The following is a 56,816-nucleotide window of genomic DNA, read 5'->3' on the forward strand; positions in this document are numbered from 1 at the left end:
CATCAGAAAGCACAATCGGGTTCGCGCCTCATCGGCGCCCGGAGCGAAGCGAGGACGCCGATGAGCTCACTGCGCATCGCTCAGCTGGCCAACTTCGTCGGGCCGACGTCCGGTGGGATGCGGACCGCGATCGAACACATCGGCCGGGGGTACGTCGAGGCCGGCGCCGAGCGGATCGTGATCACGCCGGGCGAGAAGGATTCCGTCGTCGAGACCGAACTGGGCACGATCGTCCGGGTGAAGGCGCCCAAGGTGAGCGGCGGCTACCGACTCATCACGACGCCGTGGACCGTGATCGACGTACTGAAGAGGTTCCGGCCGACCACGGTGGAGATCTCCGACAAGTCGACGCTGCTCCCGGTGGCACGCTGGGCCCGCAAGAACGACATCGGCACCGTGTTGTTCAGCCACGAGCGGCTGGACGCGATGCTGGCGCTCGGCGCGGCCCGCCCGGGTCAGCTCGGCGGCAACGACGTACTGCGCCCCGGCCGGATGCTCGGCGAGCGTCAGGTGCGGTGGGGCGCCGACGGAGTGAAGTACAGCCAGCTCGGCGTGGTCGCGACCGTGTCCGCGCTGTACAAGCTGCTCAGTCGCACGTACGACGCTGTCGTGGTGACGTCGCGCTACGCGGCGGCCGAGTTCGACGAGGTGACGACGCCACTCGTCCGGATCCCGCTCGGGGTCGACCTCGACACGTTCCACCCGTCGCTGGGTGCACCGGCCGATGACGGCGTACTCAAACTGGTGCACGCCGGCCGGCTCTCCCGCGAGAAGAGCCCGCATCTCGCGGTCGCCACCGCCGCCGAACTGCACCGCCGCGGCGTGAACGTGCGGATGGACGTGTACGGCACCGGCCCGCACCTCGACGAGCTGATCGAGATCGCCGGGGACGCGCCGGTCACGTTCCACGGGTACGTCGACGGCCGCCGTACCCTCGCCAAGCACCTCGCCGAGGCCGACATCGCCCTGTCCGTCTGCCCCGGCGAAACCTTCGGCCTGGCCGTCCTCGAAGCCCTCGCCGCCGGCACCCCGGTGGTCACCGCGAACACCGGCGGCGCCCGCGAACTCGTCGACGAAACCTGCGGCCGCTGGGCCCCCGCCAACCCCGCGGCCCTCGCCGACGCCACCCTCGCCCTGGCCGACCTCACCAACCGCCGCCCCGCCGCCCGCCACCGCGCCGAGCTCTACAACTGGCAAACCTGCGTCAACCGCATGCTCGCCCTCCACACCCGCCTCACCCAGTCCCGCCTCGCTGCGTGAGCGCATCGCAACAGCCTGCTGATCCAGGTTGCAGAAAGTGGCAAGGGAGTTGCGGTCAGGTCCGGTAAGGCTGTAGTTCTTTCCCTTTCGCCGGTGCCGCTCGGGGTGCGCCGGAGTCCCCTCGCCCTGGAGATTCGATGCACCGCGCCCTCAAGCCGGCCTTGGCCGCCGCCCTGGCAGCCATCACCCTCCCCTTCATCGCCCACGCCGCCTTCGGCGACGAAGCGACCACAACCCCGACCGCTCAGGTCTTCCCGACTCGCCAAGGCATCGGCGTCACCTGGAACTCCGTCGGCGCATCCAGTTACCGCGTCGAGCGGCAGCAGGCCGGCGCCGACTGGGCTCAGGTCAGCGGCCCTCTGGGGGCCTCGACCGTCAGCTGGGTCGACGACTACCTGGGGATCGGCGAGACGGCCTCCTACCGAGTGGTCGCGACCACGGACGACGAGGCCGCTACCAGCTCCGCGGTCACGGCCACCCGCTCCACCGAGACGCCCGCAGTCGGCGACGTCGACGTACTCTCGCTGGACGCTGAACCCGGCACCACCTGGCTCGACGACGAGACCGCCGACGCCGTCACGGCGTCCGCCCCGGCCGGCGGGTCTCGCACCCTGGCCGCGGGCACTGTGAAAGTCCGGCTCCCGGCGTTCATCACCGGGCCTGGCAACTACTCGTTGACGCCGTCGGAGCTCGAACTCACGCAAGGCGACCACAGCTGCACCGCCAACGGATACCTGTCCGTCAGGGCCGTCGCGTACACGGCCGCCCTCGAGCTCGACACCCTCTCGGCGAGCCTACGGGTGACCGGCTGTGCGGGGACGGCCGGAATCAACACCGTCGAACTGCGATACCACAGCACGTTCGGGTACCAGGCCCTCTCGGTCACGCCGGAGAAGTACGACTACGGCAAGGTCCGGTACAACGTGGCCTCGTCCGCCCCGTTCACCGTGAAGAACACCGGAACCGACCCGGTCCAGATCACCGGTATCACAGTCGCCAATGAACTGATCGAATGGCGGCAGGACCCGGCGGCTCCGCACGACTGCCCATCGACGTTGGCGCCGGCGGCCTCGTGCACGGTGAGCGTGCGGTTCATGCCCCAGACGCCCGGTCCGAAATCGACGACGCTGACGATCCAGGACACCACGGCTTCCGGGCGTCACATCGTCACCCTGACCGGCTACGGCGTCGACGTGGCCGCTGCGCAGAACGTGGCTGTGCGATCGACGTACAACGGTCACACGGTGAGCTGGCGATCGCTCCAGACCGCAGGTGGTACGGCGGTTCTCGGGTACAACCTGCACAAGTACCTGAACGGCGTGGAGACCGTGGAGTGGTTCCCCGTGAAGGCGTCGACGGACGACTTCGTCGTGGTCCGGTCCAGCACCGAACCCGGGACCGAGTACGCCGTCTCGCTCGTGAACGAGGTCGGCGAGGGACCGGTCAGCACGCGCCTGCCCGTCCCGCGGGCGGTCGAGCAGGTCGTGATCACGCAGGGCGAGCCGGACAGCCGGGACCTGGTCGCCGCGGACGAGTTCGGCAACGTCGTACCGTTCCCGGCAGATCCGAACTCGGTCAGGCCGAAGGAGGCCGTCACCAGCTCTCCGGACGGGCGGTCGCTCGCCTACGTGAGCGGCACCACGGAGCGTGCCCTGTGGACGCAGACGGTTACGCCTGGCCTTCTCGGCGTACCGGTGAAGCTCTGGAGTTCCACGGCCCCGATCACCCACCTGTCCTGGTCGCCCGACGGCACCCGCATCGCGTTCCAGGCGCCTGAGAACACCACCCCGTGCGTGTATCTGATCGCGGCCACCGGTGGTACGCCGACGAAGGTCGCCTGCCAGGTGTCCAGCCCGAGCTGGATGCCGGACGCACGCACCTTGGTGGTGTCGGATCACCGCCTCACGCCGAGCCGGCTCGCGACAATCGCGGCAACGGCCGGCGGCACCCGGATCAGCACGCTGCCGGGAGACGCCGAGGTGGCGGCCGGCCGGCCGGTTCGAGCCTCGGCCGACGGCCGGTACGTTGCCTTCGGGGACGGCTCGACGGTGCGACTGGCCGGGATGACGGAGCGAAGGAGCCCGTCGCTCGATTCGGAGGTGCGTGCGATCGCCTGGGCCGGCGCCCGGATCCTGACGCTGACCGCCGGCGGCCGCGTCTACGAGCTCGGCATGGACGGCGGTGACCTGTACATGTACAACGGGCTGGCCAGGGAGACGAATACGAACCGATCCGACCTCACCTGGCAGCATCCCGGGGTAACCATCAAGCCCACACCGGCGGTGATGGGACCGAACATCTCGGTTCCGTTCGACAGTTCTGCCTTCGCGGCCGGCACCAGGTTCTATTGCAAGGTGGAGGGATCGTTCGAGCCGGAGGAACCCTGTACCTCGCCGTTCACGGGGACCGAACTGCGGTCCGGGAACTACCAGGTCATCGTCCGCGCGTCCACACCGGACGGATCGGGCGCTGCGGGGTGGCGCAACATCACCGTCGACGCGGATGGACCGGTGGCGCGGATGGTGACGCCGGCGTACCAGTCTTCGGTGGCCGCGACGGCGACCTTGACGGTGTCGGCTACGGATCCCAACGGGATCGCGTCGTACGACGTGCAGTACCGCCGGGCCACGTCCGCCGGTCCGTACGGCGACCCCGTGCAGCCGTGGACGAACACGACCGCGACGTCGATGAATCTCGCCGTCGCGGCCGGGTACGAGTACTGCGTTTCGGTGCGGGCCAAGGACAAGCTCGGGAACATCGGCCAGTGGAGTACGCAGCGGTGCTTCTCGCGGCCTCTCGACGACCGGTCGATGTCACTGGCAACGACCGGGTGGACGCGGGCGACCGGGTCGACGTTCTACTACGGGACGACGACGCAGACAACGGCGTACGGGAAGGCGCTCACTCGGACCGTGCAGGGGAAGCGGTTCTTCCTGGTGGCGACGCGATGCCCGACGTGTGGGTCGGTCGCGGTGTACGCGGGGAACAGGTACCTGACCACGGTGAACCTCGCCTACCCGACGACCCACAAGCAGGTGCTGCTCGGCCTTCCGGTCCAGAGCACGCTCTTCAGCGGCACGCTCAAGCTCGTCAGCGCGTCCAGCGGCAAGCTCGTTCAGATCGATGGGCTCGCGGTCGGTCGGAGCTGACCGTACCGACCAACGGGTAGTGGTTGGCCTCCGCGTCGTCCGGTGGTTCGCTCCGAGCGTGACCACCGGCCGGCGGGCCGAGTACTACCCGTTGGTCGGTACGCATCAGGTCAGGTGGTCGTAGTCGCCTCGGACCCACGCCGCGTGGCGGTCGGCGGAGCGGCGTACGACGGCCTTGGCGTCAACCGGGATGACTGAGCCGAAGTTGTTGTAGAGGCGGTCGTACTCGAAGGGGTCGAGGGAGCGCGCAACCCGGTCGACGACGGCGCCGGACAGCGGGATGCGGTTCGGGTAGCTGCGCATGAAGCTGACCGAGGTGCGGTCGGGGTTGGCGAAGATGGTGTCGCCGGACAGGATCACTCCCTTGCCCTCGGCACCGTTCGCCCAGTGCACGACCGCGCTGCCGGGGAAGTGCCCGCCGGGCTGGATGACGGTCACTCCGGGTAGCGGCGTGAGCTGCCCGGACCAGGTCTTGATCACCCCGTCCGGCCGCGCGACCCACTCTTTGTCGGCCTCCGAGACGTACACCGGTACGTCGCCCAGGCGGTGGCTCCACTCGACCTGGACGCCGTACATGTGCGGGTGGCTGGCGACGATCGCGACCACGTCGCCGAGTTCCCGGATCCGGCGTACGGCGTCGTCGTCCAGGTACCCGATCGGGTCCCAGAGCAGGTTCCCCTCGGACGTCGTCACCAGCATCGACTGCTGCCCGATCCCCACCGGCGGCTTCGAGCGGACGCCGTACAGACCCGGCTCGACCTCGTCGACCGTGACCTCGGTGCCGGCCGCGGCCAGCTCCTCGAGCGTGGTCCAGTGCTGCCCGTCGGCGGGCACCCACTGCCGCTCGTCGGCGCAGATCGCGCACACCTCGACCTGCTCCGCGTGCTCCACCGCACAGGTCGCACAGATCCAGAAACTCACTGTAGTTCTCCCCTTCGATTCTGATGTGCCGTCAGCCAAAGCGTTCAAGCGCAGTTGAAGTCAAGTGCATCGGAGGCTCACCGTCGAGGGCCAGTGCGGGGCCTGCCCGATGGGCCACTACGCGACCGATCTCACACCTGTCAGGACATTTCGGGGCTGATCGCGGGACTAGCATCGAACCGGCTTGGTTTTCTCCGGGCCGAGAGACGTTCGATCGGAGGACGGTTTGCCCAGCAAACCAGCCGGCACGCTCTACCGCGGCCGGGAGGGCATGTGGTCATGGGTCGCGCACCGGATCACCGGTGTCGGGATCTTCTTCTTCCTGCTGGTGCACGTACTGGACACCGCACTGGTCCGGGTCTCGCCGGAGGCCTACAACGAGGTCATCGGCACCTACAAGAACCCGATCGTCGGCCTGCTCGAGGTCGGTCTGGTGGCGGCGATCCTGTTCCACGCGTTCAACGGCGTGCGGCTGATCCTGGTGGACTTCTGGGCCAAGGGCCCGCGCTACCAGCGGCAGCTGATGATCGGCGTCGGCGTGCTCTGGGTGGTGCTGTTCGTGCCGTTCGTCATCCGTCACCTCTCACATGTCTTCGGAGGCTGAGATGAGCGACATTGCCGCGCCGCGGTCCAGCTCCAGCGCCCGTAAGCTGAAGGGCGGCGGCCGGAACCGTTCCGGGCAGACCAACTTCGAGCTGTACAGCTGGCTGTTCATGCGGCTGTCCGGGCTCGCCCTCGTCATCCTGGTGCTCGGGCACCTGTTCGTGAACCTGATGCTCGGCGGCGGGATCACCGCGCTGGACTTCGGCTTCGTGGCCGGCAAGTGGGCCAACCCGCTGTGGCAGGTCTGGGACCTGCTGATGCTGTGGCTGGCGATGCTGCACGGCACCAACGGGCTGCGCACGATCGTCAACGACTACGCCGAGAAGGACCAGACCCGGTTCTGGCTCAAGGCCCTGCTGATCACGGCGGCAATCGTCATCGTCGTTCTCGGCACCCTGGTCATCTTCACGTTCGACCCCTGCCTCGACCCCAACTCCACGTTGTCGGTCTGTAAATAAGGAAGTCATGCAACAGCACCAGTACGACGTCATCATCGTCGGCGCGGGCGGCGCGGGGATGCGCGCGGCCCTCGAGTCGAGCAAGCGGACCCGTACCGCCGTACTCACCAAGCTCTACCCGACCCGTTCGCACACCGGCGCCGCCCAGGGCGGTATGTGCGCCGCGCTGGCGAACGTCGAGGAGGACAACTGGGAGTGGCACACCTTCGACACGGTCAAGGGCGGCGACTTCCTGGTCGACCAGGACGCGGCCGAGGTGATGTGCCGCGAGGCCGTCGACGCGGTACTCGACCTGGAGAAGATGGGCCTCCCCTTCAACCGGACCGCCGAGGGCAAGATCGACCAGCGGTTCTTCGGCGGCCACACCCGCAACCACGGTGAGGCCGTCGTACGCCGGTCCTGCTTCGCGGCCGACCGTACCGGTCACATGATCCTGCAGACGCTGTACCAGCAGTGCATCAAGCAGAACGTCGAGTTCTTCAACGAGTACTACGTTCTCGACCTGCTGATGACCGACGGCAAGGCGAGCGGCGTGGTCGCGTACGAGCTGGCCACCGGCGAGCTGCACGTGTTCTCCGCGAAGTCGGTGATCTTCGCGTCCGGCGGTTTCGGGAAGGTCTTCCGTACGACGTCCAACGCGCACACCCTGACCGGCGACGGGATGGGCATCGTGTGGCGCAAGGGCCTGCCGCTGGAGGACATGGAGTTCTTCCAGTTCCACCCGACCGGCCTGGCGGGTCTCGGCGTACTGCTGTCGGAGGCGGCCCGCGGTGAGGGCGGCATCCTGCGGAACAAGGACAACGAGCGATTCATGGAGCGGTACGCGCCGACCGTGAAGGACCTGGCGCCGCGGGACATGGTCGCCCGCGCGATGGCGAACGAGGTCCGTGAGGGCCGCGGCTGCGGTCCGGACGGCGCGTACGTGATGCTCGACCTGACCCATTTGGAGCCGGCGCACATCGACGCGAAGCTCCCGGACATCACCGAGTTCGCCCGGACCTACCTGGGCGTGGAGCCGTACACCGAGCAGATCCCGGTCTTCCCGACCGCGCACTACGCGATGGGCGGCATCCCGACCAACATCAAGGGCGAGGCGCTGGCCAACAACGAGGACGTGATTCCGGGCCTGTACGCCGCCGGCGAGGTCGCCTGCGTCTCCGTGCACGGCGCGAACCGGCTGGGCACCAACTCGCTGCTCGACATCAACGTGTTCGGCCGCCGGGCCGGGATCGCCGCCGCGGAGTACGCCGCCACGGCGTCCTTCGAGGAACTGCCGGCGAATCCCGAGGCGTACGTCGTCGAGCTCGTCGAGGGCCTGCGCAACTCGACCGGCCAGGAGCGGATCGCCGCGATCCGGGCCGACCTGCAGGCGACGATGGACCTGAACGCGCAGGTGTACCGCACCGAGGGCTCGCTGAAGCAGGCGCTCGTCGACATCGCGGCGTTGAAGGAGCGGTTCAAGAACGTCGCCGTACAGGACAAGGGCAAGCGGTTCAACACCGACCTGCTGGAGGCCGTCGAGCTCGGGTTCCTGCTCGACCTGGCCGAGGTACTGGTGGTGTCCGCGCTGGAGCGCAAGGAGTCCCGCGGCGGGCACTTCCGCGAGGACTACGACAAGCGCGACGACGTCAACTTCATGCGGCACACGATGGCGTACCGCGAGGTCGATGCCGACGGCAACGAGACGATCCGGCTCGACTACAAGCCGGTCGTGCAGACCCGCTACAAGCCGATGGAGCGCAAGTACTGATGGACGTGAAGGTCAAGATCCTGCGGTACAACCCCGAGGTCGTCGACGAGGCCGAGTGGAAGACGTACTCCGTCACGCTGCAGCCGACCGACCGGGTGCTGGACGCGCTGCACAAGGTCAAGTGGGAGCAGGACGGCACGCTGACGTTCCGGCGGTCCTGTGCGCACGGTGTCTGCGGCTCGGACGCGATGCGGATCAACGGCCGCAACCGGCTGGCCTGCAAGACCCTGATCAAGGACCTGAACCCGGAGAAGGAGATCACCGTCGAGCCCATCAAGGGCCTGCCGGTGCTCAAGGACCTGGTCGTCGACATGGAGCCGTTCTTCGACGCGTACCGCTCGGTGATGCCGTTCCTGGTCACCAGCGGCCACGAGCCGACCCGGGAGCGGATCCAGTCGCAGGCCGACCGGGACCGGTTCGACGACACCACGAAATGCATCCTGTGCGCCGCCTGTACGACGTCCTGCCCGGTGTTCTGGTCCGACGGGCAGTACTTCGGCCCGCAGGCGATCGTCGGCGCGCACCGGTTCATCTTCGACAGCCGCGACGAGGGCACCGAGCAGCGGCTGGAGATCCTGAACGACAAGGAAGGCGTCTGGCGCTGCCGGACCACCTTCAACTGCACCGACGCCTGCCCGCGCGGCATCGAGGTCACCAAGGCGATCCAGGAAGTGAAGCGCGCACTCATCTTCCGTCGGGTGTGAGCTTGCGCCCTCTTTCGCATAAGATTCCACCGCCGACCTGACCCCCCTTGCGGGGACACCTGCGCCTTGGGGGGTGACTGTGGAGCCGCGCCTGCGCGAGTTGTCCGACCGCTACTACCGTCGCCTGGTGGAGCTGTTGGAGCGCTGTGGCCTACCCCGCAGCACGCCGCCGCTCCTGGTCCTCGGGGTGCTCGCGGCCGCGACGTCCATCGTGCTCGCGGTAGTGCAGCTGGCCTCGCACCCGTCGCAGACCGATCCGCCGATCGCCATCGAACCGGCCGCCGCGGGGCGGTCCGGCAGCGCGGTGGTGAACTCCGAGCGCGCCCAGGTGCTGGCGATCACGATGGTCACCAGGAACCGCTGGGCGGCCGGCTGGTCCGACTGCACCAGCGGCCCGAACTGCAAGTTCGCCGCGGTGATCGACCGCGACGGCTCCCGCGCCACCGCCCCCGAGTGGCCGGTCCCGTACGCGACGCTGCAGGCCGGCAAGGAGGCGATCGCGGTCGCCCCGCCGCTCGAGGGCACGCTGACCGGTGGCGCGACGATGATGTTCCGGCTGACGTACGACGGCCCCGTGCTCACCAAGCTCCGGTACCGGCTGCCCACCTCGACGTTCGAGAAGAACGAGATCCTCACCGACCGGATCGTGCCGGGGTCGATCGTCGTGGTGAACCCGGAGGAGTCGACGGTCCGGATGCTCCGGACCCGCGGCACCCGGTCACCGGTCTGCGACGAGTCCGGACGCTGCTGGATCCTGACCGGGATCGGCCGCACGGACGTCGTCTGGACCGACGACGGCGGCCGCACGTGGGGCTCGCGCTCACTCGACAGCCACAACCAGCTCGGCCGGCTCGCGATCAGCCCGGACGGCCGCACGCTGCTCTCGACCGCGGTCACCGTCGGCGCCACCGGCCAGACCGTCTCGAAGATGCAGATCTCCACCGACCGCGGCGCGAACTGGACGACGGTCGAGAACCCGCCGAAGAGCCTGGCGGTCGCGCCGCTCGCCTTCGACGACGGCACCGCCCTGATGCTCGGCGGCCGCCCCGGCGACCGCCCGCGCCTCTACCGCGTCCGCGACGGCGCCGCCAAACTGGACCGCGGCTACCCCGGCGACCTCGCCGACCTCTCCGGTGACGCCCAACTCATGTACGGCTCCGAGGTCCCCAAACGCCGCACCACCGAGGTAGTCCTCAGCACCGACCAAGGCGCCACCTGGACCAAGTTCGCCCCCCGCTAGCCGTCCTCGAGTCGTGGATTTCAGCGGAGGGCGGGCACGACGGATCGTGTGCAGCTGGACAGGTAGTGCACCCGCGAGACGCTGTACGCGCGGACACCATCACACTCAGGTGCACTACCCCGACAGCTGACACCACCTGTCCAGCTGCACACCGACCGCATCGGGCCCACCCGGACGTCGCCCGGACTGCGACCGTCCGCGGCCGAGCGGTGCCGGCTCAGTGGTGCTTGGTGGCGCCCTTCAAGGTCTTGTCGACGGCGTTCTTCGGGCCGTAGAAGGCGATGCCGACCAGGTCGAGTTCGGCGGTGCGGACGGCCCGGACCGCTGCGCGGTTGTCCCGGTCGTTGCCCGTGGCAAACAGATCCTGAGTGAACACCGAGTGCTCGATCCCCCGTCCGAGAGCCCGCTCGTGGGCAGTGGTCATGAACTCCTTGGACCCCTCGAACACCATCACCGGCTGCCGGAACATCGGCAGATAGCGCACCTCATCCGCGTCCTCGTACGGCTCGCCGACCACCTCAGGATGCGTCCCGGCAATCCCACTGACCAGGAACGCCGTCACATTCAACCGCTGCCAAACAGCCAGGTCGTCCCGCAACAACACAGCAATCTTCGTATCGAACTTGATCGGCTCATCCACACCACTGATCGTCACCGATGAGTCCGGCACCAGTCTTGTACGTTCTATGCATCCCCATGACACGCTCGATCTGCCGTTCCGTAATCGCCCATCTACGATGAGTGATGGGTGAGAGGGGAGCGCATGCTGGAGTGGGAAACGCTCGAACTTCTGGTGACCGTGAAGGCCTATCCCGTCGTATCTGACATGCACGGCGAATGCGTCTGTGTCGCCGGCATCCGCACCGACACCGGCGTTCCCGCCTGGGTCAGGCTGTTCCCCGTCCCTTTCCGCGATCTCCCCTATGCGCAACGGTTCAAGAAGTACGACATTGTTCGCCTGCGAGCACGACGTACCAGCAGCGATACGCGGCCCGAAAGCTACCTGCCGGACGCGAATTCGATCCGCGTTCTCAGCCACTTGGACACCGGACGCGACTGGTTCAAACGAAGGTCGTACGTCGAACCCCTACGCGCACCGTCGATGTGCGCCGTCCAGTCCGCGCAGGCGATGTCCGGCACTTCACTCGGAGTCTTCAGGCCGCGACGCGTGCTCGATCTGGTCTGGGAGGACGCTCAGCCGCGAAGCACACGGCAACAAGCCAAACTCGATCAGCTCTCGCTGTTCGACTCCCCCAGCGTCGAAGGCCTGGAAGAGATTCCGTACAAGTTCCGGTACCGGTACCAGTGCGAGGACTGCGCCCGCAACGATTCTCACCAGCAGCGTGTCCTCGACTGGGAGATCGGCCAAGCCTACCGATCCTGGCGTACCAAGTACGGCGAGGAGGGTGCGCTGCGGGCCATCCGGAAGAGGTGGCTCGTCGAGATGGCGTCCTCGGCCAAGGATCTGCACTTCTACGTCGGCAACATCGCCCGGTTTCCGCGAAGTTTCTGTGTCCTTGGATGCTTCTACCCACCGTTGCGCACGAGCACGGCGCCGATGTTCTAGGCGTAGGTGATGTCACGCCGTTCGCGGTTGTTGGTCTCGTCAACGACGACCTGGCGATGGCAGTGCTCATGGCTCTTCTCGAAGCAGAGCACGGCCAGCGTCGTGTTGCGGCTCTCGTCCACGACTTGCTGGAGCGCGGCCTCCGCCTCCGGCGCGGCGAGTAACTTCCGGAACTCCTCGCAGCCCTCGGCGACCCTTCCCTCATGGAACGGGCTCCGGTTGTCCCGTGGATTGCCGAGTGCCTTCAGGTGTCGATACTCGATGCCGGCCGCCGTCAGCGCTTCGGCGAGACGGGTCTTGCTCAACCCTGGCTTGCGGCTGATCGGGTTCAGACGTATGTCGACAACCACGGTCGCGCCGTGGCTTCTCAGCACGTCCAGGAGGTCCTGCTGACTGCGGCCCTCGTACCCGACGGACAGGATTTCTGATCGACCCACACCTCCGATCCTGCCCGTCGGCGGGTCGAATCTCCAAAACGGCTCAGCAGTACGGCGGGTTGGAGGTTACTGCTGTGCAGACTCGGAGGAACAGGTTGAACATGCGGTAGAGGTGGAGCATGTCGCCGGCGAGGGTGACGGTGCGGTCGTCGCGGCGGGTTACGCCGGGGATTGCGGTGAGGTGGGACGCGACTGAGGCGGACTGCCAGCGGACGGCGAGGGTTCGGGGGCCGGTTGGGGCGTCCGGCTTGGAGAGGGTGCGCAGCGCCTCAGCTGTTGTCGCTTCGATCGACTCGCGGGCCTCCGCGACCGGGACGAGTTGCGCGGCGAAGCGGTCCTTGGCGAACTTGACCGGCACGGTCGCTACCGCGGGATCCCAGGCCTTCATCTCGTCGCAGGCGGCGTCGTCCCCGGTCAGCAGCGCCAGCGGTACGCCGTACGCCGCCGAGGCCGCGTGGAACAGGCCGATCTCGCCGGTGAGCTGCTCGTCCAGCCAGATGTCCTCGATCTCGTGGCCCATGAAGCTGTGGCTCAGGACACCGAGCACGCCGGCGCGGGCGTGGTACCCGATGCAGAGTACGGCGTCGTACTCCGGGGTCAGGCCCTCCATCATGCCCATCGGCTTCGGACGGCCCTTGATCAGGCCGGCGCGCGGGTCGAGGAGGTCGGGCAGCAGGTTGCGCATCGGGCCGTGGGCGTCGTTCACGAGGACCTCGGTCGCGCCGGCGGCGTACGCACCCCGGACGGCGGCGTTCACGTCCTCGGTCATCAGCACCCGGCCGCGCTCGTAGTCCCGCCCCGGCGGCTGCACGTCCTCCGCGTCGACGACCCCGGTGATACCTTCCATGTCCGCACTCACGTAGACCTTCACACGCAGCAGGTTATGTTCTAACCATGAGCATCGGCGCCACGGTCCGGGCGTGGCGGCCTCGGGTGGACGGGGTCGTCGAGGTGCTGCATGCGCACTTCCCGTCGCACGCGTACCCGAGCCACACGCACGACGCGTGGACGGTGCTGATCGTCGACGAGGGCGCGGTCCGCTACGACCTGGACCGCCACGAGCACGGTCTGGCACAGGCGCAGGTCTCGCTCCTCCCTCCGCATGTCCCCCACGACGGCCGCTCGGTCCTGCCGCAGGGCTTCCGCAAACGGGTCCTCTACCTCGATCCCGGCCGGCTCGGCGGCACGAACCTGATCGGCGCGGCCGTCGACCAGCCCGAGTACGTCGACCCGCTGTTACGGCACCGGATCCACCAGCTGCACGGCGTACTGGAAAGCGGTGTTGAGGACCTGGAGGCGCAGAGCCGGCTCACGCTGATCGAGGAGCGCCTCGGGCAGCATCTGCGGCGGCAGGTGGTCGCTCCACCGGACCGGTCCGACTCGGGCGTGGCCGCGCAGTTGCGCGATCTGCTCGACGCGCATGTGCCGGACGGGATCAAGCTCGAGGACGCCGCCAAGCTGGTGCATGCGCATCCGGCGCATCTGGTGCGGGCGTTCAGCCGGGAGTACGGGATGCCGCCGCACCGGTACCTGACCGGACGGCGAGTCGATCTGGCCCGGCGGTACCTGCTCGACGGGCATCCGGCCGCGGAGGTGGCGACGCTGGCAGGGTTCTACGACCAGTCGCACCTCAACCGGCACTTCCGGAAACTGCTCGGAGTCACACCGGCGAGTTTTGTGCGGTCTTAGCCGCCCTGTACTTAGCTGCCTTGTACGCGCGGACTCCCCAGGTGCCGAGCAGCGCCGCGATCAGCAGGTTCACGACGATCAGGACGGTGTGCGCCACGTAGTACCCGGTCGGGCGGTCCTCGGTGTCCACGAGCGCCTTGATGAAGCGCAGGTAGGTGATGACGTTCCAGGCGGCGATGGCGAGCAGGACGAGTGCGTGCTTCCGTTCGAGCTTCACCCAGCCATTCTGACCCAGGCTCAAGAATTGGGCCGGTCGACCATGCGGAGCAGCTGGGTGCGGTTGGCCACTCCGAAGCGGCGGTACAGGCGGGTCAGCTGCGACTCCACAGCCTTCACCGACAGGTACAGGGCCGCGGCGATCTCGCGGTTCGTGGAGCCGTCGCGGACCATCGAGACGATCTGCTGCTCGTTGTCGGTCAGCTCCGACGGCTGCCGGCTCCGGCTCGGTACGTCGAGGCGCGCGAGCTCCATCTCCGCGACCTCGCGCCAGGCGGGCGCGCCGTACGCCTCGAACTGCTCGATCGCGTCCAGGAACGCGGTCCGGGCGACCGACCTGCGACGGGCCTGCCGGGCGATCCGGCCGCGGGTCAGCTCACAGCGCGCGAGGTCGAGCGGGTAGACCCGGTCCCCCGCCGTACTGACCGTCTTCTCCAGCAGCTCCAGGGCCGCGGCCGGGTCGCCCTGTTTGGCGACCAGCAGCGCCTCGGCGCGATCCAGACCGAGCTTCACCACGCGGCGGTCCAGGTTCTCGGCGCGGGTGCGGATCTCGGCGATCAGGGCGGCCGCGTCGTCCAGCCGGCCGGCCGCGACCAGGGCCTCGGCGTAGTCCGCGTGCCACGGGATCACCGCCGGGTCGTACGGCATCGCGGCCTCGCCCGACCCCGCGATCGCGTCGAACGCCTCGACGGCCCGCTGCGGATCGCCGTTCAGTACGCTGATCAGCCCGAGGCTGACCAGCGCCGGACCGGTCCATTCGTCGTTCCCGACCAGGCGGCACGCGTCCAGCGCCGCCTCGGCGAGCTGCCGGCCCATGGCCGCCGAACCGCCGACCCACTCCGCACGACTGGCGATGACCATGCCGACCTCGGCCTCGTCACCGATGTCCTGCATCAGTTGGTAGCACTCGTGCCCGGCGGCCAGCGCGTCGGCGCCGCGGCCGCTGCGCTCGTAGATCGCCGTCGCGGAGATCAGTACGGACGCCAGCCAGCGCATCGCGCCGTGGTCGCGGACCTCGTCGGCCAACGCGGTGATCGCGGTGATCGCCTCGTCGGTCCGGCCGCGGAACAGCTCGCGCATCGCGGCCATCTGGCGGGCGTTCACCACGGTCCTGGTGAGCGGCAGGCCCTTGGCCAGCTCACCCGCCTGCTCCAGCACGGCGTCAGAGGTCTCCTCGGCGTCGCGGGCCATCAGCACCGAACTCGACGCGCTCAAGGCGTCGACGATCGCCTCGGTGTCACCGGCCTCGCGCGCCAGCGCCTCAGCGATCCGCGCATCCTCCTGCGCGTCGTCCAGGCTGCGATCGAAGTAGTGGCTGTGGCTGCGCTCGATGCGCACGCGTGCCTCGAGCCGCTTGTTGCCCTCGGCCGCCGCGAACGCCTCCGCGAGCAACTCGACCCGGCGATCTCGCTCCGGCCAGACCGCGTCGGCACACAGCAACAGTGCGGGCACCCTGGTCTCGGGTGTCGTCGCTGTCTGTACGGCGAGCTGCGCCATGTCGGCCGATTCCGCCAGGTGACCAGCAGCCGCGGCATCGTCGGCGGCCCTGGTGAGGCGGCGGGCGCGTTCGTCCGGCTGGGTGCACGGTGTCCGGTCGGCGCTCAGCCGCCAGAGGGTCGCGGCGGCACCGGGGGCTCCCCGACCGGCGGCGACAGTGGCCGCCTCCTCGATCGTCGCGGCCAGCTCCGGATCGGCCTCCTGGGTGGCGAGGGCGCGGTGGGTCGCGTTCTCCACCGGTTCGTCGACCACGGCGGCGAGTTTGGCGTGGGCCTGACGACGCGCGGCCGACGTGGCTTCGGCGTACACGAACTCCCTGAGCAGGGGGTGTGTGAAGCGGAGCCGCTCGGCGGAGATATCGATCAGACCGAGGGTTTCCGCCTCGGCGAGGTCGACCTCGATCGGGCGTTCCAGGGACTGGGCCAATTGCGTGGTGGTCGGACGCGGAGAGGACGCGGCGTGCAGGAGCAGCTCGTGGGTCTCGCTGGACAGGTCGCCGAGACGCTCACCGAGAAGGGTCTTGAGGCGGCTGGAGACCGGGAGCGGGTCGTTGGGCGAGACGCTCTTCGGATGCCGCAGTACGGCCCGACCGAGCTCGAGGGCCATGAACGGGTTGCCGGCGCTCGCGGTGAAGATGCGGCGCGCCGTCCGGACCGGGAGCGGGCTGGACAGCCGCTGCCGGAGCAGGCCGAGTACGTCGGGCTCCGTGAGCGGCGGGACCTCGAGCTGCAGGACGGGCTCGGGGCAGGCGTCGGCCATCACCGGCAGGTCGCCGTCGGCCACCTGCTCGGTGGCGAGCAGGTGCACGCCCTCGGAGAGCCGGCGAGCACAGAACGTGAGCACCTCGAGGCTGGACGGGTCCACCCATTGGATGTCGTCGACCACGATCAGCACCGGGCCGGTCGTGGCGAGCCGGCGGAGGACATGCAGTACGGCGAGGCGCACGGCCAGCTCGTCACGCACCGTATCCGGGGCGCTCGCCTTCAGCAGCGCGACCTCGAGCGGCTGCCGGAGGTGGTCCGGCAGCACCTGCCAGGCGAACTCGAGCTGGTGGGAGAGCAGGTCGAGGAGCGTGACATACGGCAGGCCGGCCTCGGAGTTGGACGGGGCGGCGCTGAGGATCCGGCAGCCCTTCCGGCCACGCTCCGCGACGAGTGCCCGGCCGAGGGCCGACTTGCCGATGCCGGTCGGGCCGTAGAGCAGCACGCTGCCGCTGGTCTCGAGCTGCTTGGTAGCACGCTCGACCAGTCCGGCACGTCCGACCAGCTCGTCGTCAGTCATCCAACTCCTCGAAGGATTACCCTCGCCGATCATCACAGTCATTGACCGTTCGACACGACGAGTGTCACATGAGGAAATTTGCTGGCCACCATCCTGACACCCATTACTGCACAGTTCCGAGCAGTCGCGGCGGCACGATCGTGCCGGGGCACCGGATGGTCTTTCGACGACATTGAGCCCCCCTCGACCGTTTCGCGCCGGCGCAACCGGTCGAGGAGGGCTCAAAAAGAGATGATCAGATGGACTCGAGGTCGCGTTCGATGGCGGCCAGTTCCTCCTCGGTGCCTTGGACCTTGGGGCCGGTGAACCAGCGGCGGGCGGACAGGAACCAGTACGCCGCCGCGAAGCCGAGCACCACGAGTACGGCGATCGGCGTGTAGTTGAAGGTGCTACCAGTGACGGGGCTGACCTGCGGCAGCATGAACAGGATCGTGATGAACGCGACCCAGACGATCGCGATGATCCCGATCGGGCGGCTCCAGCGGCCGAGGTGCCACGGGCCGGGCTGGAAGTCCTTGCCCTGCAGCAGCCGCAGCAGGGTCGGCAGGACGTAGGCGATGTACAGGCCGATCACCGCGATCGACGTGACAGCGGCGTACGCCGTCGCGTTCCAGAGGTACGGCAGGCCGAGAAGGAACGCCCCGCCGGCGGCCAGCCAGATCGCGTTGGTCGGCGTCCTGGTCTTGCCGTTGATCTTGTGCCAGAACTTCGACCCCGGCAACGCCCCGTCGCGGGAGAACGCGTAGATCATCCGCGAGTTCGCGGTCACCGACGACATCCCGCAGAACAGCTGGGCGCCGATCACGACCAGCAGCAGGACCTTGGCCAGCCCGCCACCGACCGCGTCGATGAAGATCTGGGCCGGCGGTACGCCGATATCGCCCTCGAGGGCGCCGTCGTAGCTCTGGATCGCGAAGGTCAGGCCGATCAGCAGCACCCACCCGGCCGCCAGCGAGACCAGGATCGACATCACGATCCCGCGCGGACCCGACCGGGCCGCGTCGTGGGTCTCCTCGGTCATGTGCGCGGAAGCGTCGTACCCGGTGAACGTGTACTGCGCGAGCAGCAGGCCGAGCAGGGCGACGTAGAAGGTGGAGCCCCAGCCGGTGTTGTTGACGAAATGGCCGAACACGAAGCCGGCCGACTGGTGCTTGTCCGGCACGAACACGAGCGCGCCGACGATGAAGACCACGCCGACGATGTGCCACCACACGCTGATGTCGTTGAGCCTGGCGACCAGCTTCACGCCGAAGGAGTTCAGCAGCCCGTGCACCAGCAGGATGATCCCGAACAGCAGGATCGTGTGGCCTGGCGTCGTACTGAATCCGAACTGCAGGTCCAGGAACGCGTTCAGGAAGAACGCGGCGCCGAAGTCGATCCCGGCGGTGACCGCGACCTGGCCGAGGAAGTTGAACCAGCCTGTGAACCAGGACCAGGCCGCGCCGTTGGACGGCGCGAGTTTGGCGGACCAGTAGTACAGCCCGCCCGCGGTCGGGAAGCTCGAGCAGACCTCCGCCATCGCGAGGCCGACGAACAACGTCATCAGGCCGACGAACGGCCAGCCCCAGATGATCATCACGGGGCCGCCGGTGTTCATCCCGAACCCGTACAAAGTCAGGCAGCCTGACAGGATCGAGATGATCGTGAAGGACACCGCGAAGTTCGAGAACCCGGACATCGTCCGGGACAGTTCCTGCGCATATCCCAACTGATGCAGGCGTTTCTCGTCGTCGGTCATCGGGGCGGCGGACTCGTCATTGCTCATTGCGGGGCCTCCTAGACACGCGCCTCAATGGTCTCCCCCCAGACCTTTGGACAATTGAGGCACCCCGGTCAGGCACTGTCAAGGGAAACTGCACGCGTTGACATCCCGACCCAGACTTGAGTCAATGGACTGGAAACAGACCAATAGAGCTCCGGGAGTGGCCGTGCTGGGTGTTGAGGAGTTGCGCAGGCTGGTCGAGGCCGGCGAGGTCGACACGGTGCTGGTGGCGATCACCGATATGCAGGGACGGCTTCAAGGAAAACGTTGCGGTGCGCGGTATTTCCTGGAGGAGGTGCTGAAGCACGGGACCGAGGGCTGCAACTACCTGCTGGCGGTCGACGTCGACATGAACACCGTCGACGGCTACACGATGTCCTCCTGGGAACGCGGTTACGGCGACATGGTGATGGCGCCCGACCTGGACACACTCCGCCTGGTGCCGTGGCTCGAGGGCACTGCGCTCGTGTTGTGCGACGTACAGTGGCTGGACGGTACGCCGGTGGTCGCGTCGCCGCGGCAGGTGCTGCGGGCCCAGCTGGACCGCCTCGCGGAGCTGGGACTCAAGGCGTACGTCGGGACCGAGCTCGAGTTCATCGTGTTCGACGACACCTACGAGGCCGCGTGGAACAAGCGGTATCTCGGCCTGACTCCGTCGAACCAGTACAACGTCGACTACTCCCTCCTCGGCACCTCGCGGATCGAGCCGCTGCTGCGCGACATCCGCAACGGCATGACCGGCGCCGGCCTGTACGTCGAGTCCGCGAAGGGCGAGTGCAACTTCGGGCAGCACGAGATCGCGTTCCGCTTCGACGAGGCGCTCGCGACGTGCGACAACCACTCGATCTACAAGACCGGCGCGAAGGAGATCGCCTCCAAACACGGCAAGAGCCTCACGTTCATGGCGAAGTACGACGAACGTGAGGGCAACTCGTGCCACATCCACCTGAGCTTCCGCGCCGACGACGGCGATCCGGTGCTCGCGGGCGACGGTGAGCACGGCTTCTCCCGGCTGATGGAACAGTTCATCGCCGGCCAGCTCGCCTGCCTGTCCGAGTTCACGTACCTGCTGGCCCCGAACATCAACTCCTACAAGCGTTTCGTCCGCGGCAGCTTCGCGCCGACCGCGATCGCCTGGGGACTCGACAACCGCACCTGTTCGCTGCGCGTGGTCGGCCACGGCGACTCGCTCCGCGTCGAGAACCGGCTCCCGGGCGGCGACGTGAACCCGTACCTCGCGGTCGCGGCGATCATCGCCTCCGGCCTGCACGGCATCGAGAACGAGCTGGAGCTCGAGCCGTTGCTGGAGGGCAACGCGTACGAGTCCGACAAGGAGCACGTCCCGTCCACGCTCCGCGAAGCCGCCGCACTCTTCACCGGGTCGAAGGTCGCCCGTACGGCGTTCGGCGACGAGATGGTCGACCACTACAGCAACGCCGCACGCGTCGAACTGGACGCGTACGACGCCGCCGTCACCGACTGGGAGCGGGTCCGTGGGTTCGAACGCCTCTAGGCGGCCGCGCATAGGCATCACGACGTACCTGGAGCCCGCGGCCTGGGGGATCTGGAAGCGGGAGGCCGCTCTGGTTCCGCGGGTGTACCTGGATGCGGTGGTGGCGGCCGGAGGGGTGCCGCTGCTACTGCCGCCGGTCGGTACGGATCCGTCCGTCGTGGAGATCCTCGACGGACTCGTGCTCGCCGGTGGGTGCGACGTCGATCCCGGCTCCTACCAGGCGATTCCGCATCCGGAGACCATCGACACCCGGCCGGGACGTGACAACCACGAAGCGATCCTCATCCGAGCCGCCCTGGACAGTGATGTCCCGTTGCTCGCGATCTGCCGCGGTCTGCAGATGCTGAACGTGACGCTCGGCGGCACCCTGCACCAGCACCTGCCGGATGTCGTCGCCCACGACGCGCACCGCCCGGAGCCGGCAACCTTCGGCACCGTCGAGGTGAAGATCGAGCCCGGCACCCTCACTGCGCGCATCCTCGGCGAACGCGCTGACGGCAGCTGCTACCACCACCAGGCCCTCGACGTCGTCGCACCAGGGTTGAAGGTCACCGCCCGCGCGGACGACGGAACCGTCGAGGCGGCGGAGGTGGAAGGCCACGACTTCGCACTCGGGGTGCAGTGGCACCCGGAGGAGAGCCCCGAGGACCTGCGGCTGTTCACCGCACTGATCAGGAGCACGCAATGACGTACGACGTACTGAACCCGGCCACCGAGAAGGTGATCCGGAGCATCGAGCTCGCATCGGAGGCCGAGGCCGACGCGGCGATCGCCCGGGCCGCGAAGGCCTTCGAGACGTGGCGGGACGTGACGCCGGCCGATCGCGGGCGGCTGCTGCGGCGGTTCGCCGACGCGGTCGACGCCGACCTGGAGCACCTGGCCGCGCTGGAGGTCGAGAACGCCGGCCACACGATCGGCAACGCGCGCTGGGAGGCGGGCAACGTCCGGGACGTGCTGACCTACTACTCGGCCGCGCCGGAACGCCTTTTCGGAAAACAGATTCCCGTTGCCGGCGGCATCGATGTCACGTTCCAGGAACCGCTCGGCGTGGTCGGCGTGATCGTTCCGTGGAACTTTCCGATGCCGATCGCCGGCTGGGGCTTCGCACCTGCGCTGGCAGCCGGAAACACCGTTGTCCTGAAGCCCGCCGAGCTGACCCCCTTGACCGCTCTGCGCCTCGGCGAGCTGGCGCTGGAGGCCGGTCTGCCGCCCGGTGTCTTCGAGGTCGTGCCCGGTAAGGGAACCGTTGTCGGAAACCGTTTCGTCACGCATTCCGCGGTCCGGAAAATCGTCTTCACCGGCTCCACGACGGTCGGCAAGCAGATCATGGCCGGCTGCGCGGACCAGGTGAAACGGGTGACGCTCGAGCTGGGCGGCAAGTCGGCGAACATCGTCTTCGCCGACGCGGATCTGGAGAAGGCCGCCGCGCAGGCGCCGTACGGCGTGTTCGACAACGCCGGGCAGGACTGCTGCGCGCGGTCCAGGATTCTCGTCGAGCGTTCGGCGTACGACCGGTTTCTGGAGCTGCTGGAGCCGGCGGTGAAGAACTTCAAGGTGGGTGACCCGTCGGATCCGGCAACGGAGATGGGGCCGTTGATCTCTGCGGGGCAGCGCGAGCAGGTGGCGTCGTACGTCGAGAACCCCGCGTTCCAGGGGACTGCGCCGAGCGGGCCAGGGTTCTGGTTCCCGCCGACGGTGCTGGCACCGGCGAGCGAGCGGGCGGTGCGCGAGGAGATCTTCGGGCCGGTGGTTGCGGTGATCCCGTTCGCGGACGAGGCCGATGCGCTGCGGATCGCGAATGACAGCGAGTACGGGCTGTCCGGCTCGATCTGGACCCGCGACGTCGGCCGCGCGCTCAGGGTGAGTCGCGGCGTCGAGGCCGGGAACCTCTCGGTGAACTCGAACTCGTCGGTACGGTACTCGACGCCGTTCGGCGGTTACAAGCAGTCCGGCCTCGGCCGGGAGCTCGGCCCGGACGCGCTGGCCGCGTTCACCGAGACCAAGAACATCTTCATCAGTACGGAGGACTGAATGGACGTCAAGGCTCATCGGCTCGAGGGCCGGGTCGCAGTGGTGACCGGCGGTGCGAGCGGGATCGGTCTGGCCACGGTACGGCGGCTCGCTGCGGAGGGAGCGCACGTCGTGATCGGCGACCTCGACCCGGCCGCGGGCAAGGACGCCGCGGACGAGGTCGGCGGGCTGTACGTGCCGACCGATGTCACTGACCCCGCCGCGGTCGACAACCTGTTCAAGCAGGCCTTCGACACGTACGGCGCCGTGGACATCGCGTTCAACAACGCCGGTATCTCCCCGCCCGACGACGCATCGATCCTGGACACCGGGCTGGAGGCGTGGCGCAAGGTGCAGGAGGTCAACCTGACGTCGGTGTACCTGTGCTGCAAGGCCGCGATCCCCTACATGCAGCGGCAGGGTCGCGGGTCGATCATCAACACCGCATCCTTCGTCGCCGTGATGGGCGCGGCGACCTCGCAGATCTCGTACTCCGCGTCGAAGGGCGGCGTACTCGCGATGAGCCGCGAGCTCGGCGTGGAGTTCGCGCGGCAGGGGATCCGGGTGAACGCGCTCTGCCCCGGCCCGGTGAACACTCCGCTGCTCACCGAGCTGTTCGCGAAGGACCCCGAGCGGGCCGAGCGCCGGCTGGTCCACGTCCCGATGGGCCGCTTCGGCGAGCCGGAGGAGATCGCCGCCGCAGTGGCGTTCCTGGCCAGCGACGACTCCTCCTTCATCACCGCCAACACGTTCCTCGTCGACGGGGGAATCTCGGGTGCTTATGTGACACCGATCTAGTGTTGGTCCATGGTCGTTCAGGCAGATGACGCGGTGTTCCGGCCGGTGCGGGCCGGGAACCCGTTCGAGGAGACGGTCGAGCGGTTGCTGCAGGCAATCAAGCTCGGCGTCGTCGTGCCCGGCGACCGCTTGCCGCCTGAGCGCGAGCTGGCGACCCGGCTGAACGTCAGCCGGGTCACGCTCCGCGAGGCGATCCACGCCCTCACCGAGGCCGGTTACGTCGAGTCCCGCCGCGGCCGGTACGGCGGTACCTTCGTCAACGAGCAGCTCCCGAAACCCCGCCGTACGCCGGCCAAACGCCTCGCCCGCGACCTCGCCGGAGGCCTCGACGACGCCCTCACGCTCCGCTTCGTCCTGGAAACCGGCGCCGCGGAAGCCGCAGCCTCCCGCACCCTGACCACGGCCGAACGCGACCACCTCGAACGCTGCCTGGCCGAAACGTCCACGGCCCGCCTGGCCGACTACCGCCGCCTGGACTCCCGCCTCCACCTGGCGATCGCCGAAGTCACCGGCTCCCCCTCCCTGACGTCGGCCATGGCCGACGTCCGCATGCGCCTCAACGAACTCCTGGACGCCATCCCCCTCCTCGAACGCAACATCGACCACTCCAACCACCAGCACCAGGCCATCATCGAAGCAATCCTGGCCGGCGCCCCCACCCCCGCCCGCCAATCCATGCAAGAACACCTGGCCGGCACCGAAGCCCTCCTCCGCGCTTTCCTCGAATAGTCAGGCGGAGATGAGGGCCTGGACGATCAGTTCGTTGCGGCGTCCTGGCCGACGGGACGGTGGTGTGGACGCCTTCGCGGAGGAACCCTCGCGATCGTTCTCAAATTGATTTCATCCGTCTACCATCTACTGCCCCGATCTTTCACCGAGGTCCGCGCCCGCGCAGGCGCATTTTCCTTCTCCTGGCGAGAAGAAGTCATGCTGAATGTCATTTCGCAGCATCGGACTCGAGCCGGTCGAACTTCCGGAGCACAGTTGCCGCCGCCCTTCTCACCGCCGGCCGCTCATCGCGAAGAAGGTTCTCGACTTGGGATCGCGACGCCGTCGCTCCCAGCTTTCCAAGTGCACCGACGGCGTGCAGCCTCAAGTCCTCATCGACAAGTAGTTCAATTAGCGCCTCGGCCACCTCGGCCATGACGTCATACGGGCCCGTTCAACACATCGTCATCCACGTACCCAGCCGGGGCGCGCCGATACATCTGCGCCGACGCGGATACCGCGTCGCGCCACGACGACACGCCCCGGTCCGCAAGGCGGCCGGGGCGTGTCGTGCGCGGTTCAGCTGATGGTCAGGATCTTGTTGACGGTGTACGCCGGCGCATGGTCAGCGTCACCCGGGAAGTAGACCCGGTACGCGATCTGGCCCCGGATCGCAGGCCTGATGCCGAACGCGTACTTGCCCGACGTGGACAGCTTCACCGACGCGATCGACTTCCACACCTTGTTGCCGTACTGCTGCAGGTAGACGGTCTGCCCGTAGTGCGCCGGAGCGACGTACCCGCTGAACGCGGTCGTCCCGCCCAGACGGATCGACGACGGAGACAACGTGGCCGAGATCGTCGGCCGCACCTGCACGGTGACGTCCGCCGTACGAGTCCCCATCAGGCTGGCGTTACCCGGGAACGTCAGCATGTACACCGACGACACGAGCGGCTTGTGCACCACCGACAACGTCCCGGTCGACGACGTCTTCAACGCCGCGAGCAGGGTGAACTTCGTCGAGTTCTTCGGCCGCACATACACGTTCACCGGCAACCCGGCATACGCCACATTGTCGATCCGCAACGTGCTCCCACGCAGCGTGATCGACCCGCCGTAATTGATCAACGTCGAGGTCGTCGAGATCCCCGACTTCATCCCGAGCAATTGCTTCACTGCCACCGGACTGACCTTGCCGCTGCGATCCTTGGCCCAGGCCGCGTACGTGTACGTCGTACCTTGCGCAAGGCCGGTGTTCTTCACCGCGGTGCCCGTGCCCGCGTACGCGAGCGAGCCGGTGGTCAACGCGGGCACGACACTGCTCGAATTGCGTCGCACGATCACTTGATCCAGGTCTGACATCGGAGCGATCTTCCAGCTCAGGTTCGCCGCGAGATAGGCGCCGCCAGCGGCAAAGTCCGGCTTCCCCGGGGCCAGATCGACCGTCGTGAACAGGCTGCTGAACGCCCCCATCCAGTTGTAGGACGTGTCCTTGACGTCAACGGCGGTGATTCGGTACGGGGTGTTGTCGAGCAGCGGCGTGGTCGGCGTAACGGTCACCCTGTTGGTGGCCGCCTCGTACTCGACCACAGCCGCAACGGCCGAATTGGTCCTGGCGTTCGTCAACCGGACCGTCGTCGCGTTCACGGTCTCCGCCAAGGCCGGACGCGCGAAAGTCACGGACGGCTTGGTGTCCAGCGGCGCTCCGAACGACTGATCGCCTGGCGCTGCGTCGAGGGCTGGATATGAGTCAAGTACGGGCGATGTAGGCGTGATATCGCAGATGTAGCTGTCGACCGTGTAGGCGCGGGTGTCGCGCGCCCCGTTGTGGTTGCGGACGGAGAAATAGGTCGGACCGACGTCGGGCAGGCTGACCGCAACAATCACGCCGGTCACCCCGGGGCGATCCGGCTGGCCTGGTAATGGCAGGCGCACTTCGCCGAACGCCTTGGGCTTGAGCGAGGCGTCGTACACCGACAGTGCGGGAGCGAGATTCTGTGCGTACGTCGCTGAGTCGTACTCCGGCATGGTGACGGAGATGCAGAGGTCCCGGCCAGTGGACGTCATTTTGTACCAATCGACGTCGCCCTCGGTCCCGATGTTTCCACTGGCCCTCTGCTGCAGCTCGATCGATGTCGCGCGGGCCGGTTGGTCGTCGGTGTCCGGGGTTCCGGGAGCGAAGTCCGGAGCCCAGGTGCCGCCGAGGGCGTTGTACGCGTCGAGGACGCCGGAGCCGTAGTACTGGTCGACGCCTCGCGGACCGGCGTCGCGGGCGGTGGCCTGCAGGCGCGCGATCACCTGAGCCGGCGTCATCGAAGGCCACTTGTTGCGGACCAGCGCGGCGACGCCGGAGACGACCGCGGCAGAGAACGACGTACCCGACAGGCCGGTGTAATAGGGCGCACTACCTGACGGGGTCAGTGCTCGCGGCGCCGTACTGGCGATGCCGAAGCCGGGTGCGACGACATCGACGTCGCGAGGACTGCTGAAGCTGGTCAAGACACCGTTCCGGTCCGTGGCCCCTACGGACAGCACCTCCGGATACGCGGCCGGCCACTGCTGGAACTCCGCCGTACCGTCGTTGCCGACGGCCGCTACCACCAGCACACCATTCGCGACAGCGTTCTTGATCGCGTCGTGGACGATCTCGTTGGCGTACCCGCCGCCCAGCGACATGTTGATGACCCGGGCGCCGTTCTTGACCGCCCAGTTGATGCCCATGACCAGCTTGCCGTCGGAGCCGTTTCCGTTGTCGTCGAGCACCTTGACCGGCCGGATCTTGGCGTTCCACGCCACGCCGGCGATCCCGATGCCGTTGCTCGTGCCGGCCGCGATGATGCCCGCCACCGCCGTTCCGTGACCGTCGCCGTCGTTCGGCAGGGTTGCGGTGTTGAAGAGGTTGTACCCAGGCAGCAAGTGGCCTGCCAGGTCGGGGTGCCCTGCGTCGACGCCGGTGTCGAGTACGGCGATCGTCTGGGATCCGGCCGACTTGGTCAGGTCCCACGCCTGGTTGAGCCGGACGGTCGGGAGGTACTTCTGGTAGTTGACGTAGAACGGGTCGGTCGGGGTTGCGAACTTGTGCCGCATGTAGTTGAGCGACGCGAGCTCGACCGACGGGTCGGCCTTTACCTTCTTCAGCAGGTCGGAGGCTGGAACGTCACTGGTCACCGTCACCACGTCTGAGGTGACGGAGACGTCCGGCTTTCCCTTGACCTTGGCCAGGGCGGCCTTGCGGGCCGAGGTGGTCGCCTTCGGCTTGAACTTCACGAGGACCGACTTGGCGTCGTACTCGGGGCCGACTGGCTTCCCGAGGTTGGTCTTCGCCTTGAACGGGCGTGGTGCGGCGGAGACGTCGGCGGTTCCGGACGAGCCGGTGACAGTCACCAGGGTTGCGGCGACCAAGGCGGCGGGAAGCGCGAGTCGTAGTACGTGGGCAGGCGTCAGCGGCAGGCGGGCGCGGCGCATCCAGGCTCCATCGGAAAGAAGAGGGGGAGAACCAGTGCGGCCCCCGCGGCACCGGTATAGACAGGGGACACTTCTATCGTTCGAAGGACGGCGACTGCAAGCTCGGCGTGGTGGTGCCGTGGCACTGGGGGGTCAGGGAATTGGTTGGCAGGTGCCGGGATGGTGGGGAAAATCGCCGGATTCGGCCGCACCGCCCAAAGCGGCCCGATTCTGGAGGACCGCTATGCGATCTTTCGTTACCCGTCCCCGCGCTCTGGCCGTTCTGCTGGCCGGTACGGCGCTTGCGTTCAGTCCGCTCGGTGGACAGGCGACTGCCCAGTTGCCCGTCGACCAGACCGGCAACCCGGCCTGCTTCACGCCGGAGGAAGGTCCCGCCGCACGTGGTGGCTTCGGTGCCGACCACCGGGAGCTGTCGGCGGCCGAGCAAAAGGCCATCGAGGCCAAGACAGCACAGATCCTGAAGGCCAAGGCAGCCCGCGGGCTCGCCCCACAGGCCGGCACGCTGGCGTCGGCGAGCGTACCGGTGTACGTCCACGTGATGCTGAGCAAGACCGGCGCCGGTGACGTCACCGCGGCCCAGATCGACCAGCAGATTGCCGAGCTGAACCAGGACTTCGCAGGTCAGGAGTCGTCGCAGGCGGCGAACACCGGCTTCACGTTCTACCTGGCCGGCACCGACCGGTACAAGAACGACCAGTGGCACAAGGACCGCCAGAGCACGTCGTACCGCTCACAGACGCGTCTGGGCGGCAAGAACGCCCTGAACATCTGGCTGGTCGACTTCTCGTACCTCGGCATCGCGACGTTCCCGTGGGACTACGCGAGCAACCCGAAGATCGACGGCATCCGGGTGCAGTACAGCTCGCTGCCCGGCGGGTCGGCGACCAACTACAACGAAGGCAAGACCGCGTCCCACGAGGCCGGGCACTGGTTCGGGCTCTACCACACGTTCCAGGGCGGCTGCACGAGCACGAACGACTCGGTGGCCGACACGCCCGCCCAGAGCAGCTCGTCCAGCGGCTGCCCCGAGGGCCGGGATTCCTGCTCGCTGCCGGGTCTGGACCCCATCCACAACTACATGGACTACTCGTACGACTCCTGCTACAACCAGTTCACGCCCGGCCAGTCAACCCGCATCAGCAACATGTGGACTGCCTACCGGGCCTGATTCAGGGCATGAGACCCGCCTGTGACATCTGCACCGCTCGGCAACTAGAGTGCGGCCGATGCGTTTGCTTCTGACGGGCTGCGCAACCGCCGCACTGGTGGTCGCCGGACCTCTGACAGCGACCGCCGCCGGCCAGGTCCCACAGGGCCCGGTCGGCGGCGACCTGCTGACCGCGAAGCCGACGGTGGTCGCCAACGGGGCGACACCGCCGGCCGTCCAGGCGTCGGCGTACGTCGTGGCCGACGTGGACACCGGCCAGGTACTGGCGGCCAAGGCGCCGCACGCGCAACTGCGCCCCGCCAGCACGCTCAAGACGCTGACCGCGCTGGTCCTGCTGCCCCGGCTGAAGAAGACCGATCCGGTGATCGGTTCGGACGCCGACGCCGGTATCATCGGCAGCAAGGTCGGCGTGTACCCGGGTCTGCACTACACGGTCGACCAGCTGTTCCAGGGCATGTTCCTGGCGTCCGGGAACGACGCCGTACACGCACTTTGCGCGCACGACCAGGGCGGCGTACCCGCGACCATCCAGCGGATGAACGCGAAGGCGAAGGATCTCGGCGCGCTCGACACCCACGTCACCGACCCGACCGGCCTGGACGCCGACGGGCAGTACTCCAGCGCCTACGACCTGGCCCTGTTCGCGCAGGCCGGGCTGACCCGGCAGGACTTCGCCAAGTACGCGTCGACGAAGTACACGAACTTCCCGAATGCCGGCAACAAGGGCACCTACCAGGTCGCGAACCAGAACAAGCTGCTCTTCAACTACGACGGCGCGCTCGGCGTGAAGACCGGCTACACCACGCTGGCGCGGAACACGTTCATCGGCGCCGCCCGCCGCAACGGGCACACGCTGGTCGTGACGATGATGAACGCGCCGCACGGCATCACCGAGGACGCGAGCAACCTGCTGACCTGGACGTTCACCAACTACGGCAAGCTCAAGCCGGTCGGCACCCTGGTCAAACCGGCCGGCGCGCCGCCGAAAACCCAGGCGGAAGGCAAGCCCGCCAGCAAGCCCCATCAAGGTACGGCGGGCCGCCCGCAAGCACGCACCGCACTCAACCCCGGCCAGGCAGTCCAGTCACTCGCCCTCCGCGTCCCCGATTGGGCGTACGCCGGTCCGCCCGTACTCCTGCTCGGCCTCTTCCTCCGCCGCCCCCGAGCCCTCCGCCGCCGCCGTCACTGACGACGGACCGAGCGCACCGCTCGGAGGCCCTGCACGGCCAGGGTGGTGAGCGTTGCGCCCAGGACCGCGCCCGCGGCGACAGCGACGGTGTCTGCCTTGCGCTCCGGGATCGGGACGACCTGGTAGCGCTTGCCGGGCGGGCCGAGGAGCAGCGGCTCGATCTCGGCCGGGCCTGACGGGAGCTCAGCGGGCTCACCGGGCTCAGCGGCCTTGGCGTCGAGCGTCGCTTCCTTCGTCCAGGCGGCGATCAGCATGATCACCCGGGTCATCAGGTAGATCCACACCAGCAGCGCCAGCGGCAACGCCACAGCGCCGTACGCCGCGTTGGCGCCGAGGACATGGTCGACGTAGAGGTTGCCGAGCCGCTGCGCGAGGTAGAACACGACGCCACCGGCGAGCGCGGCGATCAGCGCCACCTTCCGGGGCAGGAGGATCCGCGGCAGGGCCGTCTGCAGGTACAGGAACAGCACGGCGCCGGCCGCGATCCCGATCACCAGGCTGGTCAGGCCGAGTCCCCAATCCGCCAGCCAGGTGCCCTCCAGGTCGACCCAGCCGACGATGCGCTTGGACAGAGCGGTCAGGACCGACGACGCGCCGGTGGCGGTCATGCCGATCAGTCCGAGGCCTATCAGGGCGCCGAAGTCGACGGCCTTCAGCTTGACGATGTTCCCCGGCTCGTCGTCGAGTTCGTGCATCGAGCGGATCGAGGCGCGCAGCGAGTCGATCCAGCCGAGACCGGTGAACAGCAGCGACACTCCGGAGATCAGGCCGATGGTGCCGGCGTGCCCGATCAGCGAGTCGATGTCGATCTTGTCGCCGATACCGGGCAGGTTCTTCTGCAAACCGTCCTTCAACGCCTCGATGGCGTCGTGGCCGAGCAACGGCCCGACGATCGCCGCGGCCAGCACGATCAACGGGAACAGCGACAGGAACCCGAAGAAGCTCGTTGCCCCGGCCAGCCGGTTGCCGCGCCGGTCGCCGTACCGCTTCCATGCCCGCCACAGCTGCGACTTCTTGAACCGCGCCCAGGCGCGCTTGATCCTGCTCATGAATCTCCTGTACCCCGACGAAGGAGACTCAGCCTGCCAGCGGGAAGAACCGTTGCGGGCGCCACACGCCGTCCGCGCCGTGTTCGTAACGGCTGAAGTGCTCGACGTCGAACGCGCAGTCGTACTCCGACAGGGCGTCGTACGCGCGGTCGAGGGCGTCCTTGTCCAGGTCGTGCGCGACGGTGACGTGCGGGTGGTACGGGAACTTCAGGTCGATCTTCAGCGGACCGGACCGGACCTGTGACTGCAGCACCTCGCACGACGAGATGCCCTCGGCCAGTGGCACGAACACCACCGGCGAGATCGGCCGGAAGGTCGCCGTACCGCGCAGCCGGATCCGGAACCGCGGGAACCGGGCCGCGACCGCGAGCAGGTGCTCGTCGATCGCCGCCAGGTCGCCGGCCTCGATCTCGGTCGGCGGCAGCAGCGTGACGTGGGTCGGGATCGACGCGGCCATCGGATCACCGAACTCGGCCCGGTACTTCTGCAACTCCGTCCCGTACGGCTCCGCGATCGGAATCGCGACACCGATCGTGGTCATGGTCATCCGCGGCTACCGGCCCTGCGCAGGGCCGGTGACGAAGCCGAGGCGGTCGTAGACCCGGGCCAGTGTCGGCTCGGTGACCGCGCGGGCTCGCTCGGCGCCTCGGGCGAGGATCGCGTCCAGTTGGGCCTTGTCGTCGAGGTAGGTCAGCGTCTTCTCGCGGAACGGGGTGACGAACTCGACCACCACGTCGGCGAGGTCCTTCTTGAAGTCGCCGTACCCGCGGCCGGCGTACTCGTCCTCGAGCTCGCTGATCTTGCGGCCGGTGAGCGCCGAGTAGATGGTCAGCAGGTTGGCGACGCCGGGCTTGTTCTCCTGGTCGAAGATCACGTCGCGGCCGGAGTCGGTGACCGCGGACCGGATCTTCTTCGCGCTCGCCTTCGGGTCGTCCAGCAGGTCGATGATCCCGGCCGGCGAGGAGCCGGACTTGCTCATCTTCGAGCTCGGGTCCTGCAGGTCGAAGATCTTCGCGGTCTCCTTGACGATGTACGGCTCGGGCAGCCGGAACGTCTTGCCGAACCGGTGGTTGAAGCGCTGCGCCAGGTCACGGGTCAGCTCGACGTGCTGGCGCTGGTCCTCGCCGACCGGGACGCGGTCGGCCTGGTAGACGAGGATGTCGGCGGCCTGCAGGATCGGGTACGTGAACAGGCCGACGGTGGCGCGGTCGGCGCCGCCCTTCGCGGTCTTGTCCTTGAACTGCGTCATCCGGCCGGCCTCGCCCATCCCGGTGATGCAGGACATCACCCAGGCGAGCTGCGCGTGCTCGGGCACGTGCGACTGGACGAACAGGGTGGACCGCTCCGGGTCGATCCCGGCCGCGAGCAACTGCGCCGCGGACCGGCGGGTGCGGTCGCGGAGGGCCTTCGGGTCGTACTCCACGGTGATCGCGTGCAGGTCGACGACGCAGTAGAACGCGTCGTGGTCGTCCTGCAGGGCCACCCACTGCCGCAGCGCGCCGAGGTAGTTGCCGAAGTGGAAGGAGTCCGCCGTCGGCTGGATCCCGGAAAGCACCCGAGGGCGCCGCTGGGAACCGGCTGCGGAGGGGTCAGACGCAGCTTGGGACATGGACCCGATTCTGCCAGCGTGCGAAGTTCAACTCACACCCGGGCGGGTCCGTCCAGTCATAAGCCCACCACTATGAGTACGCCTCGCTTCGCTCGGCGGAGGTTGGAAGGGCGGCGTCACCCCCCGGGGGCGGCGGCGGTCGGGCATAGGCGCCCAGTCACCAGGACCAGCCGCGGGCGGCCAGTTCCTGCTCTTCCTGCCAGCGTTTCTCTTCGGAGCGTTTCTGCTCGGCCTCCCCCGGGCAGCCGGCCAGCCGGCAGGCCTCGTCGAGAAGATCGTCGTACGCCGCCTCGAGGGCCATCAGGCGATGCGCGCGGGCGTAGACCTGGGGCGCGGACTCGATCCGCCGGATCTTGCCGGCCAGGTACCCCAGGCGGGTCTGCAGCCAGAGCGTGTCGAACGGATCCGGGTCCGGGACCGGATGCCGGTGCAGCCGGGCCGCCAACCGCGCCGTACGCCGCTGGAGGCTGCGCCGCAACCCTGACGGCGGCGGATTCGGCAGCAGGAGGTTCAGGAGGACGCACAGCAGCAAGAACAGGACCGCCGCTGCCAGCCATACCATCGCTCTCACCCCCTTAGAGCGTACGGCGAACCAGCCGCCTCAGGCGACGGTGTTTTTACGCGTTCGTCGCCGGATTCCCGTCCACCGCGGCTGCCAGCTTCGGCACCAGTTGGTCGAGCACGATCGGCAGGCTGAGGACCGACACGAAGCTGGTCGCGCCGTACAGCTGGTCGTCGTAGTCCTCCTCGATGAACACCTCCCGCCCCTCGCTCCGAACCTTCAAGTTCTTGTAGAGCGGGTCCGCCTTCAGCTTCGCCGTACCGCCCTTGCTCGGGAACCAGACCACCGTCTGCTGGTCGAGCAGCGAGATCCGCTCCGCGCTGAGGTTCCCGCCGAACTTGTCGCCGATCACCTTGTCCAGCCCGGCCGGCAGCACGAACCCGAAGTCGGTCAGCATCCGCGACCGCGGATCCTGCGTGCCGTAGATGAAGTAGCCCTCGTACGGCGAGGCCATCAACGCCGTCTTGCCCTTGAACTCGGGATGCTGCGCGCGCACCTCGGAGAACCGCGCCTCGATCCCCTTCACGAGCTCGTCGGCCTGCGCCGCCTTCCCGACCGCCTGCCCGACCGTCCGCGCGACGACCTGCCAGGACACGCCCCAGTCCGGTACTCCGGGCGGCTGCGCGACCGTCGGCGCGATCGCGGTCAGCTTCTTGTAGTCGTCCGCCGTGATCCCGGCGTACAGCCCGATGATCAGGTCCGGCTGCAACGCCGCGATCTTCTCGAACTGCAGGCCGTCCTTGTCGCTCAGCACCTGCGGTACGGCGCCCTCGCCGAGTTTCGCCTTCGCCCACGGGAACAACGCGCCCGGCTTCTCCCCGAACCACTCGGTCGTCGCCACCGGTACGACGCCGAGCGCGAGCAGCGCGTCCTGCTCGACCAGGCCGACCGTCACCACCCGCTGCGGGGCCTGCTTGACCACGGTGTCGCCGTACTTGTTCTTGATCGTCACCGGGAAGGCGCCGCCCTGTTCATTCGCTCCCTGCGGCGCTTCGTCGTTCCCGCTTCCGCACCCGGTCAGGGCGAGCAAGAGTATGGCCAGGAACACCAGCTGGCGGCGCATGGAGACCTCACAAGGACTAGGTTAGGTTGCCCTAACCTAACCTAGATCTCAGTCCCGGTGGTACTTCGTGACCGCGTTGTCCTGTTTGAGCTTGTCGGCCGCGGCCTGGATCCGCGCGGTCCACTCAGACTGCGCCAGACCGCCGGCCATGAACTGCCCGGTCGCCGCCGCGGCCGCGTTCGCGAACTCCGGGTACCAGTCGTCGAAGTACCACGTGATGAGCTGATCCCCCGCCGACGCCAGCAGGTCGCGGGCCGAGCTGAGCGCCGTACTCATCTCCAGCCCGTCGGCCGCCCCGCGGACGATGGTGAGCTGACTGGACTCCGAGGTGACCTGCGCCGCGACGTCCGCCGACAGCAACGCCCGCAGGTACTCGAGCCCGCCGGCCTTGTTCTTCGCCTTCTCCGGCACCAGGAACGGCGCGGTCGCCGCGACGTGCAGCCCACTGGCGAGCGCGGGCGACGTGTCCAGCGCCGGTACGGCGAACATCGTCAGCGCGAAGTCCTGCGGGACCAGGCCCTTCATCTCGTTCTCGAGCCAGTTGCCGCACGGCAGCATCCCGACCTTGGAGGCGAGAAGGCGTTTCTGCGACCCGATGTGGTCGTAGTCCGCGGTCCCCGGGGCGAGCAGCCCGCGCTTGCTCAGCTCACCGACCGCCTTGATCGCCTTGGTGACGCTCTCGTCCGTCCAGGCGCCGTCGTCGAGGTTGTCGATCCGCTTCACCACGTCCGGGCCACCGGTCTTTGCGGCCAGCGTGAGCACCAGTTCCAGCAGGTAGTACGGGTGCGTGCCGGCGTACATGAACGGGCCGAGCCCGGCCGCCTTCATATCGGTGCCGAGGGCAAGCAGATCGGACCAGGTACGCGGCACTTCCCAGCCGTTGCGCTGGAAGAGGCTGGCCGAGTACCAGATCCCGTAGACGCTCGCGATGTAGTTGACGGTGCGCTGCGCCCCGTCGTACCGGCCGAAGTTCAGCATGTCCGGCAGCAGTTGGTCCTTGACCGCCGCGGACTGGTTGTCCCAGGACGGTGCGTCGAGCAACTGCTGCAGGTCGGTCAGCTGACCTTCCTTGACCAAGCGGCCGAGCTTCAGCGCGTCGTCCCCGGTGCTGAGCACCACGTCGGGCGGGTTGCCCGCGGCGAACCGGGGCAGCAACTGGGCGGACAGTTGCGTGGTCACCTTCGGCGTGACGGCGGCGGCCGCGTACTTCTTGCGGTACGCCGCCGCCGCGAATCCGCCGTACTCGTCACCGATGACCAGGTCGACCGGAGCGCTCCCGTCCACGGTGAACGGGTTGTCCTTCGACACAGGCGGCGCGACCGGCTCGCTGGTGCAGCCGCTCAGGACCGCACCGGCCAACGCGCCCTGCAACAAAGTCCGCCGTCTCAGCATCACCGCAGGCTATTACTTCACGCCTCCGGCGGTCACGGAGACCTGCAACTGACGCTGGAAGATGATGTAGACCACCAGAACCGGCGCCACCGTGATCACCACGGCCGCGAACAGAGCACCGAAGTCCACCGCATAGCCGGCTTGCGATGCGAACGAGGCCATGCCCTGCGAGAGCACGTAGTTCTTCGAGTCGGTGTTCAGGGCGACGGGAAGCAGGAACTGGTTCCACAACCCCAGGAAGTTGAAGATGGCGACCGACGCCATCCCCGGCCGCGCCATCGGCAGCATCACCGAGAAGAACGTGCGCCACTCACCGGCGCCGTCGATCTGCGCCGCCTCGTAGATCTCACCCGGCAGCGCCTTGAAGAAGCTGTGCAGGAAGAACACGGTGAACGGCAGCGCGAACGCGACATAGGTGACGATCAACCCGGGCAACGTGTTGAGCAACGAGAGGTTCTTCAGCACGAAGAACAGCGGCACGATCGCCAGGAAGACCGGGAACGTCAGCCCGGCCAGCATGGAGTAGTAGATCAGCCGGTTGCCGGGGAACGTGAACCTGGCCAGCACGTACGCGCACATCGCCCCCAGGATCATCACCAGCACCAGCGCGACGCCGACGACGATCACCGTGTTCGCGAAGTAGCGACCGATGCCGGCCGTCGTCCAGGCGTTGGCGTAGTTCTCGAATCGCAGCTTGCCCGGCAGCGACAGCGGGTTGCCCAGGACCTCCTGCGTCGACTTGAACGAGGACAGCAGCGTCCACACCAGCGGCAGGATCACCAGCAGCGACCACAGGATCAGCGCGAGGTGGGCGGTCGTGGCCACACCCCTGCCCTCCGGGGCCCGCTGGCGAGGCGCGCGGGACGCGGCCACGGGCTCGGCCCGGTCGGCGGTGGTTGTCGTCATCGGCGTTCCTTCACTTTCCGCTCCCGGCCGCCGGTCAGGGCGTTCACGGTGAAGACCACGAGCGCGAACAGCATCGTCACCGCGGCCAGGATCACGCCCATCGCCGTCGAGTAGCCGAACTGCCCCTTGGTGAAGGCCGTGGTGAACAGTTGCTGGGGCATGACCAGGGTCGAGTTCTGCGGCCCGCCACCGGGGTTCAGCGCCTGCATGTAGACGAAGGCGTCGAGGGCGGCGATGCCGAGATAGATGTACGCCGTCTGCACGTTGTCCCGGATCAGCGGCACGGTCAGCGACACCGCCGTACGGAACCGGCCGGCGCCGTCGATCCGGGCGGCCTCGAACACCTCGGGGTCGATGCCCCGGATGGCGGCGATGAACAGCACCATGTAGAAGCCGACAAAACCCCAGATCATCACGAACATCGAGGCCGGCATGGCGGTCCGCGCATCACCGAGCCACGCGTAGTTCTCGAACTGGTGCAGCCCGATCTTCGACAGCACCGCGTCCAGCACGCCCGAGCCCGGTGTGAACACCTGGGCCCAGATCAGGCCGATCACGATCGCGGGGATCACGTACGGGAAGAACGAGACGATCCGGTAGAAGCCGGAGTTGCGCAGTCCGCGGACGGTCCCGGTGCCCGAGCCGCCGATCGTCACCAGCGTGGCGAGGGCCAGCGCCAGCAAGATCGTCACGATCGGCACGACGATCGCGAGCAGGATGTTGTTGCGCACGGCCTTCAGGAAGATGTCGTCGTGGAACAGCTTGACGTAGTTGTCGAAGCCGACGAAGTTCTGCCCCGAACTGAACCCGGACCAGTCGGTCAGCGAGTAGTACAGCGCCTGCACGAACGGCGAGACCACGAAGATCACGAAGACCGCCAGCGGCAGGCCGAGGAACACGACCATGAAGCTGGCCCGGTCGAAGGTCAGTGGCCGGCGGCGCCGGGTGACGGACCGCTTCGGTCCGCCTCCCGGCACAGCCTCTGGTGTCACGGTCACTTCGTGACCGGGATCTTCTTGACGGAGCTGTCGTTGCGCACCTTGTCCATGATCTGCTGCAGGCCCTTGGTCAGGCCCGCCGCGTCCAGCTGTCCGGACAGGAACGAGTTCCAGACCACCAGCTGGTCGGTGTTCATGCCGTACAGGCCGAAGACCTGGTAGTCGAAGACGTTGGTACCGGCGGCGTCCAGCATCGCGGTCTGCGACTGCAGCGCGGTCGAACCGAAGCCGTCGGCTGGCACGAGGCCCTTGACGATCGTCGGCGCCAGCCGGGTCTTGGCGAAGTTGGTCGCCGCCTCTTTGGACAGCATGGCCCGCAGCAGCTCCTTGCCGCCAGCAACGTTCTTCCCCTTCGACGGGACGATGAACGGCTCGCCGGCCGCGCTCCGCAGGGCCTCGTACGGCAGCTTCGGCTTGTCGGTGAGCGTGGGCTCCGGGACGCCCTTCATCTGGAACCCGCTCTTGGTGGCCTTCTTCATCTCGTTCTCGATCCACGAGCCCGAGGGGTAGAGGATGGCCTGCTGGTCGTTGCTCCACTTCGCCTGCGCGGCGGTGAACTGGGTACCGGCGCCGCCGGGGACGAAGTAGCCGTTCTTGACCATGGTCTCCAGGGCCTTGAAGATGCCCTGGAACTGCGGCATCGACCAGGTGTTCTCCTTGAGGTTCTCCAGCGCCAGCCGGACCTCGTCGCCACCCTCCTTGATCGCGCCGTCGACGGCCATCGTGTGGTAGTAAGTGGCCGCTTCCTTGCCCCAGACGAACAGGTACTTGCCCTTGGCCTTGGCCTTGGCGCCGAGGTCGAGCAGCGCGTCGTAGGTCTTCGGCGGCTCCCAGCCGTTCTCCTTGAACAGGCTGTCGGAGTACCACAGGCCGTAGATGGTGAGGACGTAGTTCATCGCGACGAACTTGCCGTCGAAGGTCCCCGGGTTCTTGGCGCCCGGGTACAGGGTGTCGGCGATCTTCGTGCCCTCGTAGTTGTTGGCCTCGAAGACGTCGTCCAGCGTCTCGAGCTGGTCCAGGATCGTGCCGAAGCCGATCTGGGCCTTGCCGGAGTTGTCGATCAGGTCCGGCGGGTTGCCGCCGACGAAGCGCGGCTGCAACTGCTGGGCGATCTCGGTGGACGGGGCGACCTTGACCGTCGAGCCCGCGAACTTCTTCTGCACGAGGTTGGCCGCGAACGTCACGTAGTCGTAGCCGTACCCGCCGTTGAAGATCACGGCGTCAATGGTTGCCTTGTCCGCCATGCCGAACGGGTTGTCCGCGGTTTTGTCGGCGCCGCCACCGGTGGAACCCTTGTCATCGCTGCCGCTGCCGGCGCACGCAGCCAGCAGCGTGCTGCCGCCGGTCGCCATCAAGGTGCCGACCGCTGCGCGCTGCAGGAACAGGCGCCGCGACAGGTTGTTGGGAGTGGTCATTGGTCCCGCCTTCCAAGGAGTGTTTCACGCAGTACGCCGGATGCGACCGGCGTACCTTGCTTCAAGGGCATGGTTGTGTTCGTCGCCGCCCGGGATGTTCGCGGACAGGTACACCGGCGGCGTCTCGCCGGCTTCGGTCATCCGGCGCAGTACCTCGGCAACGAGCAGCTGCGCGATCAGCGCAGCCGTGATGGACGACACCGCGCAAACCTTGCCCGCACCGTCGGGCAGGTCCAGGACCGAGTCGCCGTACGGCGCCTGGTTGTCGAGGACCACGTCCGCGAAGTCGATCAGCTTCTTGCCGGACGGGTGCCGCGAGTCCATACCGCCGGTGTGCTGCAGCGAGGTGATCGCGATCAGCGGGTGACCGTGCTCCTTGACCACACTCGCGAGCTCGACGATCGAGCCGTTCACACCAGAGTTGGAGGCGATCACGAAGAGGTCGCCCTCGCGGGCCGCGGACAGCTCGTAGAGCTTCCGGGAGTACGCCGGGTCGCGCTCGAGCTCCGCGCTGCGCAGCAGCTCCTTCGGCTCGCCGCCGAGCAGCACCAGGTCGCGCAGGGCGATCCGGTTGGAGGCGATCAGTCCGCCGGCCCGGCCCGCGATCTCCATCGCGAGGGCCTCGGAGTGGCCGGAGCCGAAGGCCTGGATGACGCCGTTCGCGCGCAGCGACGTGACCATCAGGTCGGCGGCCTGCTGGATCGGGCCGTCGATCTGGGTGGTGACCGCGGCCAGGATGGGCATCAGCGTTTGAACATACGCCTGTGCGCTCACGCCAGTGGATTCCCCCGTGTTACTGCTGGCCATCAACGGCCCACCCCTCGACTGATCTGCTCGCCGGCGACACTCCAAGTGCCGACAAATGCGCAAGTTTGCTGTTTGCTGGACAGAACTTTTCTCAACTCGTAGCTAAAGTCAAGGCTCATTCGTGTGATCTCCCCAGATCGGGACCGTTGCGTAACCTTGTTTGCTTGTGCTTACTTATAGGCTCTTTCGAGCAGTTTGGAGCATCGCGTATGTCGGTCGAAGGCCCGCTTCCGGACGCTGACGCCGCACCTGTCGACCAGGTGGTCCCGATACCTGCCGGACCACTGGTCCTCGGCGGCGACCTCGGCGGCACTTCCACCCGGATCGTGATCGCGGACTCTGAGGGCAACGTAATCGGTCGCGGCGCCGCAGCGGGAGGGAATCCGACCAGCCATCCGGTGAGTGCGGCGGCCAACTTCGGGCAGGCCCTTCACGCCGCACTGTCCGGGCTGGACCCGACCGCCGTCAAGGCCGGGGTGGTCGGCATGGCCGGCGGGGTGGCGCTCGCGCGCCCGGACGTGGCGGCCCAGTTCGAGGCGGCGTGGACCGGCGCCGGCCTCACCGTTGCGCCCGACTACATCGGCGATCTCGAGGTCGCTTTCGCCTCAGGTACGCCGGAACCCGACGGGACCGTGCTGATCGCCGGCACCGGCAGCAACGCCGGCCTGGTGCGCAATCATCAACTGCTGCGCACCGCCGGCGGACACGGCTGGCTGCTGGGCGACGACGGCTCCGGGTTCTGGCTCGGCCGGGAGGCCGTGCGCAGCGTGCTGCAGGCTCTGGATCTCCGCGAGCCGCTCGGGCTGCTCGGGCAGGCCGTCGTACAAGCGATCCTGCCCGATCGGGACGAGCATGCTGCTGCACAACGTGAAGGATACGACGCACTGCGTGACGACCTGGTGCGAACGGTGAACAGCCGGCCACCCGTTCTGCTCGCGGAACTCGCGCCGACGGTGATGGCGGCGTACGCGCAGGACGACGAGACCGCGCGGTCCCTGGTGAAACGCGCAGCCGAGTTGCTCACAGAAACCGCCGCACGACTGAAGACAACGTCGGACAAGGGCCCGATGGTGCTCGCGGGCAGTGTCGCCGGTGAATCTTCTCCTGTGGGACATCTCATCCGGCAGCACTTCGCGGGCGACGTACTGACCGCCCGGGACGGGGTCGGAGGCGCCACCTGGCTGGCCCTGGGCGCCCTCGACCCCGCCCTCGCAACAATCGAGAACCACCAACGCCTAGTCGAACACTGAGACCGGGCGGACTTCGACGGCGTAGAAGCCCGCCTCCGGGATGGTGGCGGCGACCTCTTCGGCGCGTTCCTGGCTGGCGACGTCGATGAGGAAGACGCCGGCGAGCTGCTCCTTCGCCTCGGAGTACGGGCCGTCGGTGGTCGCGCGGACGCCCTCGCGGACCCGGACCACCCGGGTCTTCGACGGCGGGTCGAGCGGGACGGCGTTGATCAGCTCGCCGCTGGCGTCGAGTTCGTTCAGCAGGTTGTCGAGCTGCGCGGCGAGCGCCTCCCGGGCCTTCTTCGGCAGGGCCTTGCCCTCCTCGGTGTGCAGGAACGACGGGTGACCCCAGGTGATCGGGTTGCTGTGGATCATCAGCAGGTACTTCATGTCGGTGTCCTTTCGGGCAGTCACTGGATCTTCGCAGCAGAGGTCGGACACAACCGGCAACACTCGACATTTCGCCGTTCTCCGGCGTTCGCCGGTACGGCGCCGCTTATTCCAAGCAACGGCTTGACATTGGATTCGGGCTGCCGCATATTCCAAGCATGTCTTTGGAGAAGGATCCGCGGCGGGCGCGGTTGCTCGACGATCCGCTGGCCATTCGGGCGATGGCGCACCCGGTGCGGTTGGACCTGCAGTCGCTGCTGGGCAGGGAAGGGCCGCTGACCGCGGCCGATGCGGCGCGGCGGCTGGGGATCAGCCAGGCGCTGGCGTCGCACCACCTGCGGCAGTTGGCGAAGTACGACTTCGTCGAGCCCGCACCGGGCAAGGACAACCGGGAGCGGCCGTGGCGCCTGGTGTCCACGTCGCAGTCGTGGCGGGACGCGATCAAGACGTCCGAAGGCGCGGCCGCTGCCGACGTACTCGAGCAGCTGATGGCCGAGCGGGCGCTGGACGCGCTGGCGAAGTGGCAGGAGCAGCGCCCGCAGGCGGACCCGGCCTGGCGGGACAACTCCGGCATCGGACAGACCGGCCTCTACCTGACCGGCGAGGAGCTGGCGGAGATCGTTGGCCAGATCAACGAGATCCTGCAGCGCTGGGTCGACGAGCGGCCCATCGACGACAAGTCCACCCGGCCGGCGGGGAGCCGGCATGTCTCGTTCACCCAGATCGTCACGATCTCGCCGGAGGAGTAGCAGATGAAGGACTTGTGGGGCGTCCTCGCGCGGCAGCGTGACTATCGGCTGATGCTCAGCGCCGGCCTGATCTCGCTCACCGGCGACTGGCTGCTGCGCACCGGGCTCGCGTTCCAGGTGTACGTACTGACCGGCTCGACCCTCGCGTCCGGTGGACTGCTCCTCGCGTCGTTCCTCCCCGCCGTACTGCTCGGCTCGCTGGCCGGCGTCTTCGTCGACCGGTGGAACCAACGCACCACGATGATCGTGACGAACGTGCTGAACGCCGTCGTACTGCTCCCGCTGATCGCCGTCCACGACGCGAGCACGATCTGGATCGTGTACGGCGTCGTACTGGCGCAGAGCTGTCTACAGCAGTTCTTCACGCCCGCCGAGCAATCACTGGTCCCGCTCCTCGTGAACTCCGAGCAGTTGGTGACCGCGAATGCCCTGAACAGCCAGATCCGCGACCTCGCACGGCTGGTCGGCGCCGCGCTCGGCGGTGTGCTCGCGGCCGCCGGAGGACTCACCCTGCTCGCCGTCGGCGATGCCGTGACGTTCCTGGCCGCGGTCGTTCTGGTCGCCGCGATGCGGCACCGTCAGGAACGCCCCGAACCCAAGGAAGAAACGGCCGGCGGCGCGATCAAGCGGCTGAAGGAGGAGTGGACCGAGGGACTGCGGCTGTGCGTCGCGGGTCCGGCGATGCGGCTGTTCTTCGTGTTCTGCCTGGTCACCGGCGTCGGCGAAGGGATCATGAGCACGCTGTTCGCGCCGTTCGTCAGCGCCGAGGTCGGCGGCGACGGGAAGGTGTACGGTCTGATCGTGTCGTCGCAGGCGATCGGCGGGATCGTCGGCGGCCTGATCGCGGCCGCGATCGGCTCCCGCTGGCCGGCCGCGACCCTGTGGGGAGTCGGCGCCTTCGCCTTCGGTCTGATCGACATCGCCTTGTTCCTCTACCCGTTGGCGTCGGACAGCGTGATCCCGGCGTTCGTCTGCATGATCGTCGTCGGCCTGCCCGGCGCGCTCACCGTCGCAGGGATGATGACGGTGTTCCAGAACCTCACCGTCGACGGCACCCGCGGCCGCATCTACGGCGCGGTCGGCGCCGCCGAAAGCGTCGCGGTCCTGCTCGGCATCGCCGCGGGCGGCCTGCTCGGCGACGCCGTCGGCATCATCCCGATCCTGGTCTTCCAGGGCCTCGGGTACGTCGTGGGCGGGCTGGTTGTGCTTAGTCGGCGGCGGGTTCTGGTTGCTCGGCCGGAGCCTCTTCTGACGGTTTGACCAGGTGGAGACGGACCCGGGCGACCCGGCGGCCGTCCATCTCGGTCACGGTCAGGGTGTGGGCGTCGATCGGAACCTCGTCACCGGTCGACGGGACCTTCCCGAGGCGGGCGGCGAGGAACCCGCCGACGGTCTCGTAGGGCCCGTCGGGAAGCTCGATCGTGGTCGCGTCGGCGAAGTCGTCCAGGTTCAGCAGGCCGTCGACCTCGATGTCGCCGCTGCGGAGCCGGGTCGTCTCGGCCGGCTCCTCGTCGTACTCGTCCTTGATGTCGCCGATCAGCTCCTCGACCAGGTCCTCGAGCGTGACGATGCCGGCGGTGCCGCCGTACTCGTCGAGAACGATCGCGAGGTGCGTGCTGCGGCGGCGCATCTCGGTCAGCGTCGGCAGCAGCTTCGCGGTGTCCGGCAGCATCAGGACCTCGCGCGCCAGGTCGCCCACCCGCACCGAGCGGGTCGCGACCGCCGGGTCGAACAGGTCCCGGACGTGCACGAAGCCGACGATGTCGTCGGCCGAGCCGTTCATCACCGGGTACCGCGAGTGCGGCCGCTCGGCGGCGAACTTGACCGCCTTGTACGCCGGCATCTCGGCGTCGACGAAATCCACCTCGGTGCGCGGCAGCATCAGCTCGCGCAACTGCCGGCTACCCGCCTCGAAGACGTCGTCGACGATCTTGCGCTCTTCCACACCGAGCGACTCGTGCGCGGAGATGACGTCGCGCAGCTCCTCGTCGGTCATCACCTCGCGGTTCGCGTTCGGGTCGCCGCCGAGCGCGCGCACCACCAGGTCGGTGGACCTCGACAGCAGCCAGATCACCGGCCGCGCGCCGGACGCGATCCGGTCCACGAACGGCCCGAGAGCGAGCGCGAAACCCTCGGCCCGCTGCAGGGCCAGGCGCTTCGCGGCCAGCTCACCGAGCACGATCGAGACGTACGAGATCAGGATCGTGATCAGCACCAGCGCGACCGTGCCGGCCACCGACTCGGGCAGCCCGAGCTTCTCCAGCTGCGGCGCGAGGCCGTCGGCGAGCGTCGCGCCACCGAAGGCGGCGGACAGGAAGCCCATCAGGGTCACGCCGATCTGCACGGCGGACAGGAACCGGTTCGGGTTGGCGGCCACCTTGGCGACGATCTCGCCGCGCCGGCCGCGGTGCGAGAGCGCCTTGAGCTGACTCTCCCGGAGCGAGACGAGGGCCATCTCGGCCGCGGCGAAGACCCCGCCGATCAGCACGAAGACCAGAATCAGGACGATGTTGAGCAGGGTTTCGTTCATGGGTCGGAGTTCCTAGCGCCCTCTCGTCAGCTGCCGAGAGGGCGTGGGTTGGGCGTAGTCGTCCATCTACCAAGCCTACCGGTCACGCGGTCCCTCGTGCGTGTTCGAGTTTGTCGGTTTATGATGATTCCTGGCCGGACGCGTCGTACGGCCGGGAGGGGTCACACCATGAACACACCGCGCGGTGTACGCCGGACCGACACCAGACTGTCGGACGGCCGCGAGCTGATCTACTACGACCCGTCCGACGCGCCGGCCCGGGTGCCGCTCGAGGACACCCGCGGCCTGCCCGCCCCGCAGCCGCAGGTCGAGCTGCGCACGGACCCGCTGACCGGCGACGTGATCACCTACGCCACCCACCGCAACACCCGGACGTACCTGCCGCCGGCCGACCAGTGCCCGCTGTGCGCGAGCAAGCCCGGCAACCCGACGGAGATCCCGGACCACGACTACAACGTCGCCGTCTTCGAGAACCGGTTCCCGTCCTTCGCCGGCCCGGGGCGGACCGAGGTGGTGTGCTTCACCAGCGACCACAACCGCTCGTTCACCGATCTGTCCCAGGGCCAGGCCCGGCTGGTCGTCGACACCTGGGCCGACCGGACCGCCGAGCTCGGCGCCCGCGACGACGTCGAGCTGGTGTTCCCGTTCGAGAACCGCGGCCGCGAGATCGGCGTCACCCTCAGCCACCCGCACGGCCAGATCTACGCCTACCCGTTCCTCCCGCCGCGGATGCAGAACCTGCTGCGGCAGGCCCGCAAGCACCAGGAAGTTGCCGGCAGCAATCTGTTCGCCGACGTCCTGGCCGCGGAGCGCAAGGAGGGCACGCGGGTCGTAGCGGAGAACGGCAACTGGACCGCGTTCGTCCCGGAGGCCGCCCGCTGGCCGGTCGAGGTGCACCTGTACCCGCACCGCCAGGTCGGCGGCATCGACGAGCTGTCGGTCGGCGAGCGCGACGACTTCGCCGAGCTGTACCTCGACGTCCTCGGCCGCCTCGACGGCCTGTACGGCGAACCGCTGCCGTACATCGCCGCCTGGCACCAGGCCCCGGTCCGGATCGATCGCGAGCTCGGCTACCTGCACCTGGAGCTGTTGTCGATCCGGCGGGCCAAGGACAAGATCAAGTACCTGGCCGGCTCCGAGTCCGGCATGGGCGCGTTCATCAGCGACACCCGGCCCGAGGATGTGGCCGAGACTCTGCGAAAGGCCGGCCAGTGAGCTTCCAGAAGGTTTTCGGTACGTCGCCCGACGGCAGCTGGCGTGCCCCGGGACGGGTCAACCTGATCGGCGAGCACACCGACTACAACGACGGCCTGGTACTCCCGATCGCGCTGCCGAACCGCATCCTGGTCACCGCCTCGAAGCGGGACGACGGCCGGATCGCGGTCGCGTCGAGCGGGCAGCGGGGCGTCATCGAGTTCGCGATCGACGACCTGGCCCCGGGCTCGGTCGGCGACTGGGCGGCGTACCCGGCCGGTGCGGCCTGGATCCTGCGCGAGTCCGGCTACCCGATCGGCGGCGCGAACCTGCTGGTCGAGTCCGACCTCCCGTCCGGCGCCGGCCTGTCGTCGTCGGCCGCCCTGCTCTGCGCGACGTTCGTGGCGCTGCTGGGCCTGCGCGACCTCGAGGTCGACCCGGCTGAGATCGCGCGGCTGGCGCAGAAGGCCGAGAACCAGTACGTCGGCGCGCCGGTCGGACTCATGGACCAGATGGCCTCGATGTGCTGCACCGAGGGCCATGCGCTGTTCTTCGACATCCGCGCGATGTCCACCGACCAGATCCCGTTCGACCCGCCGGCCGACGATCTCGCGCTGCTGGTCGTCGACGTGAAGGCACCGCACCGGCACGTCGACGGCGAGTACGCCGCGCGCCGGAAGAGCTGCGAGCAGGCGGCGGCCGAGCTCGGCGTACCGGCTCTGCGGTCGATCGCGTTCGAGGACCTCGACGACGCGCTCGCGCGGCTGTCGGACGACGTCGTACGGCGGCGTGTGCGGCATGTGGTGACTGAGATCCGCCGGGTCGAGGACGCGGTCGCGTTGATGCGGGCCGGCAAGCTACGCGAAGTCGGTCCCCTGTTCACCGCGTCGCACGCCTCGTTGCGCGACGACTTCGAGATCACCGTGCCGGAACTCGATGTTGCGGTCGACACCGCGCTGGAGGCGGGGGCCCTCGGTGCAAGGATGACCGGTGGCGGTTTCGGCGGTTGCATCATCGCGTTGGTCGAGGCCTCGGCTGCCGACGCCGTACTGTCCGCGATCGAGAAAGCCTTTGCGGAACACGGTTTCTCGGCCCCGAGCTCGCTGGCCGCGACCCCGTCAGCAGGTGCTTCCAGGGTCAGCTAGGAGGCGATGACGAGGTCGCATCCTGTATCGCGCATGGCCTTACGGGCAGGGGGCGTGAGGCCGTTGTCGGTGACGATCACGTCCAGGTCGGACCAGGTCGCGAACGTACTGAGCCCGACGGTGCCCCACTTGGTGTGGTCCGCAACCACGACCACCTCACGGCTGGCGGCGATGAACGACCGGTTGGTCTCGGCCTCCATCAGGTTCGGCGTGCTCAACCCGTGCTCGGCGTCGACACCGTGCGCGCCGAGGAACAACAGGTCCAGGTGCAGTGACGCCAGGGCCGCGGTCGCGATCGGGCCGACCAGCGCGTCCGACGGCGTGCGGATACCGCCGATGAGTACGACGGTGCGGTCCGAGCGCCCGTTGCCGTGGAACACATCGGCGATCCGCGCCGAGTTCGTGACAACCGTCAAGTTTTCCACCCGCAACAGCTGACGAGCCAGCGCGTACGTCGTCGTACCGGCGCCGATGCCGATCGCGCTGTCCGGCTGCACCCGGGTGGCGGCCTCGGCCGCGATTGCCTGCTTGGCCGCGGACTCCTGGGTCAGCTTGGCGTCGAAGCCCGGCTCGTGCGCGCTGCGCAGGCCGACGGACGTCGCGCCGCCGTGCACCTTGTGCAGCAGGCCGCTGGAGTCCAGGGCGTCCAGATCGCGCCGGATCGTCATGTCCGAGACCCCGAACCGGTCGACCAGTTCGGCGACCGTGATCGCGCCCCGGCTGTTGACCTCGGCAACGATCGTGGCCTGCCGCTGGGCGGCGAGCTGGCCGCCGCGGCCGCGTGGCGGTTCTGCTCCGGCTGCGTTCACGTCCACAGAATAGTCCCGCCGGCAGGGAAATGTGTTGCCCGGCCAGTGGCAGCGCGTCACCCTGAAGCATGCGATTTCCCGACGACGTCCCGGTGCTGACCGACGGTGTGGTGACCCTGCGTGCGCACACGGCCGCCGACGTAGAGCCGGCGTACCGGATGTGCCAGGACCCGGTGATGCAGGAATGGACCACGATCCCGGTCCCGTACCTGCACGAGCACGCGGTGAACTTCCTCACCGAGGTGGTCCCGGCCGGCTGGCGCGACAACACCGCCTGGGCCTGGGCGATCGAGTACGACGGGAACTACGTCGGCACCATCGACCTGCGCGACGGCGAGGGCGGTGTCGGCGAGGTCGGGTTCGCGGTGTCGGCCGAGGTACGCGGCAACGGGGTGATGACCCGCGCGCTGAAGCTGGTGGTGCGGTACGCGTTCGACGGCCTCGACTGGAAGCGCGTCATCTGGCGCGCGTACGTCGGCAACTACGCCAGCCGCCGGGTCGCATGGAAGACCGGATTCCGTGGCCTGGTGACGATTCCGGGCGGCGGCCGCTCGCGCGGCGTACGGAAGGACGAGTGGGTCGCGACGATCGGGTGCGACGACGAGCTGGAGCCGAAGGGCAACTGGTGGGCGGTGCCGGTGCTCGAGGGCGGTGCGATCCGGCTGCGGGAGCTGCGCGAATCGGACGCGCAACGGGTGATGGAGGCCTGCGCCGACGAGCGGACGCAGCAGTGGCTGACGGGCATGCCGTCGCCGTACGGACTCGACGACGCCAAGGGATTCATCGCGAGCCGGCCGGATGCGGCGGCCAGTGGTGAGGCGGTCGCGTGGGCGGTCGCCGACGCGGTCACCGACGAGTTGCTCGGCAACGTCAGCGTCTTCGGTCTGAGCCACCGGATGGACAAGACGGTCGGCGAGATCGGGTACTGGATGCACCCGGACGCCCGCGGCCGCAAGGTGATGTCGACGGCCGTCGAGCTGGTGATCGCACACGCTTTCCGGCCGATCGAGGAAGGCGGTCTGGGCCGTCGCCGGCTGGTGCTGAGGTGCGCCGACGGGAACACCGCGTCCGCGCACGTTGCCGAGGCCAACGGCTTCACCCAGGTCGCCAACGAGCGCCTCGCCGACCCCCGCCGCGACGGCACCTACAACAACCTCCTCACCTACGACCTGCTCGCCACCGAACACCCCGGCGGCTGACATCTCGGGCACGCGGTAACGGGCTGAAGGCAGTGGTTTACGGCGAGTTGGTGACAAACGACACCGGTTCCCCTCGCCGTCGCGCTGCCGGGCTGCTTGAATCGACGGGTGAGAGATCGTGAGGAACTCGTCCGCCGATGGCAGGCCGGGTGGTCCGTCTCGCGGGGCTGGACCACGGTTGAGGAGGACAACGACGGCATCCTGATCGTCCGGGCAGGTGAGGAGAGCCGGCCGACGGAGTACGTCGTACTGGATGCCGACGACAAACCGGAACGGGTGGACCGCGCCGCCCAGCTGGCCCTCGCCGACGGCGGCGGGCGCGGCTCGGGCTGGATCACGCTGGCCACCGATGACAAGGAAGCCAGGATCGAGCAACTTGAGGAGCTCGGCCTCGAGGTCCAGCAGGACCAGGACTGGCTGATGACGATCCAGCTCTCGGAGCAGCCGGCACTGAAGCTGCACGAGCGATATTCGTTGCACACCGAACTCGAGGACGACCTGATCATCACCCGCGCCACGATGCACGGCGGAGTGGTGTCGAGCGGCCGGATGGCGGTCGTCGGCGAGGACGCGGTCGCGGACCGGATCGAGACCGACCCGGCGCACCGCCGGCGCGGACTCGGCAGCGCGGTGATGGCCTCGCTGGTCGAGGCGGCCGCCGCGAAGGGTGCGAAACGCGGGATCCTGATCGCGTCGATCGACGGCCTGCGGCTGTACCGGAGCCTGGGCTGGAAGGTGATCGCCGACATCGTCATCGCCCGTTGCCGCTGAGATTCAAACGATTGCCATAGTCAAAGCGTTGTTAAGCGCGGGCCGTTCAGGAGTTGGCAGGCGTCGGCCTGGGCAAGGCTGCACACCATGACGAACCACCGACGGCCATCGCGACACAACGTGGCCGGTCCGCTCCTCGCGTCCTTGTCGGCTTTGGTGCTGGTGGCCGGTGCCGGGTGGTTCGTACTGCGTCAGTCGGACAGCAGCACGGTGACGAGCCAGGACACTCCGGTCACGATGGCGACCGCGAGCGACGACGCCTCGTCGGCCACGCCGGTCCGTCCGACGAGCCCGTCGTACACACCTCGCCGTACTCCGTCCATGACTCCGTCCACTCCGTCTGCGACGAAGAAGGTGACGCCGCGGCCGAGCCGGACGACATCGGCGCCCAGCCGGAGCAGCTCGCGAACGCCGCAGCCCACCACGTCGACGCCGACTCGTTCGGCGACGCCGACGCCGGCCAGGAAGACCAAGACCTCGGAGCCGGTCGGCGGATCGGGCCCGGCCGAGGCGCAGGTGCTGGATCTGACCAACCAGGAGCGGGCGAAGGCCGGCTGCGGACCGTTGCGGACCAACAAGTCGCTGACCCAGGCCGCCGAGGCGCATGCCGCCGACATGGTTGCCGAGCACTACTTCGCGCACGACAGCCTGGACGGCCGCAGCCCGTTCGACCGGATGAAGGCGGCCGGGTTCCGGGGCGGCGCGATGGCTGAGAACATTGCCGTCGGCTACACGAGCGCGGCCGCGGTGGTAAAGGGCTGGATGAACAGCGAAGGGCATCGCGCGAACATCCTCAACTGCACCTACACGATGATCGGGATCGGCTACGACAGCGGCCAGGTGAAGCCGGAGTGGGGCCACGGCAGCTGGGTGCAGGACTTCGGCGGCTGACCGCCCTCGGGGCGAGGTTCGCGGCGGTCAGTCAATCGTTTTCTTCAGGATTCGTTAAGAGGGCACTCGGCTCCGTAACGATGACCTTGCGCGTCGGTTAAGGTCGCTGTTCGGTGAGACCAGGGGGGACCTGGCTGGACCACGGGGAACGACGCGCAACTCGGTACGAAAAACGAAGAGGATTCGCCCATCCCATGACGGATTCGCCTACCCCCCGGCGGCACCGCGGCAGTAGACGAGCTCCCCGGCGGAGCCGTGGCCTGGTCGGCCCTGTCGTCAGCGCGCTCTCGGTCCTGGTCGCGATCGGACCGGTGGTCTGGCTGATGTCTCGCGACACCAACCGGGTCGACGACGCCGCCAGGGTCCAGTACGTCTCCGACGGCACCCGCGTCGACGGCCGATCGGCGGTCGAGGGTACGGCGGCCGGCACGCCGCTGATGACCCTCACGAAGACCTTGCCGGACGGCCGAACGACGACAGCAGTCCTCGGTACGCCGGCTTTCGGCGCGGCCGCGTCCTCCTCCGCGACCCCGACGAGCCCAGGTACGTCGAGCGACACCCCCAGCAACGTGCTCACCACGCCGACGGCGCCGACCGTCGGCGTGACCACCGTAACGGTGCCGCCGACGACGCCACGCACCACCCGGACCCAGACCGGCAAGCCGACGAAGACCGCGAGTACGACACCGACCCGTACACCGACTCGGACGCCGACCAAGACGCGGTCCACCGACCCGACGCCGAGCGACACCCCGGAGCCGCCGGCCGGTGGCGGCGGGACGAACACGCAGGAGCGGCAGGTCCTCGAGTACACCAACCAGATCCGTGAACAGCAGGGCTGCGGCCCGCTCCGGCTGGACAGCGCACTCGTCGAAGCCGCCGGCAAGCACGCGTCGGACATGGTCCGCAGGCACTACCTGGACCACACGAATCCCGACGGACAGGACCCGGGCGATCGGATGGCGGCCGCCGGGTACCGCGGGTCGAGCTGGGGCGAAAACATCGCGGCCGGCTACGACAGCGCACAGAAGGTGGTGGCCGCGTGGATGCAGAGCGACGGGCACCGCAAGAACATCCTGAACTGCCGGTTCACCACGATCGGCGTCGGATACGACCCAGGCCAGGTGCGGTCGGACTGGGGACCGGGCAGCTGGGTCCAGGACTTCGGCAGAAGCTGAGACCGGGGAGCCATCGTGGTTGTCATCGTGTCCAGAACACCGAGAGTGGCCAGAACGTTGTTCCAGGGCCACAATGTCCGGCCGGTTCACCGCCGGTCCCGGCGGGTAGGTCCTGTCTGGCGATTCCGCGCCGTCGCGAGCAGGTGCTCGGTGCGGTGCAGTAGGCGGGGAATCGCCAGACAGGACCTCAATCGATCCTTGTCATGGTGCCGGGCGGTCCTGGGGGGCTCCGGTGAGACGACGTGTGAGGCGTCTCGATCTGACGAGGCACGTCGTGGGGGCGCGACTTCGAAGGGAACAACGAAATAATGTCCGAGTCCGGCAACGGCCGGTACAAACCACGCAGGAAAGCGACGCGAGCGGCCTCCCGTTCGTCGCGGTCCGGCAACCGGCCCACTCCGCCCGCGGAAACCACCCCGCCCGCACCACCCGAACCGCCGCGCTACGCGCCGCGGACCAGCGACGAGTCACCGTTCTGGGCGAGCGCGCCGAAGGGCGCCACGTCCAGCGAGTCCCCGTTCTGGGCCGGCGGCAACCAGTCACGTCCGGCCACGCCGCAGTACGCCCCGCGCGGCGCGCTGCCCAGCTACACCGCACCCGACACCAACTCCGGTCTGCCTACTCGGCCCTCTGAGGAGCCGGGTCTCGGAAGCCGGCGGCCTGCTGGTGGTACGCCGTCGTGGGTCGACCAGTCGATCGCAGGCAGCGACCCCGAACCACCCACGCGGGCACGCCGTGCAGCCGCCCGCACGGAGACCCCGGCCCCGGCGTCGCTCGGCGAAACCGCCGGCACCTGGTCCTCCCGCCGAGCCGCCGACGACTGGGCCTCCCTAGGCACCGCCTCGGGACGTGCAGCTGACGCAAGTACAACCCGCTCAGCCGCAGACGACCTGTCCGCAGCGGCCACCCGCCGCCCAACCACCCGCCCCGAAGCAGCCGCAACCGCATTCGGCCCCGCAGCCGCAGGCGCCGACGCAGCAAGCGCGTCCGACGTCGGCGAATCCGGTATGGACGCGGCCCGCGCGAGCACGTCTGGCGTCGGCGAGAGCGCCTTCGGCACCGCAGCCGCAGGTACCGGCGCAGCCGCGGGCGCGTTCGGCGTTCGCGAGAGCACGTCCGGCGTAGCCGCGGGCGCGTTCGGCGTCGGGCAATCCGGCGTGGACGCGGACCGCGCGAGCACGTCTGGCGTTGGCGCGAGAGCGTTCGGCGCGGATCGTGTGGACGGCGGCGCGGTTGGGGCCGGTGTTGGCGCGGCGGCGTACGCGGGTGCTGGGTCTGAGGTCGGTGGGACCGACTCGGGGACCGAGCATGTTGCTGCCGCTGGTGCCTCGAGCGACGGGCGAGGGGCCTCTGGGCCGGGCAGGCCTGGCGGTTCTGGGCCTGGCGGTTCTGGGCCGGGACGGCGGACCGCGGCACGGTCGGCGGCGGCTGGGCGGTCGGCTCGTGGCCGCCGTACGGTGATTGCCATTGCTTCTGTCCTGCTGGTGATCACGCCGATCTCGTGGATCCTGCTGCACCAGCCGCAGAACGACGAGGCAGACGCATCCATCCCGATCGTCACCCGCACCGACGACACCTACATCACGCCCACCACCAAGGCAGCCGTCGCAACCCCCTCGGCCCGAGTCACCGTCCCGCCAACGGCGACCCCCACGGCCACCCCCACCAGCACCCCGTCGGAAACCCCCTCGGCAACTCCGTCGAGCAGTCCGACCAACACCCCGACCGACTCGCCCACCACCAAGTCCTCCAAGACCCCCACCACCGCACCGACGTCGGCCCCGACAACGCAGCCCACCACCGCACCAACCTCCCCGGGCCGCACAGTCCCCACCCCCACGCCGACCCAGACCACCACCACGACCCCGCCACCACCGGTCGACGGCGGCATGAACGCCGACGAGCAGCAACTCTTCGACCTGATCGACAACGCCCGCGTGAACAACGGCTGCGCCCGCCTGAAGGAAGACCCGAGCCTCACCTCAGGTGCTCGGTCGACTGCCCAGAGCCGGGCCACGTCCGGTGACAACCTGAACAGCAGTTCCGGCTCCCAGGTCGGTGCTGGCGGTGACGGCATGACCGCACAGCAGGCCTACAACCAGCTGATGAAGAAGTACAGGAGCCAGGTTCTCGACTGTGATCGCACAACGCTCGGAGTAGGTATGAAGTCGGCCACCCACAAGACCGGCCTTCTGTGCCCGATCGTCTGCGGCTCCGCGACGCGCTACGCGTGGGTGGCGAACTACTCGTAGGCAGGCGGAGCTGCACGCAGGCAGAACCCCTCGGGCGACTCTCTTGAGCCGCTGCGAGTGGGTTCTGCGGCTGTCCTGTCCGAGGTGTGGGTCTGACCACAGCCCGATCCGGGATCGTGCGATAGGCAGTGGTGCGTGGGGACTTGGTATTGCCTGTTCCCGGTCACCAGCGCCTGTCTCCAGTCCCCGCCGTCGGGCGGCGGGCGGTGGGGATCGTCCACGGGTCGAGCCGGTGGAGTGGATATGTCTGCGTGGCGCTTCAGCGAGTGGGATCATGGGGGTGAGGACCCTGGTCCACCGGCCTGCGGGAGGTTGGATGTACGAGCGGGATGATGTGGATCGGGCGGAGCCGGCGCATTTCGGGATTCATCCGGAGGCGTTCGCCGAGGAGCGGCCGGATCCGCGGCCCGAGGAGGCCAAGCGGATGGGGCTGAGCCGCCATACCGAGGAAGGCGCCGTGCTCTACTTCGCGTCGTCGCTCGACCGTGGCAAGCCCGCGCACCGGATGATGGCCTGGATCCTGCTGATCACGTTCGCCGCGCCGGTGATCTACATCCTGCTCGTGCTGTAGAACTCCTGCCGATGCCGCTGCGGCGTCGTACCCAGCAACCCGTGGAAGTGGTGTCGCAGCGCGTCGCTGCTCCCGAACCCGCTCTCCGCCGCCACCCGCTCGACCGACAGGTCTGTTGTCTCCAGCAACAACCGTGCTCGGTCCAGCCGCTGCTGCAACAACCATGCCTGTCCCGAGCTCCCGGTCCGCGCCCGGAACTGCCGGGTGAACGTACGCCGTGACATCGCCACCGCTCCCGCCCACTCGTCGAGGGACACCGGCTGGTCGAGCCGTGCCCGCGCCCACACCATCGCCTTCTCGATCACGTCGTCGGCGGGGTCCGGCGGCACCGGCACCGGGATGTACTGCGCCTGCGACCCGCTTCGATGTGGCGCCACCACGATGTCCCGGGCAACCTTCTCCGCCATCTCGACCCCATGGTGCGTGCGTACCAGGTGCAGGCAGCAGTCCAGCGAGGCCGCCGTACCGGCCGATGTGACGACGTCCCCCTGATCCGACCACAGCACGTCGGCGCGCACCTTCAGGTCCGGATACCGCGACCGCAGCTCGTCGGCGAAGCGCCAATGCGTCACCACCTCGCGCCCGTCGGCGAGCCCGCTCTCCGCCACGAGGAACGCCCCGAGACACAGCCCGACCACCATCGCTCCCCGCGCGTGTGCCCGCCGGATCGCGTCCAGCAGTACGTCGGACGCGACCAGACCGGGCTCCCAGCTCGGCAGCACCACGACATCGGCCCGGTCCATCACCTCGAGACCGTGATCCACCGTGATGCCGAACCCGGCGCTGGTGGCGAACGATCCCGGCTCCTCCGCACAGACGAGTACGTCGTACCGCGCCGGCAGCCCGCGACGTTCGCCGAGCACCAAGCACGGCACGGACAGATGGAACGGGCTCATCCCGGGATACGCGAGGACCGCGACAGTACGCATCGGGACAGTATGGCCCGATCTTCAGGAACGATGACTCGCGGGCCAATGGTGAGACGGATCGCCAGGCCGGAGGATCGTGGTCATGAAGATCACGCACATCGGCGGCCCGACCGCCGTTCTGGACCTCGGTGGCCTCACGTTCCTGATCGACCCGGCGTTCGACGAGCCCCGCGACTACCAGCTCCCGGGCCGGGTGATGACCAAGCTGACCGGCCCGGCGATCCCGGCCGCGGAGCTCGGCCCGATCGACGTGGCCCTGGTCTCGCACGACGAGCACAAGGACAACCTCGACGACGCCGGCCGCGCGCTGCTCCCGTCCATCCCGACCGTCGTCTCGACCCCCGGTGCGGCCGTCCGCATCCCCGGCGTCCGCGGGCTGAAGAACTGGGAGTCGATCGATCTGCCCCGGCCGGACGGCGGCGTGATCACGGTGACCGGCGTACCGGCGCTGCACGGCCCGGAAGGCGCGGAGGAGGTCCTCGGCGTGGTCACGGGATTCGTCCTGCAGGGCGACGGACTCCCGACCGTCTACGTCTCCGGCGACAACGCCTCGCTCGGCCTGGTCAAGGAGATCGCCGACCGGTTCGCGCCGATCGACGTCGCGGTCCTGTTCGCGGGCGCCGCGCGCACCGCGCTCCTGGACGGCGCCAACCTCACCCTGACCTCGGCGGACGCGGTCGAGGCGGCCCGCCTGCTCGACGCGGCGACGATCGTCCCGGTCCACACCGAAGGCTGGGCGCACTTCAGCGAGGGCCCGGAGCAGTTCATCGCTGCGTTCCGTGACGCCGGGCTGGAGGACCGCGTCGCGCTACTCGAGCACGGCGTCGCGACGAGCCTTGATTGAGGGCTTGACGAGTACGGAGCGTGACGGATAGCGTGCGTCCGCCGGGGGGAACCGGCAGCTTGCACTCATCGGGCCGGGGGGAATTCGGCCCACTGCCTAGGGGGACATTCCTTTGTTCGTACGACGCTTCCGCGCGCTCTTTTCCGCCGCCACAGCCGCCCTGGTGCTGGCCGGTACGGCGGCTCTCGCACCCCTGCCGGCCGATGCGGCGATCACTGTCGTCCTGAGCGGCATCCAGTACGACCCGCCGGGCGCGGACGACCGTACCAACGCCCAACTGAACAACGAGTTCTTCACCGTCCGCAACATCAGCTCACGGCCGATCAACCTGTCCGGCTTCCGCGTCCTGGACGCCGCCAACCACCTGTTCGTGTTCCCGCGCGGCTACGTGCTCCCGGGCCGGTCGACGGTCATCGTCCGCACCGGCAAGAACCGGAACCGCGCACTCACGCTGTACTGGAACCAGAGCTGGTACATCTGGAACAACACCGGCGACACCGCCCGCTTCCAGACCCCGGCCGGCAAGACCTTCGACACCTGCACCTACACGGCAGTCACCGGCCGCTACCGCGTCGGCTGCTGACAGCAACTACTAGCGGCGGTCCGGCCCGGGGTCGGTGCCATCCGGGATCCATTCCTGGACAGTGATCTCGTCCCCCACCCGGATGTTGCCAGGGGCAAGTACTGCGCCCTTGACGCCGAAGCTCACCCCGCCGCCGTAGGCGGGTTCCCGCCGGTACGTCGCCAGCGTCCGGGTCGGCTCCGGCCCGGACTTGGCGCCGGTGGCCTGATCCACGGTCGGCACCGCGCACCGGATCCCGCGCGCGGAGTACCCGATCTCCACCGCGCCGGCGGTCATCCGCAGCACCTTGTCCTCGGTGTGCGGCTCGGGCCACCCGGAAACGACGAGGTTCGGCCGGAAACGGTTCATCGGAATCGCGTTTCCGCC

Annotated in this window: 54 protein-coding genes (1 of these 54 running past the window's edge); 29 read left to right on the top strand and 25 right to left on the bottom strand. The window is 68.4% G+C overall.

All coding sequences use genetic code 11. The features are described from left to right. Positions 1 to 60: 60 nt before the first annotated feature. A complete protein-coding gene (locus EV137_RS39760; protein WP_134003969.1) occupies positions 61 to 1,260 on the top strand; it encodes a glycosyltransferase in 1,200 nt (399 codons plus the stop codon). A 137-nt stretch (positions 1,261 to 1,397) separates the two neighbouring features. Continuing rightward, on the top strand, positions 1,398 to 4,409 hold the full coding sequence (locus tag EV137_RS39765) for a choice-of-anchor D domain-containing protein (protein WP_134133331.1): 3,012 nt from the start codon (positions 1,398 to 1,400) through the stop codon (positions 4,407 to 4,409). A 105-nt stretch (positions 4,410 to 4,514) separates the two neighbouring features. Here the strand turns inward: EV137_RS39765 and EV137_RS39770 are convergent, their stop codons facing one another. Beyond that, positions 4,515 to 5,330, bottom strand: a complete 816-nt coding sequence (locus EV137_RS39770) for an MBL fold metallo-hydrolase (protein ID WP_134003965.1) — start codon at positions 5,328 to 5,330, stop codon at positions 4,515 to 4,517. Between the two features lie 226 nt (positions 5,331 to 5,556). Here EV137_RS39770 and sdhC point away from each other — a divergent pair, with 226 nt between their 5' ends. The 5 genes from sdhC to EV137_RS39795 all read left to right on the top strand — a co-directional run bounded on the left by sdhC (position 5,557) and on the right by EV137_RS39795 (position 10,085). Continuing rightward, on the top strand, positions 5,557 to 5,934 hold the full coding sequence (sdhC, locus tag EV137_RS39775) for a succinate dehydrogenase, cytochrome b556 subunit (protein ID WP_133785111.1): 378 nt from the start codon (positions 5,557 to 5,559) through the stop codon (positions 5,932 to 5,934). Position 5,935: 1 nt separating this feature from the next. Further along, on the top strand, positions 5,936 to 6,391 hold the full coding sequence (locus EV137_RS39780) for a succinate dehydrogenase hydrophobic membrane anchor subunit (RefSeq protein WP_134003963.1): 456 nt from the start codon (positions 5,936 to 5,938) through the stop codon (positions 6,389 to 6,391). A 7-nt stretch (positions 6,392 to 6,398) separates the two neighbouring features. Beyond that, positions 6,399 to 8,141 carry a succinate dehydrogenase flavoprotein subunit gene (gene sdhA, locus EV137_RS39785; RefSeq protein ID WP_133785108.1) on the top strand — a complete coding sequence of 581 codons (1,743 nt, stop codon included), beginning with the start codon at positions 6,399 to 6,401 and terminating at the stop codon, positions 8,139 to 8,141. After that, a complete protein-coding gene (locus EV137_RS39790; protein ID WP_131285930.1) occupies positions 8,141 to 8,845 on the top strand; it encodes a succinate dehydrogenase iron-sulfur subunit in 705 nt (234 codons plus the stop codon). Before sdhA ends, EV137_RS39790 begins: the two co-directional genes overlap by 1 nt. A 127-nt stretch (positions 8,846 to 8,972) precedes the next feature. Then, a complete protein-coding gene (locus tag EV137_RS39795) occupies positions 8,973 to 10,085 on the top strand; it encodes a WD40/YVTN/BNR-like repeat-containing protein (RefSeq protein ID WP_134133332.1) in 1,113 nt (370 codons plus the stop codon). Positions 10,086 to 10,302: 217 nt separating this feature from the next. Here the strand turns inward: EV137_RS39795 and EV137_RS39800 are convergent, their stop codons facing one another. Then, positions 10,303 to 10,725: a DUF2000 domain-containing protein gene (locus EV137_RS39800; protein WP_238175871.1), complete on the bottom strand. Its 423-nt coding sequence runs from the start codon at positions 10,723 to 10,725 to the stop codon at positions 10,303 to 10,305. A 123-nt stretch (positions 10,726 to 10,848) separates the two neighbouring features. On the opposite strand from EV137_RS39800, the gene EV137_RS39805 reads away from it, so the two are divergent. Continuing rightward, a complete protein-coding gene (locus EV137_RS39805) occupies positions 10,849 to 11,652 on the top strand; it encodes a DUF8757 domain-containing protein (RefSeq protein ID WP_134133333.1) in 804 nt (267 codons plus the stop codon). On the opposite strand, the gene EV137_RS39810 is transcribed toward EV137_RS39805, so the two are convergent. Together EV137_RS39810 and EV137_RS39815 are read right to left on the bottom strand one after the other, a co-directional pair. Beyond that, positions 11,649 to 12,089 carry a DUF488 domain-containing protein gene (locus EV137_RS39810; protein ID WP_166680159.1) on the bottom strand — a complete coding sequence of 147 codons (441 nt, stop codon included), beginning with the start codon at positions 12,087 to 12,089 and terminating at the stop codon, positions 11,649 to 11,651. The two genes, EV137_RS39805 and EV137_RS39810, sit on opposite strands and share 4 nt — an antisense overlap. A gap of 43 nt (positions 12,090 to 12,132) precedes the next feature. Further along, the gene (locus tag EV137_RS39815; RefSeq protein ID WP_134133336.1) at positions 12,133 to 12,960 is read right to left on the bottom strand and encodes a M55 family metallopeptidase; all 828 of its coding nucleotides are present in this window, start codon (positions 12,958 to 12,960) and stop codon (positions 12,133 to 12,135) included. Between the two features lie 23 nt (positions 12,961 to 12,983). Here EV137_RS39815 and EV137_RS39820 point away from each other — a divergent pair, with 23 nt between their 5' ends. Continuing rightward, positions 12,984 to 13,778: a helix-turn-helix transcriptional regulator gene (locus EV137_RS39820; protein WP_134133337.1), complete on the top strand. Its 795-nt coding sequence runs from the start codon at positions 12,984 to 12,986 to the stop codon at positions 13,776 to 13,778. Here the strand turns inward: EV137_RS39820 and EV137_RS39825 are convergent. The 3 genes from EV137_RS39825 to EV137_RS39835 all read right to left on the bottom strand — a co-directional run bounded on the left by EV137_RS39825 (position 13,750) and on the right by EV137_RS39835 (position 18,537). Next, positions 13,750 to 13,995, bottom strand: coding sequence for an SCO4848 family membrane protein (locus EV137_RS39825; RefSeq protein ID WP_134003951.1), 246 nt, complete (start codon positions 13,993 to 13,995; stop codon positions 13,750 to 13,752). The two genes, EV137_RS39820 and EV137_RS39825, sit on opposite strands and share 29 nt — an antisense overlap. A 20-nt stretch (positions 13,996 to 14,015) precedes the next feature. Beyond that, positions 14,016 to 16,772, bottom strand: a complete 2,757-nt coding sequence (locus tag EV137_RS39830) for an AAA family ATPase (protein ID WP_134133338.1) — start codon at positions 16,770 to 16,772, stop codon at positions 14,016 to 14,018. Positions 16,773 to 17,007: 235 nt separating this feature from the next. Next, positions 17,008 to 18,537, bottom strand: a complete 1,530-nt coding sequence (locus EV137_RS39835; protein WP_166680160.1) for an amino acid permease — start codon at positions 18,535 to 18,537, stop codon at positions 17,008 to 17,010. Between the two features lie 163 nt (positions 18,538 to 18,700). Between EV137_RS39835 and EV137_RS39840 the strand changes: the two genes are divergently transcribed. Genes EV137_RS39840 through EV137_RS39860 form a run of 5 tightly spaced genes read left to right on the top strand, consistent with a single transcriptional unit; the run spans position 18,701 to position 23,584 of the window. Beyond that, positions 18,701 to 20,047 carry a glutamine synthetase family protein gene (locus tag EV137_RS39840; RefSeq protein WP_134133339.1) on the top strand — a complete coding sequence of 449 codons (1,347 nt, stop codon included), beginning with the start codon at positions 18,701 to 18,703 and terminating at the stop codon, positions 20,045 to 20,047. Further along, entirely contained in the window at positions 20,028 to 20,735 is a 708-nt protein-coding gene (locus EV137_RS39845; protein WP_134133340.1) for a gamma-glutamyl-gamma-aminobutyrate hydrolase family protein, read from the top strand. The genes EV137_RS39840 and EV137_RS39845 overlap by 20 nt, the downstream gene beginning before the upstream one ends. Beyond that, positions 20,732 to 22,078 (top strand): aldehyde dehydrogenase family protein, encoded by a 1,347-nt coding sequence (locus EV137_RS39850; protein ID WP_134133342.1) that lies wholly within the window; start codon positions 20,732 to 20,734, stop codon positions 22,076 to 22,078. The genes EV137_RS39845 and EV137_RS39850 overlap by 4 nt, the downstream gene beginning before the upstream one ends. After that, positions 22,079 to 22,855, top strand: coding sequence for a 3-oxoacyl-ACP reductase (locus EV137_RS39855; protein ID WP_134133343.1), 777 nt, complete (start codon positions 22,079 to 22,081; stop codon positions 22,853 to 22,855). It abuts the gene before it with no gap. A 9-nt stretch (positions 22,856 to 22,864) separates the two neighbouring features. Next, positions 22,865 to 23,584, top strand: coding sequence for a FadR/GntR family transcriptional regulator (locus tag EV137_RS39860; RefSeq protein WP_134133344.1), 720 nt, complete (start codon positions 22,865 to 22,867; stop codon positions 23,582 to 23,584). A gap of 208 nt (positions 23,585 to 23,792) precedes the next feature. Here the strand turns inward: EV137_RS39860 and EV137_RS39865 are convergent, their stop codons facing one another. Then, on the bottom strand, positions 23,793 to 23,999 hold the full coding sequence (locus EV137_RS39865; protein WP_134003940.1) for a HEAT repeat domain-containing protein: 207 nt from the start codon (positions 23,997 to 23,999) through the stop codon (positions 23,793 to 23,795). Between the two features lie 143 nt (positions 24,000 to 24,142). Further along, positions 24,143 to 27,028: a S8 family serine peptidase gene (locus EV137_RS39870; RefSeq protein ID WP_238175872.1), complete on the bottom strand. Its 2,886-nt coding sequence runs from the start codon at positions 27,026 to 27,028 to the stop codon at positions 24,143 to 24,145. 223 nt (positions 27,029 to 27,251) lie between these two features. Between EV137_RS39870 and EV137_RS39875 the strand changes: the two genes are divergently transcribed. Together EV137_RS39875 and EV137_RS39880 are read left to right on the top strand one after the other, a co-directional pair. Then, positions 27,252 to 28,196 (top strand): zinc metalloprotease, encoded by a 945-nt coding sequence (locus EV137_RS39875; RefSeq protein WP_134003938.1) that lies wholly within the window; start codon positions 27,252 to 27,254, stop codon positions 28,194 to 28,196. Between the two features lie 58 nt (positions 28,197 to 28,254). Next, a complete protein-coding gene (locus EV137_RS39880; protein ID WP_134133345.1) occupies positions 28,255 to 29,385 on the top strand; it encodes a D-alanyl-D-alanine carboxypeptidase family protein in 1,131 nt (376 codons plus the stop codon). On the opposite strand, the gene EV137_RS39885 is transcribed toward EV137_RS39880, so the two are convergent. The 10 genes from EV137_RS39885 to EV137_RS39930 form a co-directional block, all read right to left on the bottom strand. Then, a complete protein-coding gene (locus tag EV137_RS39885; RefSeq protein WP_134133347.1) occupies positions 29,379 to 30,434 on the bottom strand; it encodes a YihY/virulence factor BrkB family protein in 1,056 nt (351 codons plus the stop codon). The two genes, EV137_RS39880 and EV137_RS39885, sit on opposite strands and share 7 nt — an antisense overlap. 28 nt (positions 30,435 to 30,462) lie before the next feature. Then, positions 30,463 to 30,975, bottom strand: a complete 513-nt coding sequence (locus EV137_RS39890; RefSeq protein ID WP_133785077.1) for a 2'-5' RNA ligase family protein — start codon at positions 30,973 to 30,975, stop codon at positions 30,463 to 30,465. A 12-nt stretch (positions 30,976 to 30,987) separates the two neighbouring features. After that, entirely contained in the window at positions 30,988 to 32,043 is a 1,056-nt protein-coding gene (gene trpS, locus EV137_RS39895; RefSeq protein WP_134133348.1) for a tryptophan--tRNA ligase, read from the bottom strand. Between the two features lie 157 nt (positions 32,044 to 32,200). Beyond that, positions 32,201 to 32,614: a hypothetical protein gene (locus tag EV137_RS39900; RefSeq protein WP_202871363.1), complete on the bottom strand. Its 414-nt coding sequence runs from the start codon at positions 32,612 to 32,614 to the stop codon at positions 32,201 to 32,203. 46 nt (positions 32,615 to 32,660) lie between these two features. Further along, positions 32,661 to 33,668, bottom strand: coding sequence for an iron-siderophore ABC transporter substrate-binding protein (locus EV137_RS39905; RefSeq protein ID WP_134133349.1), 1,008 nt, complete (start codon positions 33,666 to 33,668; stop codon positions 32,661 to 32,663). A gap of 48 nt (positions 33,669 to 33,716) precedes the next feature. Further along, positions 33,717 to 35,060 carry an N-acetylglucosamine/diacetylchitobiose ABC transporter substrate-binding protein gene (gene ngcE / locus EV137_RS39910; protein WP_134133350.1) on the bottom strand — a complete coding sequence of 448 codons (1,344 nt, stop codon included), beginning with the start codon at positions 35,058 to 35,060 and terminating at the stop codon, positions 33,717 to 33,719. 12 nt (positions 35,061 to 35,072) lie between these two features. Further along, positions 35,073 to 35,966 carry a carbohydrate ABC transporter permease gene (locus EV137_RS39915; protein ID WP_134003926.1) on the bottom strand — a complete coding sequence of 298 codons (894 nt, stop codon included), beginning with the start codon at positions 35,964 to 35,966 and terminating at the stop codon, positions 35,073 to 35,075. Further along, positions 35,963 to 36,958: a carbohydrate ABC transporter permease gene (locus EV137_RS39920; RefSeq protein WP_238175873.1), complete on the bottom strand. Its 996-nt coding sequence runs from the start codon at positions 36,956 to 36,958 to the stop codon at positions 35,963 to 35,965. The genes EV137_RS39915 and EV137_RS39920 overlap by 4 nt, the downstream gene beginning before the upstream one ends. 2 nt (positions 36,959 to 36,960) lie before the next feature. Continuing rightward, positions 36,961 to 38,379 carry an N-acetylglucosamine/diacetylchitobiose ABC transporter substrate-binding protein gene (ngcE, locus tag EV137_RS39925; RefSeq protein ID WP_134003924.1) on the bottom strand — a complete coding sequence of 473 codons (1,419 nt, stop codon included), beginning with the start codon at positions 38,377 to 38,379 and terminating at the stop codon, positions 36,961 to 36,963. Positions 38,380 to 38,403: 24 nt separating this feature from the next. Then, entirely contained in the window at positions 38,404 to 39,186 is a 783-nt protein-coding gene (locus tag EV137_RS39930) for a sugar isomerase domain-containing protein (protein ID WP_134003922.1), read from the bottom strand. 209 nt (positions 39,187 to 39,395) lie between these two features. On the opposite strand from EV137_RS39930, the gene EV137_RS39935 reads away from it, so the two are divergent. Next, positions 39,396 to 40,436, top strand: a complete 1,041-nt coding sequence (locus EV137_RS39935) for an N-acetylglucosamine kinase (protein ID WP_134003920.1) — start codon at positions 39,396 to 39,398, stop codon at positions 40,434 to 40,436. On the opposite strand, the gene EV137_RS39940 is transcribed toward EV137_RS39935, so the two are convergent. Then, positions 40,422 to 40,805: a YciI family protein gene (locus tag EV137_RS39940; protein WP_131344491.1), complete on the bottom strand. Its 384-nt coding sequence runs from the start codon at positions 40,803 to 40,805 to the stop codon at positions 40,422 to 40,424. The two genes, EV137_RS39935 and EV137_RS39940, sit on opposite strands and share 15 nt — an antisense overlap. Positions 40,806 to 40,963: 158 nt before the next feature. On the opposite strand from EV137_RS39940, the gene EV137_RS39945 reads away from it, so the two are divergent. Both EV137_RS39945 and EV137_RS39950 read left to right on the top strand, forming a co-directional pair. After that, entirely contained in the window at positions 40,964 to 41,554 is a 591-nt protein-coding gene (locus EV137_RS39945) for an ArsR/SmtB family transcription factor (RefSeq protein WP_134003918.1), read from the top strand. Positions 41,555 to 41,557: 3 nt separating this feature from the next. Further along, positions 41,558 to 42,814: an MFS transporter gene (locus tag EV137_RS39950; protein ID WP_134003916.1), complete on the top strand. Its 1,257-nt coding sequence runs from the start codon at positions 41,558 to 41,560 to the stop codon at positions 42,812 to 42,814. Here the strand turns inward: EV137_RS39950 and EV137_RS39955 are convergent. Beyond that, entirely contained in the window at positions 42,762 to 44,084 is a 1,323-nt protein-coding gene (locus EV137_RS39955) for a hemolysin family protein (RefSeq protein WP_134003914.1), read from the bottom strand. The two genes, EV137_RS39950 and EV137_RS39955, sit on opposite strands and share 53 nt — an antisense overlap. Before the next feature lie 168 nt (positions 44,085 to 44,252). Between EV137_RS39955 and galT the strand changes: the two genes are divergently transcribed. Both galT and galK read left to right on the top strand, forming a co-directional pair. Then, positions 44,253 to 45,299: a galactose-1-phosphate uridylyltransferase gene (galT, locus tag EV137_RS39960; RefSeq protein ID WP_134003912.1), complete on the top strand. Its 1,047-nt coding sequence runs from the start codon at positions 44,253 to 44,255 to the stop codon at positions 45,297 to 45,299. Beyond that, a complete protein-coding gene (gene galK, locus EV137_RS39965; protein ID WP_134133352.1) occupies positions 45,296 to 46,423 on the top strand; it encodes a galactokinase in 1,128 nt (375 codons plus the stop codon). The genes galT and galK overlap by 4 nt, the downstream gene beginning before the upstream one ends. Here the strand turns inward: galK and EV137_RS39970 are convergent. Continuing rightward, entirely contained in the window at positions 46,420 to 47,232 is an 813-nt protein-coding gene (locus EV137_RS39970; protein ID WP_133785048.1) for a DeoR/GlpR family DNA-binding transcription regulator, read from the bottom strand. The two genes, galK and EV137_RS39970, sit on opposite strands and share 4 nt — an antisense overlap. Before the next feature lie 68 nt (positions 47,233 to 47,300). On the opposite strand from EV137_RS39970, the gene EV137_RS39975 reads away from it, so the two are divergent. Together EV137_RS39975 and EV137_RS39980 are read left to right on the top strand one after the other, a co-directional pair. Next, on the top strand, positions 47,301 to 48,431 hold the full coding sequence (locus EV137_RS39975; RefSeq protein WP_134133353.1) for a GNAT family N-acetyltransferase: 1,131 nt from the start codon (positions 47,301 to 47,303) through the stop codon (positions 48,429 to 48,431). A 108-nt stretch (positions 48,432 to 48,539) separates the two neighbouring features. Beyond that, positions 48,540 to 49,202, top strand: coding sequence for a GNAT family N-acetyltransferase (locus tag EV137_RS39980; RefSeq protein ID WP_133785044.1), 663 nt, complete (start codon positions 48,540 to 48,542; stop codon positions 49,200 to 49,202). Between the two features lie 191 nt (positions 49,203 to 49,393). Here EV137_RS39980 and EV137_RS41720 read toward each other — a convergent pair whose 3' ends face one another. Beyond that, a complete protein-coding gene (locus tag EV137_RS41720; protein ID WP_238175875.1) occupies positions 49,394 to 49,735 on the bottom strand; it encodes a hypothetical protein in 342 nt (113 codons plus the stop codon). On the opposite strand from EV137_RS41720, the gene EV137_RS41725 reads away from it, so the two are divergent. From EV137_RS41725 to EV137_RS40000, 4 genes are all read left to right on the top strand, one after another. Further along, entirely contained in the window at positions 49,719 to 50,093 is a 375-nt protein-coding gene (locus tag EV137_RS41725) for a CAP domain-containing protein (RefSeq protein WP_238175876.1), read from the top strand. The genes EV137_RS41720 and EV137_RS41725 overlap by 17 nt on opposite strands. Positions 50,094 to 50,287: 194 nt before the next feature. Then, positions 50,288 to 51,271: a CAP domain-containing protein gene (locus EV137_RS39990; protein WP_134133356.1), complete on the top strand. Its 984-nt coding sequence runs from the start codon at positions 50,288 to 50,290 to the stop codon at positions 51,269 to 51,271. Between the two features lie 308 nt (positions 51,272 to 51,579). Continuing rightward, positions 51,580 to 53,523: a CAP domain-containing protein gene (locus EV137_RS41730; RefSeq protein ID WP_238175877.1), complete on the top strand. Its 1,944-nt coding sequence runs from the start codon at positions 51,580 to 51,582 to the stop codon at positions 53,521 to 53,523. Positions 53,524 to 53,839: 316 nt separating this feature from the next. After that, on the top strand, positions 53,840 to 54,094 hold the full coding sequence (locus EV137_RS40000) for a hypothetical protein (RefSeq protein WP_134003901.1): 255 nt from the start codon (positions 53,840 to 53,842) through the stop codon (positions 54,092 to 54,094). Here EV137_RS40000 and EV137_RS40005 read toward each other — a convergent pair. Next, positions 54,073 to 55,023, bottom strand: coding sequence for a GlxA family transcriptional regulator (locus EV137_RS40005; protein ID WP_134003898.1), 951 nt, complete (start codon positions 55,021 to 55,023; stop codon positions 54,073 to 54,075). The two genes, EV137_RS40000 and EV137_RS40005, sit on opposite strands and share 22 nt — an antisense overlap. A gap of 82 nt (positions 55,024 to 55,105) precedes the next feature. Here EV137_RS40005 and EV137_RS40010 point away from each other — a divergent pair, with 82 nt between their 5' ends. Together EV137_RS40010 and EV137_RS40015 are read left to right on the top strand one after the other, a co-directional pair. Then, complete coding sequence (locus EV137_RS40010) at positions 55,106 to 55,867, top strand: MBL fold metallo-hydrolase (protein WP_134003896.1); 762 nt, start codon at positions 55,106 to 55,108, stop codon at positions 55,865 to 55,867. Positions 55,868 to 55,979: 112 nt separating this feature from the next. After that, positions 55,980 to 56,450 (top strand): lamin tail domain-containing protein, encoded by a 471-nt coding sequence (locus EV137_RS40015; protein WP_134003894.1) that lies wholly within the window; start codon positions 55,980 to 55,982, stop codon positions 56,448 to 56,450. 9 nt (positions 56,451 to 56,459) lie between these two features. On the opposite strand, the gene EV137_RS40020 is transcribed toward EV137_RS40015, so the two are convergent. After that, positions 56,460 to 56,816: the final stretch of an MOSC domain-containing protein gene (locus EV137_RS40020; RefSeq protein ID WP_134003892.1), read on the bottom strand. The gene runs 501 nt beyond the window's last position; the window shows 357 of its 858 coding nt (coding positions 502-858); the start codon falls outside the window, past its right edge; it ends in the stop codon at positions 56,460 to 56,462.

Origin of the sequence: Kribbella pratensis, assembly GCF_004366075.1 — a bacterium.
GTDB classification, from domain to species: domain Bacteria; phylum Actinomycetota; class Actinomycetes; order Propionibacteriales; family Kribbellaceae; genus Kribbella; species Kribbella pratensis.

Excerpts from the sequence above, each read along its gene's own strand:
- EV137_RS39760 (WP_134003969.1), top strand. The coding sequence starts at position 61 with ATGAGCTCACTGCGCATCGCTCAGCTGGCCAACTTCGTCGGGCCGACG.
- EV137_RS39765 (WP_134133331.1), top strand. The coding sequence starts at position 1,398 with ATGCACCGCGCCCTCAAGCCGGCCTTGGCCGCCGCCCTGGCAGCCATC.
- EV137_RS39780 (WP_134003963.1), top strand. The coding sequence starts at position 5,936 with ATGAGCGACATTGCCGCGCCGCGGTCCAGCTCCAGCGCCCGTAAGCTG.
- sdhA (WP_133785108.1), top strand. The coding sequence starts at position 6,399 with ATGCAACAGCACCAGTACGACGTCATCATCGTCGGCGCGGGCGGCGCG.
- EV137_RS39790 (WP_131285930.1), top strand. The coding sequence starts at position 8,141 with ATGGACGTGAAGGTCAAGATCCTGCGGTACAACCCCGAGGTCGTCGAC.
- EV137_RS39805 (WP_134133333.1), top strand. The coding sequence starts at position 10,849 with ATGCTGGAGTGGGAAACGCTCGAACTTCTGGTGACCGTGAAGGCCTAT.
- EV137_RS39820 (WP_134133337.1), top strand. The coding sequence starts at position 12,984 with ATGAGCATCGGCGCCACGGTCCGGGCGTGGCGGCCTCGGGTGGACGGG.
- EV137_RS39830 (WP_134133338.1), bottom strand. The coding sequence starts at position 16,772 with ATGACTGACGACGAGCTGGTCGGACGTGCCGGACTGGTCGAGCGTGCT.
- EV137_RS39835 (WP_166680160.1), bottom strand. The coding sequence starts at position 18,537 with ATGAGCAATGACGAGTCCGCCGCCCCGATGACCGACGACGAGAAACGC.
- EV137_RS39850 (WP_134133342.1), top strand. The coding sequence starts at position 20,732 with ATGACGTACGACGTACTGAACCCGGCCACCGAGAAGGTGATCCGGAGC.
- EV137_RS39855 (WP_134133343.1), top strand. The coding sequence starts at position 22,079 with ATGGACGTCAAGGCTCATCGGCTCGAGGGCCGGGTCGCAGTGGTGACC.
- EV137_RS39860 (WP_134133344.1), top strand. The coding sequence starts at position 22,865 with ATGGTCGTTCAGGCAGATGACGCGGTGTTCCGGCCGGTGCGGGCCGGG.
- EV137_RS39865 (WP_134003940.1), bottom strand. The coding sequence starts at position 23,999 with ATGGCCGAGGTGGCCGAGGCGCTAATTGAACTACTTGTCGATGAGGAC.
- EV137_RS39870 (WP_238175872.1), bottom strand. The coding sequence starts at position 27,028 with ATGCGCCGCGCCCGCCTGCCGCTGACGCCTGCCCACGTACTACGACTC.
- EV137_RS39875 (WP_134003938.1), top strand. The coding sequence starts at position 27,252 with ATGCGATCTTTCGTTACCCGTCCCCGCGCTCTGGCCGTTCTGCTGGCC.
- EV137_RS39880 (WP_134133345.1), top strand. The coding sequence starts at position 28,255 with ATGCGTTTGCTTCTGACGGGCTGCGCAACCGCCGCACTGGTGGTCGCC.
- EV137_RS39885 (WP_134133347.1), bottom strand. The coding sequence starts at position 30,434 with ATGAGCAGGATCAAGCGCGCCTGGGCGCGGTTCAAGAAGTCGCAGCTG.
- EV137_RS39890 (WP_133785077.1), bottom strand. The coding sequence starts at position 30,975 with ATGACCACGATCGGTGTCGCGATTCCGATCGCGGAGCCGTACGGGACG.
- trpS (WP_134133348.1), bottom strand. The coding sequence starts at position 32,043 with ATGTCCCAAGCTGCGTCTGACCCCTCCGCAGCCGGTTCCCAGCGGCGC.
- EV137_RS39905 (WP_134133349.1), bottom strand. The coding sequence starts at position 33,668 with ATGCGCCGCCAGCTGGTGTTCCTGGCCATACTCTTGCTCGCCCTGACC.
- ngcE (WP_134133350.1), bottom strand. The coding sequence starts at position 35,060 with ATGCTGAGACGGCGGACTTTGTTGCAGGGCGCGTTGGCCGGTGCGGTC.
- EV137_RS39915 (WP_134003926.1), bottom strand. The coding sequence starts at position 35,966 with ATGACGACAACCACCGCCGACCGGGCCGAGCCCGTGGCCGCGTCCCGC.
- ngcE (WP_134003924.1), bottom strand. The coding sequence starts at position 38,379 with ATGACCACTCCCAACAACCTGTCGCGGCGCCTGTTCCTGCAGCGCGCA.
- EV137_RS39930 (WP_134003922.1), bottom strand. The coding sequence starts at position 39,186 with ATGGCCAGCAGTAACACGGGGGAATCCACTGGCGTGAGCGCACAGGCG.
- EV137_RS39935 (WP_134003920.1), top strand. The coding sequence starts at position 39,396 with ATGTCGGTCGAAGGCCCGCTTCCGGACGCTGACGCCGCACCTGTCGAC.
- EV137_RS39940 (WP_131344491.1), bottom strand. The coding sequence starts at position 40,805 with ATGAAGTACCTGCTGATGATCCACAGCAACCCGATCACCTGGGGTCAC.
- EV137_RS39945 (WP_134003918.1), top strand. The coding sequence starts at position 40,964 with ATGTCTTTGGAGAAGGATCCGCGGCGGGCGCGGTTGCTCGACGATCCG.
- EV137_RS39950 (WP_134003916.1), top strand. The coding sequence starts at position 41,558 with ATGAAGGACTTGTGGGGCGTCCTCGCGCGGCAGCGTGACTATCGGCTG.
- EV137_RS39955 (WP_134003914.1), bottom strand. The coding sequence starts at position 44,084 with ATGAACGAAACCCTGCTCAACATCGTCCTGATTCTGGTCTTCGTGCTG.
- galT (WP_134003912.1), top strand. The coding sequence starts at position 44,253 with ATGAACACACCGCGCGGTGTACGCCGGACCGACACCAGACTGTCGGAC.
- EV137_RS39975 (WP_134133353.1), top strand. The coding sequence starts at position 47,301 with ATGCGATTTCCCGACGACGTCCCGGTGCTGACCGACGGTGTGGTGACC.
- EV137_RS39990 (WP_134133356.1), top strand. The coding sequence starts at position 50,288 with ATGACGGATTCGCCTACCCCCCGGCGGCACCGCGGCAGTAGACGAGCT.
- EV137_RS41730 (WP_238175877.1), top strand. The coding sequence starts at position 51,580 with ATGTCCGAGTCCGGCAACGGCCGGTACAAACCACGCAGGAAAGCGACG.
- EV137_RS40000 (WP_134003901.1), top strand. The coding sequence starts at position 53,840 with ATGTACGAGCGGGATGATGTGGATCGGGCGGAGCCGGCGCATTTCGGG.
- EV137_RS40005 (WP_134003898.1), bottom strand. The coding sequence starts at position 55,023 with ATGCGTACTGTCGCGGTCCTCGCGTATCCCGGGATGAGCCCGTTCCAT.
- EV137_RS40010 (WP_134003896.1), top strand. The coding sequence starts at position 55,106 with ATGAAGATCACGCACATCGGCGGCCCGACCGCCGTTCTGGACCTCGGT.